Annotated in this window: 53 protein-coding genes and 1 riboswitch (2 of these 54 running past the window's edge); of the genes, 39 read left to right on the forward strand and 14 right to left on the reverse strand. The window is 53.7% G+C overall.

The genetic code is table 11. From position 1 onward, the window contains the following. From DBR37_RS05745 to DBR37_RS05770, 6 genes are all read left to right on the forward strand, one after another. Positions 1 to 2,370: the 3' portion of a hypothetical protein gene (locus tag DBR37_RS05745; RefSeq protein ID WP_124573520.1), read on the forward strand. The gene continues 3 nt to the left of window position 1, outside the view; only the last 2,370 of its 2,373 coding nucleotides appear in the window; its start codon lies beyond the left edge, outside the window; it ends in the stop codon at positions 2,368 to 2,370. A 372-nt stretch (positions 2,371 to 2,742) separates the two neighbouring features. Then, the gene (locus DBR37_RS05750) at positions 2,743 to 3,201 is read left to right on the forward strand and encodes a hypothetical protein (RefSeq protein WP_124573521.1); all 459 of its coding nucleotides are present in this window, start codon (positions 2,743 to 2,745) and stop codon (positions 3,199 to 3,201) included. A gap of 336 nt (positions 3,202 to 3,537) precedes the next feature. Then, a complete protein-coding gene (locus DBR37_RS05755) occupies positions 3,538 to 4,095 on the forward strand; it encodes a hypothetical protein (protein WP_124573522.1) in 558 nt (185 codons plus the stop codon). Continuing rightward, positions 4,092 to 4,775: a hypothetical protein gene (locus DBR37_RS05760; RefSeq protein WP_124573523.1), complete on the forward strand. Its 684-nt coding sequence runs from the start codon at positions 4,092 to 4,094 to the stop codon at positions 4,773 to 4,775. Before DBR37_RS05755 ends, DBR37_RS05760 begins: the two co-directional genes overlap by 4 nt. Positions 4,776 to 4,876: 101 nt before the next feature. After that, the gene (locus DBR37_RS05765) at positions 4,877 to 6,658 is read left to right on the forward strand and encodes an SIR2 family protein (RefSeq protein ID WP_124573524.1); all 1,782 of its coding nucleotides are present in this window, start codon (positions 4,877 to 4,879) and stop codon (positions 6,656 to 6,658) included. A 100-nt stretch (positions 6,659 to 6,758) separates the two neighbouring features. Then, the gene (locus tag DBR37_RS05770) at positions 6,759 to 7,667 is read left to right on the forward strand and encodes a hypothetical protein (protein WP_124573525.1); all 909 of its coding nucleotides are present in this window, start codon (positions 6,759 to 6,761) and stop codon (positions 7,665 to 7,667) included. Between the two features lie 140 nt (positions 7,668 to 7,807). Here DBR37_RS05770 and DBR37_RS05775 read toward each other — a convergent pair whose 3' ends face one another. From DBR37_RS05775 to DBR37_RS05785, 3 genes are all read right to left on the reverse strand, one after another. Continuing rightward, entirely contained in the window at positions 7,808 to 9,178 is a 1,371-nt protein-coding gene (locus DBR37_RS05775; protein WP_124573526.1) for a tyrosine-type recombinase/integrase, read from the reverse strand. An 852-nt stretch (positions 9,179 to 10,030) separates the two neighbouring features. Continuing rightward, positions 10,031 to 10,618, reverse strand: coding sequence for a hypothetical protein (locus DBR37_RS05780; RefSeq protein WP_148089226.1), 588 nt, complete (start codon positions 10,616 to 10,618; stop codon positions 10,031 to 10,033). After that, positions 10,600 to 10,803, reverse strand: coding sequence for a hypothetical protein (locus tag DBR37_RS05785; RefSeq protein ID WP_124573528.1), 204 nt, complete (start codon positions 10,801 to 10,803; stop codon positions 10,600 to 10,602). The genes DBR37_RS05780 and DBR37_RS05785 overlap by 19 nt, the downstream gene beginning before the upstream one ends. 290 nt (positions 10,804 to 11,093) lie before the next feature. On the opposite strand from DBR37_RS05785, the gene DBR37_RS05790 reads away from it, so the two are divergent. The 9 genes from DBR37_RS05790 to DBR37_RS05830 all read left to right on the forward strand — a co-directional run bounded on the left by DBR37_RS05790 (position 11,094) and on the right by DBR37_RS05830 (position 20,416). After that, positions 11,094 to 11,708, forward strand: a complete 615-nt coding sequence (locus DBR37_RS05790) for a hypothetical protein (protein ID WP_124573529.1) — start codon at positions 11,094 to 11,096, stop codon at positions 11,706 to 11,708. A gap of 140 nt (positions 11,709 to 11,848) precedes the next feature. Continuing rightward, positions 11,849 to 12,280, forward strand: coding sequence for an SRPBCC family protein (locus DBR37_RS05795; RefSeq protein WP_124573530.1), 432 nt, complete (start codon positions 11,849 to 11,851; stop codon positions 12,278 to 12,280). A gap of 215 nt (positions 12,281 to 12,495) precedes the next feature. Continuing rightward, positions 12,496 to 13,557: an NAD-dependent epimerase/dehydratase family protein gene (locus tag DBR37_RS05800; protein WP_124573531.1), complete on the forward strand. Its 1,062-nt coding sequence runs from the start codon at positions 12,496 to 12,498 to the stop codon at positions 13,555 to 13,557. Positions 13,558 to 13,568: 11 nt separating this feature from the next. Next, the gene (locus tag DBR37_RS05805) at positions 13,569 to 14,573 is read left to right on the forward strand and encodes an AraC family transcriptional regulator (RefSeq protein ID WP_124573532.1); all 1,005 of its coding nucleotides are present in this window, start codon (positions 13,569 to 13,571) and stop codon (positions 14,571 to 14,573) included. Positions 14,574 to 14,885: 312 nt separating this feature from the next. After that, positions 14,886 to 15,941, forward strand: coding sequence for an ABC transporter substrate-binding protein (locus DBR37_RS05810; protein WP_158610232.1), 1,056 nt, complete (start codon positions 14,886 to 14,888; stop codon positions 15,939 to 15,941). Next, entirely contained in the window at positions 15,941 to 16,765 is an 825-nt protein-coding gene (locus DBR37_RS05815; RefSeq protein WP_370454242.1) for an ABC transporter ATP-binding protein, read from the forward strand. The genes DBR37_RS05810 and DBR37_RS05815 overlap by 1 nt, the downstream gene beginning before the upstream one ends. Beyond that, positions 16,762 to 17,523, forward strand: a complete 762-nt coding sequence (locus tag DBR37_RS05820) for an ABC transporter permease (RefSeq protein WP_124573534.1) — start codon at positions 16,762 to 16,764, stop codon at positions 17,521 to 17,523. Before DBR37_RS05815 ends, DBR37_RS05820 begins: the two co-directional genes overlap by 4 nt. 73 nt (positions 17,524 to 17,596) lie before the next feature. Then, entirely contained in the window at positions 17,597 to 18,772 is a 1,176-nt protein-coding gene (locus DBR37_RS05825) for a porin (protein WP_124573535.1), read from the forward strand. 261 nt (positions 18,773 to 19,033) lie between these two features. Next, positions 19,034 to 20,416, forward strand: coding sequence for an MFS transporter (locus DBR37_RS05830; protein ID WP_124573536.1), 1,383 nt, complete (start codon positions 19,034 to 19,036; stop codon positions 20,414 to 20,416). A gap of 140 nt (positions 20,417 to 20,556) precedes the next feature. Here the strand turns inward: DBR37_RS05830 and DBR37_RS05835 are convergent, their stop codons facing one another. Next, complete coding sequence (locus DBR37_RS05835) at positions 20,557 to 20,808, reverse strand: CsbD family protein (protein ID WP_233588291.1); 252 nt, start codon at positions 20,806 to 20,808, stop codon at positions 20,557 to 20,559. An 11-nt stretch (positions 20,809 to 20,819) separates the two neighbouring features. After that, complete coding sequence (locus DBR37_RS05840; protein WP_124573537.1) at positions 20,820 to 21,053, reverse strand: hypothetical protein; 234 nt, start codon at positions 21,051 to 21,053, stop codon at positions 20,820 to 20,822. Between the two features lie 598 nt (positions 21,054 to 21,651). Here DBR37_RS05840 and DBR37_RS05845 point away from each other — a divergent pair. Beyond that, entirely contained in the window at positions 21,652 to 22,524 is an 873-nt protein-coding gene (locus DBR37_RS05845) for a hypothetical protein (RefSeq protein WP_124573538.1), read from the forward strand. A gap of 49 nt (positions 22,525 to 22,573) precedes the next feature. Beyond that, entirely contained in the window at positions 22,574 to 23,215 is a 642-nt protein-coding gene (locus DBR37_RS05850) for an N-acetyltransferase (protein ID WP_124573539.1), read from the forward strand. 10 nt (positions 23,216 to 23,225) lie between these two features. On the opposite strand, the gene DBR37_RS05855 is transcribed toward DBR37_RS05850, so the two are convergent. After that, positions 23,226 to 24,437 (reverse strand): MFS transporter, encoded by a 1,212-nt coding sequence (locus tag DBR37_RS05855; protein WP_124573540.1) that lies wholly within the window; start codon positions 24,435 to 24,437, stop codon positions 23,226 to 23,228. A 104-nt stretch (positions 24,438 to 24,541) separates the two neighbouring features. Here DBR37_RS05855 and DBR37_RS05860 point away from each other — a divergent pair, with 104 nt between their 5' ends. The 8 genes from DBR37_RS05860 (at position 24,542) to DBR37_RS05895 (ending at position 31,436) form a co-directional block, all read left to right on the forward strand. Beyond that, on the forward strand, positions 24,542 to 25,321 hold the full coding sequence (locus DBR37_RS05860) for a helix-turn-helix domain-containing protein (RefSeq protein WP_124573541.1): 780 nt from the start codon (positions 24,542 to 24,544) through the stop codon (positions 25,319 to 25,321). A gap of 259 nt (positions 25,322 to 25,580) precedes the next feature. Continuing rightward, positions 25,581 to 26,162, forward strand: coding sequence for a hypothetical protein (locus DBR37_RS05865; protein WP_124573542.1), 582 nt, complete (start codon positions 25,581 to 25,583; stop codon positions 26,160 to 26,162). Positions 26,163 to 26,199: 37 nt separating this feature from the next. Next, positions 26,200 to 27,054, forward strand: coding sequence for a class I SAM-dependent methyltransferase (locus DBR37_RS05870; RefSeq protein ID WP_124573543.1), 855 nt, complete (start codon positions 26,200 to 26,202; stop codon positions 27,052 to 27,054). A 115-nt stretch (positions 27,055 to 27,169) separates the two neighbouring features. After that, positions 27,170 to 27,811, forward strand: a complete 642-nt coding sequence (locus DBR37_RS05875; RefSeq protein ID WP_124573544.1) for a TetR/AcrR family transcriptional regulator — start codon at positions 27,170 to 27,172, stop codon at positions 27,809 to 27,811. Continuing rightward, entirely contained in the window at positions 27,808 to 28,440 is a 633-nt protein-coding gene (locus DBR37_RS05880; RefSeq protein ID WP_124573545.1) for a paraquat-inducible protein A, read from the forward strand. Before DBR37_RS05875 ends, DBR37_RS05880 begins: the two co-directional genes overlap by 4 nt. Beyond that, entirely contained in the window at positions 28,437 to 29,180 is a 744-nt protein-coding gene (locus tag DBR37_RS05885; RefSeq protein WP_124573546.1) for a paraquat-inducible protein A, read from the forward strand. Before DBR37_RS05880 ends, DBR37_RS05885 begins: the two co-directional genes overlap by 4 nt. Next, complete coding sequence (locus tag DBR37_RS05890) at positions 29,173 to 30,804, forward strand: intermembrane transport protein PqiB (protein WP_124573547.1); 1,632 nt, start codon at positions 29,173 to 29,175, stop codon at positions 30,802 to 30,804. The genes DBR37_RS05885 and DBR37_RS05890 overlap by 8 nt, the downstream gene beginning before the upstream one ends. Beyond that, positions 30,801 to 31,436 (forward strand): membrane integrity-associated transporter subunit PqiC, encoded by a 636-nt coding sequence (locus tag DBR37_RS05895; RefSeq protein ID WP_124573548.1) that lies wholly within the window; start codon positions 30,801 to 30,803, stop codon positions 31,434 to 31,436. Before DBR37_RS05890 ends, DBR37_RS05895 begins: the two co-directional genes overlap by 4 nt. A 1-nt stretch (position 31,437) precedes the next feature. Here DBR37_RS05895 and DBR37_RS05900 read toward each other — a convergent pair whose 3' ends face one another. Beyond that, positions 31,438 to 32,355 (reverse strand): LysR family transcriptional regulator, encoded by a 918-nt coding sequence (locus tag DBR37_RS05900; protein ID WP_124573549.1) that lies wholly within the window; start codon positions 32,353 to 32,355, stop codon positions 31,438 to 31,440. Positions 32,356 to 32,469: 114 nt separating this feature from the next. Between DBR37_RS05900 and DBR37_RS05905 the strand changes: the two genes are divergently transcribed. Further along, positions 32,470 to 33,636, forward strand: a complete 1,167-nt coding sequence (locus tag DBR37_RS05905) for a mandelate racemase/muconate lactonizing enzyme family protein (protein ID WP_124573550.1) — start codon at positions 32,470 to 32,472, stop codon at positions 33,634 to 33,636. A 241-nt stretch (positions 33,637 to 33,877) separates the two neighbouring features. On the opposite strand, the gene DBR37_RS05910 is transcribed toward DBR37_RS05905, so the two are convergent. Then, positions 33,878 to 34,264, reverse strand: a complete 387-nt coding sequence (locus tag DBR37_RS05910; RefSeq protein WP_233588292.1) for a hypothetical protein — start codon at positions 34,262 to 34,264, stop codon at positions 33,878 to 33,880. Positions 34,265 to 34,363: 99 nt separating this feature from the next. Beyond that, positions 34,364 to 34,714 carry a hypothetical protein gene (locus DBR37_RS05915; protein ID WP_124573551.1) on the reverse strand — a complete coding sequence of 117 codons (351 nt, stop codon included), beginning with the start codon at positions 34,712 to 34,714 and terminating at the stop codon, positions 34,364 to 34,366. A gap of 436 nt (positions 34,715 to 35,150) precedes the next feature. Here DBR37_RS05915 and DBR37_RS05920 point away from each other — a divergent pair, with 436 nt between their 5' ends. Continuing rightward, the gene (locus tag DBR37_RS05920; RefSeq protein WP_124573552.1) at positions 35,151 to 35,600 is read left to right on the forward strand and encodes a response regulator; all 450 of its coding nucleotides are present in this window, start codon (positions 35,151 to 35,153) and stop codon (positions 35,598 to 35,600) included. Positions 35,601 to 35,751: 151 nt separating this feature from the next. After that, on the forward strand, positions 35,752 to 36,657 hold the full coding sequence (locus DBR37_RS05925) for an alpha/beta hydrolase (protein WP_124573553.1): 906 nt from the start codon (positions 35,752 to 35,754) through the stop codon (positions 36,655 to 36,657). On the opposite strand, the gene DBR37_RS05930 is transcribed toward DBR37_RS05925, so the two are convergent. Then, positions 36,602 to 39,892: an autotransporter outer membrane beta-barrel domain-containing protein gene (locus DBR37_RS05930; protein WP_124573554.1), complete on the reverse strand. Its 3,291-nt coding sequence runs from the start codon at positions 39,890 to 39,892 to the stop codon at positions 36,602 to 36,604. The two genes, DBR37_RS05925 and DBR37_RS05930, sit on opposite strands and share 56 nt — an antisense overlap. Before the next feature lie 531 nt (positions 39,893 to 40,423). On the opposite strand from DBR37_RS05930, the gene DBR37_RS05935 reads away from it, so the two are divergent. The 4 genes from DBR37_RS05935 to DBR37_RS05950 all read left to right on the forward strand — a co-directional run bounded on the left by DBR37_RS05935 (position 40,424) and on the right by DBR37_RS05950 (position 46,758). Then, entirely contained in the window at positions 40,424 to 41,203 is a 780-nt protein-coding gene (locus tag DBR37_RS05935) for a ferredoxin--NADP reductase (RefSeq protein ID WP_124573555.1), read from the forward strand. A gap of 434 nt (positions 41,204 to 41,637) precedes the next feature. Next, positions 41,638 to 43,338, forward strand: a complete 1,701-nt coding sequence (locus DBR37_RS05940; protein ID WP_124573556.1) for an efflux RND transporter periplasmic adaptor subunit — start codon at positions 41,638 to 41,640, stop codon at positions 43,336 to 43,338. A gap of 26 nt (positions 43,339 to 43,364) precedes the next feature. Then, the gene (locus tag DBR37_RS05945; protein ID WP_124574170.1) at positions 43,365 to 45,338 is read left to right on the forward strand and encodes a MacB family efflux pump subunit; all 1,974 of its coding nucleotides are present in this window, start codon (positions 43,365 to 43,367) and stop codon (positions 45,336 to 45,338) included. A gap of 10 nt (positions 45,339 to 45,348) precedes the next feature. Further along, positions 45,349 to 46,758 (forward strand): efflux transporter outer membrane subunit, encoded by a 1,410-nt coding sequence (locus DBR37_RS05950; RefSeq protein WP_124573557.1) that lies wholly within the window; start codon positions 45,349 to 45,351, stop codon positions 46,756 to 46,758. A 64-nt stretch (positions 46,759 to 46,822) separates the two neighbouring features. Here DBR37_RS05950 and DBR37_RS05955 read toward each other — a convergent pair whose 3' ends face one another. Then, positions 46,823 to 48,112, reverse strand: a complete 1,290-nt coding sequence (locus DBR37_RS05955; protein ID WP_124574171.1) for a cytosine permease — start codon at positions 48,110 to 48,112, stop codon at positions 46,823 to 46,825. A 55-nt stretch (positions 48,113 to 48,167) separates the two neighbouring features. Continuing rightward, positions 48,168 to 48,264: riboswitch (TPP riboswitch) on the reverse strand. A gap of 312 nt (positions 48,265 to 48,576) precedes the next feature. Between DBR37_RS05955 and DBR37_RS05960 the strand changes: the two genes are divergently transcribed. Then, positions 48,577 to 49,005 carry a nuclear transport factor 2 family protein gene (locus tag DBR37_RS05960; RefSeq protein ID WP_233588293.1) on the forward strand — a complete coding sequence of 143 codons (429 nt, stop codon included), beginning with the start codon at positions 48,577 to 48,579 and terminating at the stop codon, positions 49,003 to 49,005. Positions 49,006 to 49,313: 308 nt separating this feature from the next. Further along, on the forward strand, positions 49,314 to 50,222 hold the full coding sequence (locus tag DBR37_RS05965) for a methylglyoxal synthase (RefSeq protein ID WP_124573559.1): 909 nt from the start codon (positions 49,314 to 49,316) through the stop codon (positions 50,220 to 50,222). Between the two features lie 52 nt (positions 50,223 to 50,274). Here the strand turns inward: DBR37_RS05965 and DBR37_RS05970 are convergent, their stop codons facing one another. After that, positions 50,275 to 51,087, reverse strand: coding sequence for a phosphate/phosphite/phosphonate ABC transporter substrate-binding protein (locus DBR37_RS05970; protein WP_124573560.1), 813 nt, complete (start codon positions 51,085 to 51,087; stop codon positions 50,275 to 50,277). 281 nt (positions 51,088 to 51,368) lie between these two features. Between DBR37_RS05970 and DBR37_RS05975 the strand changes: the two genes are divergently transcribed. The 5 genes from DBR37_RS05975 to DBR37_RS05995 all read left to right on the forward strand — a co-directional run bounded on the left by DBR37_RS05975 (position 51,369) and on the right by DBR37_RS05995 (position 56,102). Further along, positions 51,369 to 51,857 (forward strand): LapA family protein, encoded by a 489-nt coding sequence (locus tag DBR37_RS05975; protein ID WP_124573561.1) that lies wholly within the window; start codon positions 51,369 to 51,371, stop codon positions 51,855 to 51,857. 127 nt (positions 51,858 to 51,984) lie between these two features. After that, positions 51,985 to 52,410: a flagellar basal body-associated protein FliL gene (gene fliL, locus DBR37_RS05980; RefSeq protein ID WP_124573562.1), complete on the forward strand. Its 426-nt coding sequence runs from the start codon at positions 51,985 to 51,987 to the stop codon at positions 52,408 to 52,410. 117 nt (positions 52,411 to 52,527) lie between these two features. Next, positions 52,528 to 52,779: a DUF1289 domain-containing protein gene (locus DBR37_RS05985; protein ID WP_233588294.1), complete on the forward strand. Its 252-nt coding sequence runs from the start codon at positions 52,528 to 52,530 to the stop codon at positions 52,777 to 52,779. 108 nt (positions 52,780 to 52,887) lie between these two features. Next, the gene (locus tag DBR37_RS05990) at positions 52,888 to 54,558 is read left to right on the forward strand and encodes a peptide chain release factor 3 (RefSeq protein ID WP_124573563.1); all 1,671 of its coding nucleotides are present in this window, start codon (positions 52,888 to 52,890) and stop codon (positions 54,556 to 54,558) included. Positions 54,559 to 54,710: 152 nt separating this feature from the next. Further along, entirely contained in the window at positions 54,711 to 56,102 is a 1,392-nt protein-coding gene (locus tag DBR37_RS05995; RefSeq protein ID WP_124573564.1) for a TAXI family TRAP transporter solute-binding subunit, read from the forward strand. 11 nt (positions 56,103 to 56,113) lie between these two features. Here the strand turns inward: DBR37_RS05995 and DBR37_RS06000 are convergent, their stop codons facing one another. Both DBR37_RS06000 and nhaA read right to left on the reverse strand, forming a co-directional pair. Then, positions 56,114 to 56,578, reverse strand: coding sequence for a rhodanese-like domain-containing protein (locus DBR37_RS06000; RefSeq protein ID WP_124573565.1), 465 nt, complete (start codon positions 56,576 to 56,578; stop codon positions 56,114 to 56,116). An 85-nt stretch (positions 56,579 to 56,663) separates the two neighbouring features. Next, positions 56,664 to 57,105, reverse strand: the final stretch of a protein-coding gene (nhaA, locus tag DBR37_RS06005) for a Na+/H+ antiporter NhaA (protein ID WP_124573566.1). 920 nt of this gene lie beyond the right edge of the window; 442 of the gene's 1,362 nt are visible here — the last part of the coding sequence; its start codon lies off the right edge, out of view — the gene reads right to left on this strand; its stop codon occupies positions 56,664 to 56,666.

Consider the following 57,105-nt stretch of genomic DNA (forward strand, 5'->3'; position numbering starts at 1 on the left):
AACAAACGCGTACAAGTAAGTAGCAACTTCAACACACAGCCGCTGCAAACCAAAGCCCGTCCCGGTGCGGTTGCCGTTCAGGCCGTAGGTGATCCCCATGCAGGCTCCGAGTGGATGAGCCTTGCGAACGCCTTTGCCAAGGGCGAGATGGTCACCCAGCAGTTCAAGGAACGTAAGGACGAGGAGGACAAACTGGCGGCTCAGAAGTACGCCAACTCCATGACCATCGGTGAACTCAGCAAGGCCATCAAGTCCGGCTCTATGCTCCCGTCACAGTCCCCTGTATTTGCCGCCACGGTGCAGCATATATGGGGCGATAACACACGGCAGCAGGAAGAACGTGATGTCCTTGGTCGTCTCCAAACCGGTGAGCTGAAGTTCAACTCCGCCGAGGAAGTCGATCAGTACCTCACTGAGTCCCGCAACACTGTCCTCTCGGGACAAAGCAAGTACGCCGCTGCTGGCTACGATAAAGGCCACACCACGCTGCGCACTAAACTGATGAGCGCGGTGACCCAGCAAGTCAATGGGGAACAGGTAGAGCAAGCCCAAGGGCAAGCCACCGAAAGCCTGATGAATGGCCTCTCGGATATCACCTCGCCTGACTTCAAGGGCACACCTGACGAAGCAGCGGCCAAGCTGATGGAGCGCTACCAGATGCTCCGTAAGACGGCTGTGTTGCCTGAAGCGGCCACTCGCGGTGCCATGACGGAACTCGTCACCCGTATGAGTGCCGGTGGTAACACGGCCTTGCTGTCCAGCTTCCTGAATCAAGAGATGGATGGCATCGGCAAGGTCAGCACCTTCCTTGGCGAGAAGACCGCACAGACCCTCACGGCTAAGTCCAATGCAGCAGCGGACGTAGTTGGCCGTGAGCGTGTCGATAAGGAAGCCTTGCCGTTCTACATGGCGTCCGACCAAGGAACCCTGAACGCCGAGAAGCTGATGGCATGGGGGCAAGCACCTGAGAACGCCCGGTTCGTCTCCTCCTCTACGATCCACAGCCTCATCAACCGTAACAACGCAGCACTCGCCCAGCAGGAAGTGGCGCGGCAGAAAGCGTTGATCCTCGGGCAATCTCAAGCGTCCATCGCGGAAGCCCAGCGGCAAACCGAAGCGGCTATCTCCGAGGGGCAATTCTGGCGAGTCAATGGTCAGAACAAACCGAAGTTCATCAATGAGCATGGTGACGTTAAAGACTTCGACGTAAAGGGTCACGCTGAACAAGCCTTGGAGAAAGCCACCAAAGACCTTCCGATGGATCAACAGGTGTCATCGTGGGCGCTCAACGGCATCACCAATCCTGACTGGCAGCACCGCATGAAGGCTGGCTTCTTCAACCTCAGCACCATCGGGGTTGACGCTAAGGGTAAGCCGGTAGGTGAACTCAACGCCGAAGGTAAAGCAGCTATCGATTTATTCCAGCAGCTCAACTCGGTGAACCCTGAGTATGCCAAGCAGGTTGCCGGTGAGGAGGAGTACAAGCGGTTCGGTGACATCGCCTTCTTGCAGTACATGGGGAAGGACATAAGCACAGCCGCAGGGATTGCAAATGGAGCCGGTTCTGGTGCCATCACCAGTGCAGATGTCGGGAACATGACCAAGAAGGTCAACGCTCTTGCTAACGACATGTTGGACAACCCTTGGTACAAACCAGAGTTCATGTCCCGTATGTTCGGTGACAACGTTGAGCACAACACGGCGCAGGTTGCCGGTGTCATCCGACGCTATTCGTCGCTGCTGGCAATGAGTGGGCAGTATGCAAACGCCGACAAAGCGCTGGAGGAGGTAGGCGACTACCTATCTGATCCGAAGATCACCACGAAGATCAACGGCACCTTGTACATGCGATCTGAGCTGCCACAAGCGCCTACCAAGGAGGATCAGGACAAGTGGTTCGAGCGGTTTATCGAGAACGCCCCCAAGAAAGTCGCTCGGGATTCTGGCTTTGCACCGGACATCGTTCGGCTGGAGTTCGACCCAAGAATCAAGGGGTATCGAGCGATGGCTGGTGGAGTTCCGCTCGGGGCAGGTGACGGGAGTGGCATGTTGATTTATACCAAAACTGATATTCAGCAATGGTACGCAATCGAGCGTCAAAAGGATGTCCGCGCAGCTCTAATGGCATCTCAAGACAATCAGGCAAGAAAGCGCCACGAGGCATACTCCAAGCGTCTCAGCGATGAACTACGGGAGATGCAGGGTCAGAACAAGTACGCGCTTGAGCAGTACGACACCTCTGCAAATCATGCCTTCTTCAGTCACAACATCCTTGGGGAGCAGGCATTCAAACGTATCGAAAAAGAAGGGAATGCCGACAAGCACCTTCGAGACCTGATGCAGCTTTACCCAAACAAACGGAAGCAGTAATCCGCCTCACGCCCCTTCAAGCGCCTCCAGCAGGATGACGCTCGGATATCACAACGATATTAACGAAGGGGCTTCAACCAACACTCCAATATGCCACATTCAAAAATCTACCAAGCCAAGGCTCTCCCACAGCCACGTCTGTATTCCCGTCCTCCCGTTGTTCGCAATTACGTCCTCTCGGTTGAAGCCTTCGATCACCTGAAGGCGATGCAACGGGTCTACGAACGTGAATCCGGCATACCGCTCACGAATAGCCAAGCGCTCGAAAAACTCCTTATTGACGACGAAGCTCGTCGCCATCCCTCAACAATCTAATAATTTTAAGTCGGCCTCTTGTTAACGGAGGTGGACATCAACATAATGCGTAAGCACATGCCTAATACAATTTACTCAAAACAAATGAATCTTCAAGCGAACCATGATCAAGCTCCCTTGCAGACTAGCGTGATTGCACCAATCGGTTGCGTCATGGCTATCCTTAAGATTTTGCGAGACATTCACTCGGATATTACTGTGTCCACGGCTTTGACCTTTGCGTACATAGCTAATCATCCTGGCATAACGCAAACAGAAATTGAGAAGCACTCGGGGATGCTCCTTGCTGCCATTAATCGGCACGTGACCATTTTAGGGCCTTGGAATGTGAAGGAAAAGACAGGTTACGGCTTTATAAGCGTGGATGTAGATCCATATGACCGTCGGCGCAAGCTGCTCCACTTAACGACTACTGGTCATGTCCTCATCGGTGAGCTTAGTGACAGAATAAATCGACACCAAACTCCGACTATGGGTTCAGTGGCGCAGGCAGCTAATTTATATGAGGGAACTTGATTGTTTGTCCGTCGATCCCTTGCCTGTAATTGCATTTCTAATTAAAACATCGTCGTCATTTCGAGCCTAGCGCTCATTCCTTTCCCTGACACTTCGTCGTTAGGGAAATTCACTCTTTTGCACTTCGTATCTGATGGCTTTGTGCCGATTCGGAATGCGTTGTCGCGTCCCCTTAATCATTTCCCTTCCTGCTTGTTCTTGGGGATGGGGCCATTAACAAAAAGAATCATGAATAAGCAATGTGTCATATTAAGTTGTGTAGGGCCTACGACCGGGTTCAGTACTTATTGCAATCAACATAAACGAGCTAGACGCCGCCACGGCCATCCAGAGCAAATGGGAATAACGGTAGGTCAACTGCGGCCATACATCCGTCGCATCATTGCTAGACGCCAAAAGAACCCCTCAAATCTTGTATGGGAGGTGTTAGAGGCCCGATGGGAAGCGGTCGTCACCAACGCAAGAAACATACTCAATGAACGTGAACGTGGTCGGGCGATGTCGTCTTATCAATCACAGGCGGCATACCATCTTGTGCGAATCGCGAATGACGTACCCAACGCCGTCGTTATCGCTACGTCTCTTGCGATGTTTGTAATGCGTGAAGAACATACGCGTCTGTTCAAAACCGATAAATCATTCTTGTATCAATTGGCTCGGCGTATTCGTGGGTTGACTGATAAGAATGCTGGTACTTATTGGGACAACAAGTCGGGAAAATTAAAGCTGGTCTATCGAGACATCTTGCCGGGCACATTGGAGCTCATCGCTAAGCCCCTGTTCGATGCATTTGCAGTTGCCGGAGTGCGGCTTGCCGAATTGGATAAGCGAGATGAGAAACAGCTCATAGCTGAACGTGAGAGATTGGCAGCAGCCATCAAGGAGATGGTATGACCGATCAGGTAGCATGCTCACAAACACTAAGTGGACGATCCGTCCATTTTTCGGAAGGGAAAAGCCATATAAATCAAAGGGTTGAAAATCAGTGTAATGAATACTATACAACCGACAATAAGGAGCCGCGATATCGTGTTCTTACGTTGTCTTATGGTTGGCGTGACGTGCGCCTGCCAATAACGATAGATAGCAGAAAGGTTATTCGTTACCGTGCGCCGAAAGTATATGAATACGTTGACATGACGACCGGAGAAATCATTTCGGCATCACAATTGAGAAATGACCATGAGGTATGGGCACCTATACATTTTTCCGAAAGGGCATTGCTAAGGTCTGCACTCATGAACGTATTACGAAAGGAGGTAAGAGCCTTTGCCTACTTTGTCTTAGATTTTAGAAACAACCGTCGTGGCATTTCACCGTCGATCCACGCGCTTGCGAATTGGTACGCACGGTTACACGATAAGCAATCGCAACATGTTCGTCGTTATATTCAGCCGATGGTTGAAGCGGGGATTCTCGCAGGAGAGTCTGTGCTTGCGCCGCTATTTCAAATATCAGGTAAACATACAAGTGCCAAGGATCATACTGCGGAAGACTTCATTGCATCTACTCGATTCATCTTGAAACTTATGTGTCAGCCTTCGAAGACATCATTACATCCAAAAATTAACTGAAAATTTAGCCAAAATTCTGATGGATAGTCATCACTAATCTATCAGTAACACACAAAACGCTGTATTGTCCCGTCATCTATTGCTTCCATATAACGACGAAAATGAGTCTACTTGTTGGTGATCCGTTGACGGGACTTGCATTCTCCATGCAAGAAAATAAAGGTGTATTTGCTGTGTTGATCGGTTCCGGTCTTTCACGTTCCGCTGACATTCCTACTGGATGGGAAATCACTATGGACCTTGTGCGTAGAGTTGCACTTGCTCAAGGGGAGAGTGAGCAACCTAATTGGGAAAAATGGTACTCAGACAAAACTGGTAAAGAGCCAAACTATTCTAGTTTGCTTGAAGATGTTGCAGCGTTGCCTGATGAACGTCGTGCAATCCTTCATCGTTATATTGAGCCAACGCCTGAGCAGCGAGAACAAGGTAAGAAGGTTCCTACGAAGGCTCACAAAGCAATTGCTAAGCTTGTCGAGTCTGGACACATTAGGGTCATTATCACGACAAACTTTGACCGCCTTATGGAAAATGCACTGAGGGAAGTGGGGATTGAGCCAACAGTGATATCTTCGAAGGATGCCTTATTAGGCGCTCAACCGCTTGTACACTCTAAGTGTTATCTTTTGAAGCTCCATGGAGACTATTTGGATGCACGAATTTTGAATACCGATAGCGAACTCAGTGTTTACGTTGATGAGTACAACGGCTTACTGGACCGTATATTGGATGAACACGGATTAATCGTTTGTGGTTGGTCGGGGGAGTGGGACCATGCATTGCGGGCGGCCATACTTCGTGCGCCAAATCGAAGATATCCAATGTTTTGGTGTAGTCGGGATGGACTCGGCGTGGGTGCGCAAGAGCTTGTTTCAGTTCGGCAGGCAAAAGTCGTGTCCATAAGGGGAGCCGACTCTTTTTTCGATTCGTTACAGCAAAGGATTGTGACGCTTGAGCAAAGCCAGCTACAAGACCCGTTAAGTGTTGATCTACTAGTCAATACGACTAAGCGTTATTTAGTAAAAGATGAGTATCGGATTCAGCTTGAAGAAATGCTTACTCACACATTTGAACGTTTGCTAGTTCATCTTGAATCACCTGATTTTTCCGTTGGTGCCCCGTGGGGACAAGATGAGCTGAAAATACGAGTCAAACGATTCGAAGATATTTCCGAATCTTTAGTCCGTATGGTTAGTGTAATGGGGCGTTGGGGAGATGCCAATTCGCACGAATTGGTATTGGATATATTACGTGGAATACTTCATTACACGGGAAAAAGCATCGGCGGGAACAGTGGATGGCTGAGTTTGCGGGCATACCCCGCCGTACTAATTTTCACTGCATATGGACTTGCGCTAACTCGTTCGCAGCGTTTTGAGGTACTCCACGATCTGTTTTGCATGAGTTTTAAAAATGAATACAAAGAGCCGCAGCGACTAGTTGATGGTTTGTATCTTTGGTCATGGAGTGGGGGGAAACCAGAAATATGGAATATGCTCGAGACCGTTAAGAAGAAGACGCCCTTGAGTAACCATTTACTTTCTGTGATGAGGCAATGGAAATCAAGCTTCGCTGGTGTTACCGCAGACTTCGATCTACTTTATGCACGGTTTGAAATGTTGGCAGCTTTGGCTTACATCGAACCCAATTCAGAAGGCATGCTAGAAGTATCAGCGGCTAGACCTGGAAATGAAATGTTGGCTGCAATGCCTGTAGGTCAGCTAGGGTGGAACACTGCGTTGTATACAGCGTTGGAGCTCGAACTGAATTCCGAGCAAACTATTCTCGACTTAATAAACGCCGGTTTTGGACAGAAGAGCAAACGTTTTATCGAGCTTTTTAAAGAGAATATGAAACGTTACAGTGCATACATGCAATGGCATTAATTATCTTTCCAAAGGTGTTCGTTAAGTCTTCGTTGGTGTGGGCGTGATATCACATTACGGATGTGTCTCAAACAACCTACTATAGCTGCTGGGTGACTTCATGTTGCAAACAACTTTATCCATAGAAAAAAACATTGATTCAATTTCAAAAATTGCTACTGCTGCTTTTAAGTTTGGCATTCTAGTGGGCGGTTTTTGCGTAATTGGGTACTCAATAAAAATTGGCCATTTTCCACAAGACGTATCACTGGGGGATGGCCTTTTGTTCTTGATGACGGCTGGTTTCTTCGGGATTATTTACGCCCTTTTCATAGCCAGTATGGTCTGTTTGGGAATCACCTTGTCGCCGATACTGACCGTATTTGTCCGAATCTGGACTTGGTTCGAGACGAAGTATTCTAAGGATGGTAAGAAGACTAAGGCTGTTCATCAACTTGTCCAGTGCAATTGGCAAGCCGCAGTCATTTCAATCTTAGCGATTTTTATCATTATTCTTCTCGGGCGCGGTGATCCATTTGTATACTTGAATTTACCTTTGCTCTCAATTGGACTCTATTTGTTCTATTCGCTATATATTTCTTGTGGAAGAAAAATCAAAGAAATCTATGCAATTAAAGACTCTCGTTTCGAGTTGCAAGATAGTGCGGCTATAGGTTGGAACGGCGATGTGGAAAAATTTAGGCAAACGCAAATGATTGCTGTGGGTGTCATTTTCATAATCCCATTATTGGGCGGCGGCGTTACTGGACAACTTCTAGATGCTGCAATGAGAGCAGCAAATGTGCGAATCGAGAAGCCAATTCTCTATGTGCAAGAGCCTTATACTTCGTTGCTTCCGAAAGCGCTGGTTTCAGAAGATCATAATGTTCCTCATGGCTATACGGCATTTGAAGGAATTACAGTTCTTTTCTCCGGCTTTGGGAAAACGGCCTTTGTTGCCTTTCCAGAAGGGGGCAAGGTTAGGAAGCTCGAGATTGCAAACGACAAGGTCATTATTGAAAGACGTTAATTGATTTTTTCTTTGTTGTCGGATGCCAATTTGCGGAGGGTGGCATTTCAAGTCAGCCACTCATGGCGTTAAGAGTTTCCTCTACGTCGCAGTTAGCGAGGTCATGTATCACATTGCGGATATCCTGAGGGCGTCCGACTTCATGCTAATAAGTGCTTAGGCATTCCTAGCGCCCCCTCATAACGCACCTGCTTAATTGCATCTATCTTCTGCTTTAGGCTTGCGCCTGCTGAGTACAAGCCATAAGTAATCCTAGGCTTGTCGTGCCCGATGATGTCGGCGGTAGTGTTTTCGCTAACCCCTGCTTGCTCTAACTGACTAACTACGGATTTTCGGATGGAGTGGAATACGTGACGATCACCGAAGCCCTCTTGCCTTTTCAGTTGTCCGAAACGCTTCCCTAAAGCATCCGTGCGTTTCCCATACGAACCCTTGTCGCTGCCTTTGAGGATATATCCATCGGTGCTTTCTGAAACCAACCTATCCATCAGCTTTGAAAGAGCAGGGTGCAAAGGCACCTCTCGAATGCCCGCAGCGGTTTTACTGTCTGCGATGGTAATGCTCTCCTCAGTGACATGCTCGAGCTTGATCTGTCCTAACTCCTCAATACGACAGCCTGTGTATGCCGCACATGCGATGATGTCCGCCAGTACCCCATCCTGTTTATCGATTGCGGCCTGATAGAGTTGCGTTACTTCGGAGGCCTTGAATGGCACCCAAGCACGTTGCTTTACGCTCTTAGCGTCTGCGCCACGACCAAGAGCCTTGATCGTAAATAGAGGAAGTAGGTCAGTGCCGTACTTCTCGTCCAGATACGAGATGAAGCTACGGACAAACGAAAGGCGGCAGGACAACGTTTTATCGGATAGCTTCTTGTCTGTGCGCAGCTTTACTAGGAACCCCTTGACGCCTTCCTTATCGATGTCCGCAGTGGTCTTGAAATGCTCGCAAAGCTCCATTGCGGCTTTCTTTGAGGTGGCCTGAGTCTTTGCCGCGAGGTGACCTATTGATGCCATCCATTCATCAATGCGGGCGGCCAGAGGTTGCGCCTTCTTAAATATAACTGCATAGGCCTCACTGGCGGCCTCCCTTCCTTTTGTCCGAAGCAACTCCTCGATTCTCTCGTGAGCCAAACTTTCCACATCGGCTTTGTCAAAATCGTCAGTAATGGATTCGATTTGAGAGCGCCATTGCTGATACTCCCATTGGATGCTTGCAAGTGCACTGTCGGAGCCTTTCGCCTTCTCAATTAGCTTGCGCCATCCAAGCAAGATCAGTCCGAGACGTTGTTCCGCAACTCTCAGGTCACGAGTTCCTAGTGATTTAACGAAACGGGCTTTGTCATCGAAGATGGAACGAAGTGCTTTGGGTATCTCAAGAACGGCGTAATAGCCGCGACGGCGCAATTGCATGTATTTCGGAAGGGGCTGCATGGTATGGCTGAAAGTAAAAAACCACACACATTTACCACACACATCTGAAAAAGGAAATCCGCATAAATACTCGCTCATAGGGGGATTTAACGTTTTTCACTACCGGTAATTAGAGTCCCCCTCTCTCCGCCAAAATACAAAAGCCCGCGCAAGCGGGCTTTTTTGTTTTGGCCGAGAGAAGTAAGCCGCCTGCGCGGCTTACGCGGGGGATTCGAAGGGAAACGCTTGCAAGCGTTTCCGCGGCCTGCGGGACGTAGGCGAATCCCTTCTTCTTTCAAATACAAAAGCCCGCTTATGCGGGCTTTTGTATTTGAAAGAAGGGTACTGAAATCTGAAGCAGATTCAACCTGTGACGATAATTGCGATCTACAGCATGCAAAGACGTAGCCTAATCATCGAATCGACAGACATGCTTTCTTTTTGGGCTAAATAGTTAGCGCGCCATATTTCTCAATAATAAATAACAGCACGAATATGATGCCTAGTACGAGAAAATATTTTGACTTTCTTTTTAGGTTTATTGCGTCGATATCTCCGTCATCAGCTAACTTAGACAGCTGTACATTTGAAAGAATCTTTCCATGCTTTTTATAAATACTTCTTTTAATTGGCCAAAGAAAAAATAGTCCATAAAACAAAAGAGCAATGAACAAAATGGCAGAGATTCTCATAGAAAAACCTTTTATGTTTAATGCGCGAAACGCTCGTCTTCTCGTTTGATTAGTTTTTCTAAAAAATCGACGATGGACTTGCGATCAAGCACTTCATTCTCGTAAGGTGCTTCTTAGGTGACTTCGATTGATGGCGTCCGATGAGACATTGGACGCCATCGTGTAGGGTTATTGAGGCAACGGCGGACGTGTCTCGCCTGCAATGATGAACGACCAGTTCTGTCGTAATTCCGAATCGATCTGCAAGGGTAACACTCACCTATTTACGCACTGCAGTGCTAGTGACGTCTGCCATAAAACCCGTAGTCGTGAGATCAACTCGGACTTCATAACTACGAGTAAGCTTCGCATCCACCTCAACTTTTTTCTCGCCCAACTTCAATTCCAATGGGCGGAACTGTTCAGAGCCTCGTGTCATCGTCGTCAAGCTAAATACATACAAATCCGGACTCATCCAGAGTCGTACCGCTTCGCCAGCATGGAGGCTGGCCAGGGGTTCGCCATTTACCCATACATTCAAAGACCCGAGTACGCCTTGGATTGCTGCGTCCTCACGAATAAAAACAATTCCTACCGTCCCTGGTTTCTCTTTCAGCAGTTCCGGTTTCATTACGCGATTGAAAGGAACACCTTTCGCGTCGTTCACCGCCAGTTGCTTTGAGGCGCATCCGGTCAATGCCAAGACTAGTGCCGCGATTAAGAATTTTTTCATTTGTTCGTCCGTATAAAAATTAAAATTGTAATGCTTTCCATTTGGAAATAATAATGAATAGTTAACACGGATAAGCTCGTTTGTTTGCCACCTCAGGTGCTCCTCGTTCTTCCGATTTACCGTTTGAGCAGCCATGCCAGTGCAGGCATTCCAATCAATGCCGCAAGGGCGATTAGAAATACTGCGCCGCCTGGATGTTGGTCTAAGGTGACCACGAGTCTGCCTACTGCTTCCAGAATCTCAGCAAGATTGAACGACATTACTTCTCCAATAAAGAACCCACCGGCACCAGTAAACAACGCTATGAAATTCTGATCCACGCTGGAAACGTTTCCTACCTTTGCAACAATTCGTGAATAGCGTAGCGGGCAACGGAGGCAAAAACTTTGTGAAGCATTTCATAAGTTTTTTGGGGATAGAGCAGAACGATACTCCGACATGTATCCCGAAGCGTTTATGTCGCGGCGATTGATACGCGAGTGATCCCATGATCATGGGATGGCAGTGCGCCGATAAATATCGTGTAATGTTGCCTTGGGGAAATAAATTGTTGTCTTCAGATAGCAACTGTTCCAGTGAATAACCCGCCACATCATCACCATCGGATTCCATGCGCTTTTTTTACGTCGTAGCCATCGCCTTTTCTTTAAGCGCTTGCGCAAATAAAACAAAAATATATCAAGTGCCGCCAAATGCAGAGACAGCCTCATTGCGGATGGTTGTGACACCCAGCCTCGGTTTTTATGGGTCTACCCACCGCCTTTTTCATAACGATGCAGGCATATCTCTCAGTGGTGGGGAATATGGCGAGGCATATTTGCCTGTTTCAATTTTGCGGCGAGCCAGCGAAAACAATGAGAAATCAAAAGCCAAATACGCCGAACAAGGACTCGCTTTGGGTATGCCATTTCCTCCTAAATCTTTCAATGCTTCGGCTGTCAAAGAGCTTTCAATCGAGGCGAACCGCGAGCTCACGGCAAAATTTCATTACAAAGAGTCGCAAGGTGACTTCATAAGTATGTGTGCCTCCGCAGGCAAATTTACGGCGAAGCCTGGTCAGCTCATTGAAATTACCCAACATATCCAGGCCATTCCCACTTCCTCTGGCAAGCAGAAGACGTACTGTATTCTGGAAGCGAAACAGTTCTTGAAGACGACGGAAGGCAACTGGGTGGCTGCACCATTTGACGTTAGACCAGTAGCTATTAGCCCTAGCAGACTTTGAAATACCGGTAGTATGGAGCGACTCGACGAGACCGGTATTCCTGGCGCTGCCGGTCTGTTCATGCTTCATCTGGGTCCAGATGAGGATGAATGACTCGGGTTCTGAGCCTTCATAGAAAATACTGAGGAAGCACCATCGTTATGCAAATCGAAGAACGCATCCACATCCCAGTCCCACCTTCGGTCATCGACGATATCTGGAGCGAAGTCGATAGCTGGCACCTGTGGGACCCGGACACCAAGCAAGCCCACCTCGATGGCCCATTCGCAGTCGGCACCAAAGGCCGTATCGTTCCCAGCAAAGGCATGGGCGTTGCGATGGTTGTCACCGAGCGTACGCCAGGGCGATCATTTACTGTAGATGGTTACATCCCGCTATTCCGCATGCACTTCGAGCATACGGTGATTCCGGTAGATGACGACTCGGAAGTACTGCATCGTGTCTGGTTCACAGGCGCACTGGCTTTTTTGTTTGGTCCTGGCGTTATTAAACAGTTGAAAACAGGCTTGCCGCGAACCCTGTTGTCGCTGAAGGCTTATGCCGAGAAACGCCACCAACTCACCCAACTGTAGTGCCGCTGCGTCCCGCACTTAAACGTCCCCGCACATAGTCGCCGGTTTCGCCCAGGTCCAATAAAGCTCCAGTTTGGCGTATATTGAATTTCAAATGGCGCGATCGGATGGCTGGTCTGACAGCATGTGGGATCAGAATGTCTTCAGAAATTGCTTAATCGAGCAATCCCGTGTTTAAGGCTACCAGTGAGCCGACAAATTTTGAGGGCAGAGCCATGTTGAATATTGATAAGAGCAAACCAGTTCTGGTGACAGGTGCAAGCGGCTATGTCGCTGGCTGGATAGTGAAGCGTTTGCTGGAAGAGGGCGTGACCGTCCATGCCGCCGTACGTGACCCGCAAGACCCTAAGAAGCTGGCGCATCTGAACGAGCTTGCCGCTGTGTTGCCTGGCACTATCCGTTATTTCAAAGCTGATCTGCTTGAAAATGGTTCTTATGCGCAGGCCATGCAAGGCTGCGCCATCGTGTTTCATACCGCGTCGCCCTTCAAGCTGGATGTCAGCGACCCGCAGAAGGAATTGATAGAGCCAGCAAAGCTGGGGACGCGCAATGTCCTTGAAACGGCGAATAAGACAGAGTCAGTGCAGCGTGTCGTCCTGACCAGCAGTTGTGCGGCGATTTATGGTGATTGCGCTGATATCGAAAAAACGCCGGGTCAGATGTTTACTGAAGATGTGTGGAACACCAGCTCTTCATTGCAGCACGTGCCGTACGCCTATTCAAAAACTGTTGCCGAACATGAGGCATGGGCTATCGTCGGAAGGCAGTCGCGCTGGGATCTGGTCGTGATCAACCCCAGCCTGGTCCTCGGGCCGGGATTGAATCCGCAGGCTACCTCTGAGAGCTTTAATCTGGTTCGCCAGTTGGGTAATGGAAAGATGAAGGCGGGTGCGCCGGATGTCGGATTTGGTGCGGTGGATGTGCGCGATCTGGCTGCCGCGCATGTGCATGCAGCCTATCTTCCTCATGCTAACGGGCGTCACATTGTCTCAGGACACAATACTTCGTTGCCGGGCATCGCTGCCACCTTGTTGCCCAAGTACGCCGCTTATCCAGTGCCACGTCGCACCTTGCCGAAGTGGCTGGTCTGGCTGGCTGCGCCCCTGGCTGATAAAAGTACTACCCGCAAATTTGTTTCACGGAATGTTGGTTATGCGTGGCGTGCGGATAACAGCAAGAGTATCCGTGAGCTGAGGATACTGTATCGTCCCTTGCAAGTAACAATGCAGGATATGTTTCAACAGATGATAGACAGTGATCAGATACCCAGACGGTGAACTGAAAGTACATGAAACAAGCGACGCACTTTTCTGTCCAGCCGGGCTGGAGAATACTGTTGACCGATATGGGACTCAATCCCGATCACTTGCTGCGCCTGGCGGGTCTGCCCGCGGATCTGTTTGCGCGTAAAGAGGCCACTGTCAGCACTGATCAGTATTTCAGCTTATGGCAAGCCATAGAGGAAACGGCGGGAGCTGCATCCTTGCCGCTGCTGGTCGGGCAGGCCATTTCAGTCGAGGCATTTGACCCGCCTATCTTCGCGAGCTTGTGCAGTCCCAATCTCAATATCGCTATGCAGCGCTTGTCGGCCTTCAAGAAGCTGATCGGGCCGATGAGCTTGACGGTAGATGTGGGCGCGACCATGACTGCGATTTCCGTCGAGTGCTATGGCAACGCAGGCGGGATTCCTAAGAGCCTGGCGCTGACGGAGCTGGTGTTTCTTACGCAACTGGTTAGGGTCGGCACGCGTCAGCGCATCGTTCCTCTAGAAATAGTCGTGCCGGAAACGCCATTCAATCTTGCTCCGTATGTCGATTACTTTGGCGTCACACCAAAAAGCGGAGCCCCAGTCAGGGTATCGTTTGCACATCAGGACGGCATCCGACCATTTCTGACTGCGAACGACGCTATGTGGGAGTATTTCGAGCCCGGTCTGCGTAAGCGCCTGTCTGCCCTCGGTGCGACTGCAAGTATGAGTGAGCGGGTCAGGGCGGTGCTGCTGGAAGGATTGCCGGCCAGTGAGTACTCGATAGAACTGGTCGCCAAAAATCTCGCCGTCAGCAAGCGCACCCTGCAGAGGCAGTTAAGTGAAGAATCGACCAGCTTCACGGATGTTCTGAACACGACACGGCTGCAACTGGCACAGCACTACCTGCGCAGTCCATCGGTATCGCAAGGCGAGATTGCTTATCTGCTCGGTTTCCAGGAGGTCAATTCTTTTATCCGGGCATTCAAGGATTGGACGGGCAATACCCCCGGTGCTTACCGTGACGAAATCCAGAGTATGCGGTAGTGAGCCCGTATGCTCGACTGCATACTTGAGTGATTGCATCCGGTTCCTGATCTTTGGCAGGATGCACCATCTTTAAGATATATCTCATTCTATCCACGCACATTAATGTGGCATACCACCTAATGTGTATCGGATTCTTTCACCAAAATTGTGAACGATACCTGCGTTAACCGTTAATACGGGTTGGCACGGTAACTGCTATGTCAGTTTTGTTGGCGAATTTTCGCCTCCTCTTTTTCTCGTAAAGGTGGTGTACCACATTATTTGCGAGGCGAACTCTAAATGCATCACTGACAAAGGAAGCAAATGATCATGAAGACCAGACAGAGTAAGTGCCTAGTCGGCAAGCTGAAAGTGTTAACACTTCTGATGATGGGGAGTGCGGCGTTGATGACTGCCAACCTGGCTGCGGCACAGGAAGGCAAGAAGATCCGTTTCGCGCTTGACTGGGCGATGCAAGGTCCGCAGGCGCCGTTTCTGATTCCGCACGCTGATGGTTGCTATGCAAAAGCAGGGCTGGATGTGACCACCGACAGGGGCTTCGGCTCTGGCGATACCGTCACCAAGGTGGCGAGCGGCGGTTATGACGTCGGTTTTGCAGATATCAACGTAATGATCGAGTACAACGCCAAGCATCCTGATTCCAGGCTGATTGCCTTCTTCATGATTTACGACGGCAACGCATTGTCGATTGCCACACTGAAGAACAAAGGCATCACCAAGCCGACAGATCTGGTAGGCAAGACGCTGGCTGCGCCTGCGGGTGACGCATCACGCCGCTTGTTCTCGGTACTGGCCAAGGCGAATAACTTCCCGGCTGATTCCGTGAAGTGGGTGAATGTTTCGCCTGAGCTGCGTGAAAGCATGCTGGTGCGCGGCAGCGTGGATGCGATCAGCGGCGCGGCGTTCCCGGTTTATATGGGCGTAAAAGCTGGCGGCGTGAAGGAAGAGAATATCGTCATGCTGCGCTATCCGGAGTACGGCGTATCGCTGTATGGCACTGCACTGATCGCCAAGCCGGCGTATGCAGCGGCGAACGCCAAGGCGATGACTTCCATGATCGAGTGCGTCGCGCAAGGTATGGCCAAGAGCATGAAGAATCCTGATGCAGCGATAGACGCATTGCTCAAGCGTGAACCCCTGACCGATAAGAAGACAGAGCTGGAACGTATGAAGCTGTCCTTCGACTGGTCGATTGCGACGCCATGGGTGAAGAAGAACGGTATGAGCTTTATCGATCCGGCGCGTCTGAACAAGTCGCTGACCGAGGTATCCGCCGCATTGGATATCCCACGGCCGGATGCGAAGGATGTCTATACCGACGCCTACCTGCCGCCGCGTTCCTCACTGATGATTACCGCGAAATGATGAACGCTTCTGAACAGGATAACGCGTACCAGAAGCCGCTGGTCGAGATGAGCGACGTTGCCCTCACATATGGTGAGGGCAGCGAGGGCTTGCTGGCGTTGCAGGACGTCAATCTGAACATACAGCAAGGTGAATTCGTGGCATTGGTAGGGCCTTCCGGTTGCGGCAAGTCCACGATGCTGAAGCTGATCAGCGGCTTGCGGCTGCCCAGGGCAGGGCACGTGGTGATTGCCGGACGTGAAGTGGCCCAGCCCCTGAAGTTTGTCGGCATGGCGTTTCAGAGCCCGGCGTTGCTGCCATGGCGCAATGTACTGAGCAATGTGATGCTGCCGCTGGAAATCGTGGAGCCGCATTGCCGCACCTTCAAGAAAGACATGGCGGCCAACATAGAACGAGCTAATGCCTTGTTCAAGAAAGTCGGGCTGAAGGATGTTGCGCAGCGCTACCCATGGCAGTTGTCAGGCGGGATGCAGCAACGCGCATCGCTGTGTCGCTCCCTGATCCACGAACCCAGGCTGCTCTTGCTCGATGAACCGTTTGGCGCGCTCGATGCTTTCACCCGTGAAGACTTGTGGGACACCCTGAAAGCACTGTGGAGCGAGCAAGGATTTACGGTGGTCCTGGTCACGCATGATCTGGCGGAAGCAACTTATCTGGCCGATACCGTGCATGTGTTTTCGCAGCGGCCGGGCCGCATCATTCATAGCCGCAAGATCCCACAGGAATGCCGACGCAGCAGGGCAGATCGCTATACAGCGCTGTTTGCCGAAGAGGTGGCCAGCCTGCGTGAGTATGTCGGTCATGCACAGGAGGAACATGCATGAAGAATCAAAAACTGAACGCGGTGCTCGCGCCATGGATGACAGCTGGCAGCATGTTTCTCTTGTGGGAAGTAGCGTGTCGCGCATTCAAGGTGCCCGAGATGGTATTGCCGGCACCGACGCAAATCATCGCTTCGCTGATCCAGTACTGGCCGGTGATCCAGACGGAAGCTTTGCAGACACTCTTCACGACGCTGATCGGCTTTGTGCTGGCGATAGGCTTTGGCGTGCTGCTGGGTGTATTGGTCGGCGCCAGCCCGCGCATCTACCGTGCGATCAATCCTTTGCTGATAGGTTTTAACTCTATTCCCAAGGTAGCGATTGTGCCGGTACTCGTGATGTGGTTTGGCATCGGTACGGTACCTGCGGTGCTGTGTGCATTCCTCACCGCCTTCTTTCCGATTGCCGTCAATGTGGCGACCGGCATCGCGCATCTGGAACCGGAGCTTGCGGACGTGCTGCGTTCGTTGGGTGCGACCAAGAGCGTGATCCTGAAAAAGGTGGCACTGCCACGTGCGCTGCCTTATCTCTTCGCTTCCCTGAAAGTCGCCATCACGCTGGCTTTCGTTGGTTCAGTGGTATCTGAAATGGTCGCCAGCAATGCAGGCATCGGCTATCTCTTGCTGAACGCCAGTTCTTCCTTCCGCGTGCCACTCGTGTTTGCCGCACTGATAGTCGTCGGTGTGATGGGCATCCTGATGTATGGCATTTCGGACTTCATTGAGCATCGCTCCACTTCCTGGGCAAAACGTGGAGAGTAAAACCATGCCCGCTATCCGCAATGCAGTAACAAGAATGAAGCAATAAGTTTGTTTATCTAAAAAGGAACTAATAATGAAACAAGTAAAACATGCTGCCATCGGCAGCGTGCTGGGCCTGCTCGCGTGTGCGTTTTCTGCACAGGCACTCGCGCAGACCAGCGTACAGGTCAGCGGCATGCTGGATGTGTATGCCGGTTCCATCAAACGCAGCGGTGATGCGGCCAGCACATCGGTGGTCAATAGCGGTGGTCTGCAAACTTCGTGGTGGGGCTTCAAGGGTACGGAAGAGCTGGGCGATGGCATGCAGGCGCATTTTGCCCTGACCGGCTTTATGCGCCCCGACGTTGGTGCCATGGGTCGCTTCGGTGCGGATACCATGTTTTCCCGTGACGCCAACGTAGGATTGTCCGGCTCCTTTGGTCGCGTCTCTTTGGGGCGTGACCTGGCGCCTAACTTTGTGCCGACGCTGACATTTAATCCGTTTGGTTCTTCGTTCCAGTTTTCTCCTTTAGGTTTGCATACGCAAACATCGTCCAGTCGCTATCGCGGCCAGGCATGGTCGGCCACCGTTTCCGGTGATACTGCATGGAGCAACGAGATCATGTACGTCACGCCTAAACTGGGCGGCTTCACTACCAGCTTGTTCCTGCAGCTCGGCGAGCAAGCCGGTAATTCGAGCAAGAATAATTACGGTGCCAATACCATGTATGCCAATGGCCCGTTGTCATTCGGCGCTTACTTCCAGTCCGTTAAGTTGAGCAATCCGGTTGATACGACGGTGGGACCATCGCAAGTATTTTCGTTCACACCGTATAACCGTGTAAGTGGCGCGACCTATACGCTGGGCGCGTCCAAGAACGATACCTGGTTTGTCGGTGGTGCTTATGACTTGCAAGTCGTCAAGCTGTACGGGACCTTGAATTATTCGACCACCAACTTATTGAATGCTGCCGACGCTGCTCGCTACGACCTGAAATCCAATACCGTACAACTCGGCGCCAGCATGCCGGTAGGGCAGGGTTCGGTATTGCTGTCGTGGGCCAGAACCAATGTCAAAGCCACAGGTGATTTCAGCGCGGTACTAGGTGGTACTGACGTCAAGTCGTCGATAGTGCGCAATACGGTTTCGCTCGGATATGACTACTTCTTTTCCAAGCGTACCGATGTTTATGGCGTCGTCAGCTACGACAAGCTGAGCGAGCAATCCAGCGGCGTCAGTGCCGGTGTCGGTATTCGCCAGCGTTTCTGAGGTCGCATGGTGCAGGGATTCTGCACATGATCTGTTAAGCAAAAAGAGGACTATGCAAATAGTCCTCTTTTTTGTTTGCGGCCGTCACATAGCAAAGCTTGCAGTGCATTTCCCTTCTGCAATTCTGCGTAATTTTTCTAAAAACATATTGAATGTCACTAGAATTCATGTAATATATCAGTGCGTTGGGTGCGTAGACACTAGACATAATAAATAGAACAGAACAATCGAATCGCCACGGCGGTTCAACAGGAGACAAAGATGGATGTACATACCGGAGTGACCCTCCGCGCCAATGTGGCTGCTCGTCTTGAGCGTTTGCCCATGACCCGTTACCAGCGTTCCCTATTCGGCATTATTGCGACAGCCTGGTTCTTCGATTCGATGGATCTCGGCATTATGACCTTTGTGCTGGGCTCGATCAAAGCCGAGTTTGCATTAACCACTACCCAGGCCGGTTTGCTGGCCAGTTCCAGTTTCCTTGGCATGTTCCTCGGTGCGGCGATAGCCGGGATGCTGGCAGATAAATTCGGACGCAAGCCTGTTTTCCAGTGGAGCATGATTTTCTGGGGCGTCGGCAGCCTGGCTTGTGGCTTCGCTACAGATGTAACCTGGCTGATGATATTCCGCGTGGTCCTGGGCTTCGGCATGGGCATGGAGTTTCCTATCGGTTTGTCGATGGTGTCGGAAATCGTGCCCGCGAAAAGCCGTGGCAAATACGTCGCCATCCTGGAAGGTTTCTGGCCGCTCGGTTTTATCGCTGCCGGCATACTCGCATACCTGACGCTGCCGTTGATTGGCTGGCGTGGCATCTTCATCGCCTTGTCGATTCCTGCAGTCTTTGTCTTCATCGTACGTCGTTACGTGCCTGAGTCGCCGCGCTGGCTGGAAGAGGTCGGCCGTGATGCGGAAGCCGACGCAGTGACGACCAACATAGAAAAGAATGTGATCAAGGCCAACGGCGGCAAGCCTTTGCCTACGCCTGCGCCAGCTATCAATGAATTGCCGCGCAAGCAGGACAAACGCGCCTTGTTTGCCGAGCTGTGGCATGGCGTGTACGCGAAACGTACGGTGATGTTGTGGGCCTTGTGGTTCTTTGCCTTGCTTGGCTACTACGGCCTGACGACCTGGCTGGGAGCGTTGTTGCAGCAGGCAGGCTATGAAGTCACCAAGTCTGTGATGTACACGGTTTATATCTCACTGGCAGGTATCCCCGGCTTTATTTTCTCGGCCTGGTTGCTGGAGAAGTGGGGCCGCAAACCGACTTGCGTGTTGATGCTGATAGGCAGTGCATGTGCTGCTTATCTGTACGGTCAGGTGGCGACTGCACAGGCGCCGGTAGCGCAACTGATAGGCGCAGGTCTGTGTATGCAGTTTTTCCTGTTCGGTATGTGGTCGGTACTGTATGCCTATACGCCGGAACTGTATCCGACCCGTTCGCGTGCCACCGGTTCCGGCTTTGCTTCGTCGGTCGGTCGTCTTGGTTCCTTGCTCGGACCGTTCGCAGTCGGCGTGATCCTGCCAATGACCGGACATACCGGTGTCTTCACACTGGGTGCGATTTCGTTCGGTATCGCTGCACTGGTAGTGATCGTGATGGGAACAGAAACCAAAGGCCGTTCGCTGGAGGAAGTATCAGGTTGATGTTGTGATCGGATGGCGGCTTGTGGATAGCCGCCATCTGCTTGTTGTGTGCTCTTCGTGTGCAGTACCTTTAATGGTGTTCAGTGTGAACTGAGCACCATTTTTTTATCCGTCATGCATATGAAATTGAGAGTCCATTTTTAATACTGCTTTTCTTTTTTAATATTGCTTTTCATATCGCCGTAACTTTCCTGCACTTTGCCTGCGTGTTTTTCTAGCTTGCCTTTCTCTTCCAGTGTTTTATTGCCGATGATTTTGCCGGTCATTTCCTTGATAGCACCTTCGGCTTGTTTCAGATTGCCTTGGACTTGATCCTTGTTCATAGCAGTAACTCCTTGGGTTGATGCGTCCAAACCGGACGAGGATGAGGCGGCTTGCCGCGATCCGCTCATATCGTGCGTGCTTAGCCGCCGTGAAAGCCTTTGAGGATGTCTTCCTTGGGCTTGTTCGGGTCTATGGTGGAATCGTTGGTACGTTCGGGCGTATCCAGCTTGTGGCTTTCTTCCGCATTCTTGCGCAGGCGTATTTGTGCATCAGGTGGCGGTGTGGGGGAGGCATTGTTGAGGTCTGATTCCTGAGCCTGTTCAGATGGCGTGGCTTGCTTGTCATCTGTATCGCGTATGTCTGTATTGGACATTCCATCCTCCTGTAGGAAACGGAGGTTCTATCTTAGGTAAGCATGGGCCGTTGGTTAATCAGACATACACTTAAACTCGTGTGGGAATTGCGGAGTTTGCGTGATGGAAATATCTTCTCCGTGCTTAACAATGTCTGCGCGACAAGTCTGCAACTGTGTAGTTGAAATTTGCAGCGCCGCCCTGTTCAGCCATGTCGTCGGTTTGACCCTGGTCGGCAGATGGCCTAAACTTCGGCCTATGTCCTTACACCACACTTCCGTGAGCAACGTTGCAACAGAGCAGTCTTTGATGACCGTTCTGTTTTCGCACGCGCTCAGGTTTCCGGGCGCAGAGCACGTCCTCCAGCCGGCAGCAGATTCCTAAGCCCGGCGATATTTCCTTTTTCTCATTTGCGCATCATCTATCGCCGGGCTTAAGCCAGGCGCGATAGCGGCCGTCCCGGATCCGGGCGTGGGCCGCGCTTTGGAATCACATCATGTCTTCAATCATTTGCGACAAGCAAGGTCTTGTCGGGTTTCAGTACGACCACATTATGGTCATGCACTTCTGTCAGCTCGCTGATGCAGCACGTATTTCCTTTGCTACCGGGCGGGACATATGGACCTGACCAAAAACTTCGTCAAGAACAAGCGTCCGTGCGCGGATGGTTTTCGCTGGTTCCTGCGTAACCATGCCGACGGCAGCGATTATCAGCCTCTGCTGAACGCATTGGTCGATGCGGGCCGGGTGGACGACGCCTGCTGGCTGTTGACGCAATTCGGTCCTACCGACGAAGTGCTGAAGGTCGACGCCATCGATGCGGAAGCCGTGGTGTTTGCCGGAACGCTGGAAGTGCAGGGCAATATCGAAGTGACGACTGTCTTGCGTGCAGGTCGTTCGATACATGCGGGTGGCGGCATACGTGCCGGCAAGGAAATTATTGCCGGCGAAGATGTGCAGGTCGGCGGCAGCATACGTTGCGACGGCACACTGGACGCTGGTGGCGATATCAGGGTGGCCTGGGGTATGGAAGTCGCGGACGCAATCCGCAGTGGTGGTGATGTCCGTGCCGAATGGGAAATGATCTGCGGCGCGAGCCTGACACTGGACGGCAACTTGCTGGTCGGGCAAGACCTGATCACCGCTGGTGCACTGCGCTGCCACAAGAATATACGCGTGCTTGGTGCGATGACTGCACATGACAGTGTCTGGGCCGGGAATGGTATCGCGGTCGGCGCCAGCATACTGTGCGACAGTCATCTGGAAGCGAACTGGGGTATCAGGGCCGGGCAGGCGATTATTGCGCAGGGTTCGATTAAGGCGGGCGAGAGCTTGCACGCACAGGACGAGATACGGGCGGGCGAAGGCTATGGCGTGTATGCCGGATTGGTCGTGCAGGTCGAAGCATGGGAAGCCAGTGCGCAGGTGCATGCAAGCAGCAAACCGCAACGATTGATGAGCGGCTGGTGGGGTGGGGCGTGCCTGGTTTGAGATCAGGGTGGCGTAGGTAAAAAATTGTTGAGTTGAGAAATAGCTGGGGGTGAGATTGAGCAGCTTGTTTGCTTCCTTTCCTTTGCCGATGTGGGGTAGCGGTTTGCTGGAGCTGCGCATCGATGTACAACTACCGCCATCCGAAGTCGAGAAAGAACTGGATGCCATACACCGTCGGCTGCATCGTCCCGGCGATGCCTTGCATGACTTGCCGACGCTGGATATCGATTTTCAGGGACTGAGATTCCGTTATCGGGTGGCCGATGGCGAGCATTACATTTACGTGGAAGACGTGAAGCGCGACTGTCTTGCCGGATATACGATTTTCAATCGCCTGATAGAACTGAATCGGCGCCAGGATAAATATTTGCGTGCGACGCACTCTAAATATGGATCGCCATATCAACGGCGCGGCATCGCAACCGCGATTTATCGCTGGTGGCTCGATAGCGGACATAGCCTGATCAGCGGAGCGCGTCAGTCATCCGGTGCGCATGCATTGTGGCGTTCGCTGGGCAAGCATTACGCACTGGTTTATGTTGATTTGCGCGAGAAAAAATTACGCTGTCTCGGGCCCAAAGTCAGTAGTCGGGTACGTGAGGATTTGCACACGCGGATGCTGCTGGTTGGTTGCGGGCAGGATTTGCAGGTGCTGGCAGAGCAAACCGGCATGACCATGCATGCCGTTTAGCGGTGATCACTTATGCGCGCTTGCCGATGTGCAGATTGCGTCCGGCGTACAGACCAAACAGCGCCATCAGGAAAGCGGCGCTGGCGCTGATCAGCAGGGTAGCGTGCCAGTTGCCTTGCGCATCATGGATCTTGCCTATCAGGATCGGCCCTATCGCTGCCAGTGTGTAGCCTATGCATTGCGCCATGCCGGATAGAGCCGCTGCTTGCAGGCTGCTGCTGGCACGCAGGCTGACGAAGGCCAGGCCGAGGATGAGGGTGGCGCCGGCGCTGAAGCCGAATACGCAAGTCCATAGTGCGGCCAGGCCGGGGACGAACATCAGGCCGACTATGCTAATGACGGTCAGCAATGAAGCGCCGAAAGCGATGCCGCGCTGATCCCTGAAGCGGCTCACCAGCGGCACCACCAGCAGGCCCGGTGTCGCGGCAGAGAATTGCATCAGGCCGTGCAGATTGCCAGCCTCTGCTGCAGAGTAACCGGCGTCGGTCAGCATGGTCGGCAGCCAGGTCGTCATGATGTAGTAGACGAATGAATTGAGACCGAGAAAGAGGCTGACCTGCCACGCCAGTGCCGAGTGCCATATTGGTCCGGAATAAGGCGGCGGCGCGCTGGTGCTCACTTCGGTGTGCCGTTTTAATTGCGGTAGCCAGATAAGTGCACTCAACAAAGGCAGCACGATCAGTGCCCCCATCGCAAAGCGCCAGCCATAGTCAGATAGCTGTGCCAAAGGAACGGCACAGACCGAACCGAGTGCCGACGCCACGCCCATGGTTAACACATAGATGGCAGTGAATTTGGTGATTTGATCCGGGAAGCTGCGTTTCAACAAACCGGGCAAGAGTACGTTGCCGATCGCGATGCCGCTGCCGATAATCCATGTGCCGAGATACAAGGCCCAGGCCGTACCTGTCGAGCGCAACAGGATGCCTGCAGCAATAATCAGCAGTGCGGCGAGCAGCGAACGTTCGATGCCGAATTTTTTTGCCACGAATGAACCGAACGGTGAAACGACCGCAAAAGCCAGCAGCGGCAAGGTAATCAGCAAACCTGCCGCGCTGGAGCTCAGGCTGAGACCGCTGCGTATGCCGTCGATCAGCGGCGCGACGCTGGTAAACGGTACGCGCAGATTCATGGCGATGAGCAGGATGCCAGACAGCAGCAAGGCTGGGCTAGCCAGCTGCGCTGTAGTGGCGGATGCAGGAGCTGTGGGGTGCTGTTTCACGATTGGGTCTCGCAAAGAAATCACAGGATCCAGTTTAATCCGCAACGGTGTTTGGGAATTTGTGGATAATGACAATTTATATCTAAAAACAGTCAAATCCCTATATGGTCACTTTGCTGGGTTCCATCGATTACAACGCGGATCGCCTGTCGCAACCGGCGACCGCCTTGCGCATCGATACCGAAGGATCGGAATGTGAGTCGCCAGTTCATCTGCACCGCAAGGGACAACTGGTGGTGGCTTTGCACGGCGGTGTGACTTGCGAAGTGCCAGGCGGCTTGTGGATGGTACCGCCGCAATGCGGGGTCTGGATACCTGGCGGCATGCCACACAGCAATCGCACGACGGCCAATGCGCGTTTGTGTTTCCTGTTCGTCGAGCCGGGCGCAGCGACCTTGCCGACCGAGTGTGCAACGCTGGCATTGACGCCGCTGATACGCGAAATGATTTTGCATCTGGCCGATACGTCGCAAGAATACACACCGCACAGTCATACGGCGCGCCTGGTCGAAGTGCTGCTCAGCGAGCTGACGCTGATGCCGACCGAGCAATTGCATTTGCCGGTTTCTGATCATGTGCGCCTGCGCCAGATTGCCAGTGCATTGACGCAGCAACCGGATGACCGCAGCACGGTTGCCGAGTGGGGTGAGCGCTTCGCGATGAGTGAGCGGACTTTGGCGCGGCTGGTGCTGAATGAGACTGGCATGACCTTTGGTCGCTGGCGGCGCCAGTTGCATCTGATCATTGCCTTGCAGCGTCTGGCGGCCGGCGCTACCGTGCAGCGCGTATCGGAAGATCTCGGCTATGACTCGGTCAGCGCATTCATCACGATGTTCAAGAAAGCGTTGGGCAAATCACCGGCGCGCTACTTCTCCGACAAATAAGCGCAGCTAGCACAGCATCTGTGCATGGCAAATCCGGAATTAACGGGTGTATACCCCTTTGTTCAAAGATGATGGCGCTTTTGTCCATAGCGACAATAGTGGCGCTGGACACTGCCGGCTAATAACATCTGACAGGAGTACGGACGTGACGAGAATTAATTTCGATAATATTGCGGCACTACAAAATACGTTCACCCAGTATAGAAAAACACCGGACACGCAGTTCGCCGATGTTCTGAGCACGACAAAAAGTAACACTGTGCAAGTCGCACAAAGTCTGTCGGCGGTGACGCCGGTCGGCGCGACTAACTCTGCCAACTTCGCAGCGGATTTAAGCAATGCCCTGAAGGCATACGGCATCAATGTGCCGCCGGTCCTGCGCGTGACAGCAGGTGCGAATGGGTACGAGTTGAGCGGCGATCCGCGCAATACTCAATTCAAAAAAATGCTGGCCGATCATCCTTCACTCAGCAGCGGTTTTGATGGTGCGATTGGTTCTGCGACGATGGGCCGCGAAGCAGCGCTAAAGAGTGCGATGAATGCGTTCGCGGGTGATAATCCGACTTCGTCCGTGAAGAAATTCCTGAAGGACTTCGCCGATGCGCAGGAACCGAAGGGCATCAGCGTTAAATTCGACGGGCAGGATATCAAGGTCGAAGAATTGACCGACAAGGGTTGGGGCCCGGTCAAAACGGAAGAATCCTTCATGGCGGCCTTGCTCGAAGCCTATACCAGGTACATGCTGACGCAAGGCGTTTCGCTGGATAACGATAAAGATAAGAAAGAAGACGAACAGGCCGTCGATAAGAAGAAGGAAGAGAAAAGCGTAGCGACCAGCTAGCCACCCTTTATCTGACTGACGTTTGTTCAGAAATGATATGCGTAAAGATTTACATGAAGCTAACCGGCTCTCCTGGAATGCGGCGACGCGTGCACACAACAGCCATAAGGGCAACCAGGCGCTGTTTTTCCGCAATGGCGGTTCTACCCTATTCCCGGAAGAAGTAGCATTGCTCGGCGATGTGCGTGGCCTCAGGGCCTTGCACCTGCAATGCAATGCCGGACAGGACACCTTGAGTATCGCCCGTCTGGGTGCGGATATCACCGGTGTAGACATCTCGGATGTGGCAATTGATTTCGCCACGCAGCTTGCAGCGGATGCCGGCATACCGGCACATTTTGAGCGGGCTGATGTATTCGATTACCTGGCGCATGCCGCCGGATCAAGTTTCGATCTGGTCTTCAGTTCTTATGGCACCTTATGCTGGCTATCGGATTTAAATGCGTGGGCGCAAGGTATTGCACGCGTGTTGAAACCCGGCGGGCACTTTGTGTTTATCGAATTCCATCCCTATGCGATGGTCTTTGATCAGGACTGGACGATGCGCTACGACTACTTCAATACCGCGCCGCTGGCTGAGAGTGGTGTCAGCGATTATGTGGCTGAATCCGGTGATGGTCTGGCGGTAGGGGAGTACCAGGCAGGTGAGCAAGACTTTGTTAACCCGCATTCCAGCCATGAATTCACTTGGGGTCTAGGGCAGGTGATCACGGCCTTGAGTCAGGCTGGTTTAGGCGTAGCGCGGCTGGATGAGTACCCTTACGCCAATGGCTGGAAAGGTTTTGACGGCATGCAGGATAGTGGCGGACGGCGCATGATGCCGCCAACCGGTATGCCGCGCATACCCTTGATGTATTCCATCGTCGCACAGCGACAGCCCTGGTGCGCGTAGTCGACGGCTGACAACAGGCACCTGTTTCCTGAGTTCTGGCGTAGCAAGAAAGTCATCATTTTATGTAATGTAGTGTACATTACTGTTTAATCTGATCCTCGCGCCTGCTATTACTATGACCGTTGTCGCATCCGAATCCAGCCGAGTTGCACCTACCCTGAAAGGGGAGGCACGTCGCCAGCGTCTGCTGGAAACGGCAGCGGATGCATTCCTGGAATTCGGTTATGCCGATGTCTCCATGCAGGAGATCGTGCGCCAGGCCGGTGGTTCGGCATCGACTGCCTACCAATTGTTTGGCAATAAGGAAGGCTTGCTGATTGCTGTTTTGCAGCGCGAGCTGGAGCAATTGCGTCATCAGGTATTCCCGGAGGAAGTATTTGCATTACCTGTGGCGCAAGCACTGGAAGTGATTGCGCAGCGCATGGTCGCACATTCGGTACAACAACGTTCGGTGCAGTTTTATCGACTGGTGATGGCCGAGTGTCATCGCCTGGAAAAGATGGCGGATTATCTTAGGCAGCAAGTCGCGATCCAGATTTATCATCCGCTGGAACGTTGCTTGCGTGCGGCTTGTGCACGCGGTGAATTGCAAATAGACGATCCGGAGCAGGCGGCGCGCATGCTGGGCAATCTGATTAATGGCATTGCACAGGAAGCGCGACTGGAAGGCGGCTACGCAAACGGCCCGGCCGAGCGCGACAAGGCCGCATGCAGCTACAGCATCCATATGTTTTTACGGGCATTCAGGTCACCATGAAAGAAGTGCGCGACATCATCGTGTGTGAAGGCTGCGACTCCGTGTACGCACGGGTGCCGCTACGTGCACGCGAAGTCGCGCGTTGCCCGTGCTGTGGCACCGAGCTGGAGCGCGATACGGGCAGCCAGCATCAGCGCATCCTGCCGCTGACAGTCGCCAGTCTGATCATGTTCCTGATTGCGAATCTGTTCCCCATCGTCGAAATTGAACTGCGCGGCTTGCGCAGCCAGACTACCTTGACTGGTGCCGTGATGGCATTGGCAGGTGAAGGCATGTCGCTGGTGGCGATGCTGGTGCTGGCGACGACCTTGTTATTCCCCTTGCTGCAATTGCTGATTCTGTTGTGGTTGCTGCTGCCTTTGCAAAAGCAGCATCGCGCTACCGGCTTTGCATGGCTGGTGCGCATCATGCAATCGTTACGACCGTGGGGTATGGTCGAAGTGTTTCTGCTCGGTGTTCTGGTGGCGATCATCAAGTTATCGAGTATGGCGACAGTCCTGCCGGGACCGGCCTTGTGGGCTTTCATGGCGTTGACTGTTTTACTGACGGTGGTAGTGTCTTTCGATCCGCGTGGATTATGGAATATGGTCGAAGGCGCAGAAGAGCGTAGTGCAGGGGAGTTGCGATGAGTATGCAGACACTGGATCTCGTCGTTCCTGCTGATGGCAGTACAGTTGTCAGTGGTGAGCAAGCCTGCGATCAGGCGCAACGCGCCGTCAATATGGGACTGATCGCCTGTCATCATTGCGATACGGTATGGGAGCAGGCGGAAGAAGGCGCGGCCTGCGAACGTTGCGGTGCCAAACTGCGCACACGCAAGGCCGACAGCCTGAACCGCACCTGGGCATTTCTGATTGCAGCCTGCATGATGTATTTGCCGGCAAACCTGCTGCCGGTCATGATTACCAAGACTTTGTTCGGCTCGCAGAACGACACCATCCTGAGCGGCGTGATTTATTTCTGGGTCAGCGGCGCCTATGGTTTGGCCGCGATTATTTTTGTCGCCAGTTTTCTGGTGCCGCTGTTCAAACTGGCAGCGCTCTTTATCCTGGTGCTGATGGCGCAGCGACGCAGCAACTGGCGGCGTGGCGAACGCGCACGGCTTTACCATGTGATCGAATTGATAGGACGCTGGTCCATGCTGGATGTATTTGTCGTCGCCTTGCTGGCCGGGCTGGTGCGCATCCAGGGCTTTGCTGAAATTACCGCTGGTCTGGGTATCGCCGCCTTCGGCTCGGTTGTGGTGCTGACCATGCTGGCATCGCTCAGCTTTGATCCCAAGCTGACCTGGGACGGTGACGACGAGACACAAGAATCATTGAATCAAGCCCGGCTCACGGAGTCGACAAGGAAAGCAGATCATGACTAATACTGAAGAACGTAAAGCCCCCCCGGCTCCCAGCGTCGCACGTCGGCGCGACTGGCTGCCCTCGCTGGTCTGGTTTATTCCTATTATTGCGGCACTGGTCGGCATCACGCTGGTGGTGCATATCCTGATGCAGCGCGGGCCGGAGATCGAGCTCAGTTTCAAGACCGCGGAAGGGTTGGAAGCTGGCAAGACGGCAGTGAAATACAAGGATGTGCAGATCGGCATAGTCGAAGGTCTGCGTCTGTCGCGTGATCGCTCGCATGTGCGCGTGAAAGTGCAATTGAATAAGGATGCATCGGCTTTCACTGCAAAAGATACGCGCTACTGGGTCGTACGTCCGCGTCTTGATACTTCCGGCATTTCCGGTCTCGGAACACTATTGTCGGGTGCTTACATCGGCGTGGATGCCGGTAGCGAAGAAGAAACCTCGGACGAATTTGTCGGCCTGGAAGCGCCGCCTATCGTGACGCGTGATGCATCGGGGCGGCAATTTCTGTTGCATGCCAAGGATGTCGGTTCACTGGATGTGGGATCGCCGGTTTATTTCCGTCGCGTGAAAGTCGGTCAGGTCGCGGCCTACGAACTGGATGGTGATGGCAAGGGAGTGACGTTGCGCGTGTTCGTCAATGCGCCTTATGAAAAATTCGTCGAAGCGAATACCCGCTTCTGGCATGCCAGCGGCCTCGATATGCAGGTGAGTGCGAGTGGTTTAACGCTGCGTACGCAGTCGCTGGCGACCATTCTGCTTGGTGGTATTGCTTTCGGTACGCCGGACCTGGGCACGCCTGCTGCGACCCCGCCCGCGCTGGAAAATACGGTGTTCGCGCTGGCCGAAGATGAAGTCGCCGCGATGAAGCAAAAAGACGGCTCGGCAGAAACCATGCTGCTGTTCTTCAATCAATCCTTGCGTGGTCTGTCGCCAGGCGCACCGGTAGATTTCCGTGGCGTGGTGATCGGTGAAGTGAAATCCATAGGCGTCGAGTTTGATCGTGATGAGCGTGAATTCCGGATGCCGGTGCTGATCCAAATTTATCCGGATCGCTTGCGTCGTCCGGTGCCGGGTGAGGGCAAGGAATCCGCGCAGGCGCAAAAGCAACGTCTGCAATTCCTGGTCAACAAAGGTTTGCGCGCACAGCTACGTCCGGGCAATTTGCTGACCGGGCAAGTGTATGTGGCGCTGGACTTCTTCCCTAAAGTTCCTGCGGTTAAAGTCGATCTGAGTAAGACGCCGTTCGAGTTGCCGACCGTGCCGAACAGCCTCGACGAGTTGCAGGCGCAGATACAGGAAATCGCCAGCAAGCTGAACAAGGTTCCGTTCGAACAGATAGGCAAGGACTTGCGTACTTCGCTGGCAACGCTGAACAAGACCCTGGTCAGTGCCGAAGAGTTGACACGCACGTTGAATAACGATGTTTCGCCAGAGATCACGGCGGCGATGAAAGATGCACGCAAAACCATCAATAGTGCGGAGCAAACGTTGTCGCAGGATTCGCCGCTGCAGCAGGATATGCGCGAAGCGATGCGTGAAATTACACGTGCAGCAGGCTCGGTACGCGTGCTGACCGATTATCTGGAACGTCACCCTGAATCCTTGTTGCGCGGTAAACCGGAGGAAAACAAATGAAGCAATTCCTGACACCATCCCGCTGCCTCATGTCGGCGAGTGTATTGGCGGCAGCGCTGCTGCTCAGTGCCTGCGGCAGCACATCCAATGCGCGCTATTACACCCTGAGCGGGCCAGCGGCGAATGCGTTCGCAACTGCATCGACCGCGCCGGTCTTCATCGAACTGGCGCCGGTCGCCGTGCCGGAACGATTGGCGCGGCCGCAGATGGTGCTGACCAAACCAGGCGGGCAGAGCGCGGAACTGGAGCTGCTGGAGCAGTATCGCTGGACTTCATCGTTTGAAAATGAAATGCGGGATGCACTCTCCGCCGGGATCACGAATCGCCTGGGCGCAGTTGATGTCAGCAAGAGCGGACGCAGCCAGGGCCAGACAGTGTGGCGTGTAGCCGTGCAATTGCGCCAGTTCGATGCGATAGAGAATACGGGGGTTGGCGCTGCCTTTAGCTGGACTGCACGACGTAGCGATACTGGCGCAAATGCAGCTTGTCAGTGGTCGGGTAGCGAGCCGGTCGGAGCAGGTATGGATGCACTGGCCCAAGGTGCGCAACGCATTACTGACAGGGCCGCGCAAAAGATTGCGAGCCATCTGGCGGCACTCGCCACCAATCCGGCCAGCCCTTGTCCGCGGTGATTCAGTCTGGCAGCGGCAGCGCTGCCAGCATGTCGATATGCTCGATCAGGAAGTCGATGAAGGCACGCGCCCGCGTGCTTTGATTGCGTCGATTCGGGTAGTAGACAAACAGATCGGCTGACGGCAAAACATAATCCGGCAGCACGATTTTCAGACGACCACTCTTCACATATTTGGCCAGATCCCACTCCGAGCGGATCAGGATGCCATGCGCATCCAGCGCCCAGCCGAGCACGATGTCGCCATCGTTGCTGGACAAGGCACTCTCTACCTTGACGACCTCATTCCGACCTTCATGTGTGAAGCGCCAGGTGGCAGCGGCTTCATCGTTCTGCCTGTGTGTAATGCAGCGATGCTGATGTAAATCGGCCAGCGTCTTCGGTGTGCCGTGGCGTTCCAGGTAAATCGGGGAGGCGCACAGGAAGCGCCGGTTCGACATCAGCTTGCGCGCATTCAGACGTGCATCGGGCAGGGTGCCAAAACGTATCGCCAGGTCGTAGCCGTTTTCAACCAGATCGATGGGTTTGTCGCTGACGTCAAATTGCACTTCCACTTGCGGATAGCGCCGGACGAATTCAGATACCAGCGGTGCGATAGCGGTACGGCCGAATCCCAGCGTCGCATTCACACGTAACAGGCCGCGTGGTGTGCCGCCGCCGGACGAGACGGCGTCTTCCATTTCCCTGATTTCAGCCAGTATCTTGTTCGCATAAGCCAGGTAGATTTCGCCTTCGCTGGTAAGGCTGATGCTGCGGGTGGTGCGATTCACCAGTCTGACGCCGAGCCGGCTTTCGAGTTGTGCCAGCCGTTTGGTTGCTGCCGGTGGCGTGATATCCAGTGCACGCGCGGCTGCCGACAGATTGCCGAAGCGCGCAATCAGGACAAAAAAATCGAGTTCGGAAGTGATGTCAGTTTTCACTATAAGTAAATAATTATATGAATTTAAGTGAATTATAAAGCGATCTTCTGCGCATAAGCTAGGGCTCCTGTATTTGCTCGTCCCCCTGCATAGCTAGATATTTGAGGAGTTGCCATGAAGATAGTTGAAATCCGCGAAAAGACCCTGCCCATTAGTTCGCCCATCCGTAATGCCTACATCGACTTCAGCAAGATGACACTGAGTCTGGTGGCGGTGGTGACAGATGTCATACGTGACGGCAAACCAGTGATTGGTTATGGCTTTAACTCGAATGGTCGCTATGGCCAGGGCATGCTGATGCGCGAGCGTTTCATCCCGCGCCTGATGGAAGCTGATCCGGCTACGCTGATTAACGACGCTGGCGACAATCTCGATCCGCACAAGATATGGAACACCATGTTCACCAATGAGAAGCCAGGCGGCCACGGTGAACGTTCGGTCGCCATCGGCACCATCGATATGGCGGTGTGGGATGCGGTCGCCAAAATCGAAGGCAAGCCCTTGTTCCAGTTGCTGGCAGACCGTTATGGCAATGGCCAGGCTGATCGCAAGATATTCGTCTACGCTGCTGGCGGCTATTACTATCCGGGCCAGGATCACGGCAAGCTCAAGGATGAGATGCGCAGCTATATCGATCGTGGCTATACGGTAGTGAAGAAGAAGATAGGCGGCGCATCGCTGGATGAAGATTTGCGCCGCATCGATTCCATCCTGAGCGTGCTCGGTGACGGACAGAAACTGGCAGTCGATGCAAATGGCCGCTTTGATCTGGATACCGCAGTGAAGTATGCGAAGGCACTCTCGCAATATGACTTGTTCTGGTATGAAGAAGCGGGAGATCCGCTGGACTTCGAGTTGCAGGCGACCTTGCGCAGCTATTACGACAAGCCGATGGCGACAGGTGAAAACCTGTTCTCCATGCAGGATGCGCGCAACCTGATCCGCTACGGCGGCATGCGCCCGGATCGTGACTGGCTGCAGTTCGATTGTGCGTTGAGCTATGGTCTGGTGGAATACCTGCGCACTTTGGACATGCTGCACGAGCACGGCTGGTCACGCAAACGCTGCATCCCGCACGGCGGCCATCAAATGTCCCTGAACATCGCTGCCGGTCTGGGCTTGGGCGGCAATGAATCGTATCCTGACCTGTTCCAGCCGTATGGTGGCTTCCCGGATGGTGTGAAGGTGCAGAACGGTTACATCACCTTGCCGGATTTGCCAGGCATAGGATTCGAAGGCAAAGCCGACTTGTATAGCGAGATGCAAAAACTGACGGCTTAAGCCGGGCCCGGGTGTGCGCCATCGGAGTATGATGGCGCATCGCAACCTTCCATCCCGGAGCTGGCCATCAAGCCCGACTTTCAAAACCTGCTGGCATCACTACAAGCGCATGGCCTGCTATGGGCGTTGATGCTGATCGTCATGCTGGAAGAAGACGCGGCCATGCTGGCCTTTGTGTTTAGCTAGTAAGGGATGACCGGCCATGCTGATGGCCGGTGTTTAATACAGCTTGCAGCGAGACTTAATGCAGCTTGCTGCGTGCGACCTTGAGTTCCTGGAATTGCTTCACGGTTTCCAGTACCAGCGCCAGTTCATCTTCGGCGTCTGACTGTATCAACTCGATCTCATCGAAATCCAGCGTGTCGTCGATGACGACCATCTCGACCCGGAAGATATGCGGGTATTTATCAGTAATACCCTGTAGCAGACCATCCAGCTTTTTCTTCGGCCACACTTCGCGTATCCGTGCAGCGAGGAAGAGCCTGATGATAGTCAGACCGTTATCTTCACTTAATTCCTGGATGGCGAGCGCTTCGCGTTGTAGCCATTCCGGGAACTGATCTGCCGTGACGAAATGCGGTACGGTTAAAACGGAGACATGAAATTGTACGTTCAGGTTATCCATCATTTCCCCCTTGTCACATTACATCGGCGAGCCTGTGGCACGAGCGGCTAGTGCTTCCAGTTTATACGCGAGAAACAGATTTGTGGAGGGGATTTGCAACGCTTATTTTTTTAAGACAACCAGTTTGTCCATTACCAGCGTGACGTCTGCTTCTGTCGCCAGGCCGATGCGCGGCCAGTCCTGCAGTTTGTTGACCTCGGTCGGGTGGCCGGTCAGGCGTCGGCACTCGTCCAGCAATGCGTTCAGCTTGGCCGGTGCAATACCGAAGGAAGACGAGATCGGCTGTACGTTGAAAGTGATTTCAGCCTGATTGCCCGGCGCCAGTTCGGTGTGATAAATCGTGATCGTACCGTTGCGCAAAAACCGTGCGCCATTCTTGTTCAACAGTGGTCGCGGCATGCCGAACTGGTTTTTCAATGCGGCGAGTGCCTTGTTGTATACGGCGTTTTCCATCTTTTATTCCAATAATGAGTTTGTTGCGGTGATGCCTACATTGTATGCCTCGCACCGTAACGGGTAGCTTTTTTCTGATGATCGGGTTTGTCGGAATTGCGCTACACAGGCCTGCAGCCTGCATGTCTGGTAGTCGTTGACTACCCGCTCCGGAGAGAATATTTCCAATGAAATTAATGCCTTACGGAAAATGTAAACATTTCAAAATTCTGCTGGCAACAGATATATCAGTTTGTGGCTTTGCTGTACCTTGAAAGCATTCCGGGTTTACACCTGTTTCCATTCCGCAGTGAGAGAAACAAGGATAAGAACGATAATCAAGAACAGAATTTGTTAAACATTGTTGCCTATGTCAGCGCCTGTGCCCTCGAATGTATTTAGGTAGGTAGTGGCTGGTACGAAGTGGTGATGTTCGGTTTATTTGGGTGGGGGGCGCATGAAGAACTTGCAGAAGATACATATTCTGTTGGCAGAGGATACGCACAAGGATGCGGAAGCAACTTTGCGCACGCTGAAAGAAGTCGGTCTGATGGCGCATGTGACCTGGGTGAAGGATGGGCAGGAGGTGCTGGATTATATTTTCTGCACCGGATCGTTCATCGATCGCACCAGCGGCGATCCGACTTTACTCATGCTTGATTTGAATATGCCCAAGATCAACGGGCTGGATGTGTTGAAGATACTCAAAACGACGGAACAGACCAGGTTCATTCCCGTGATTATGCTGACGTCTAGCGCCGAAGAGCCGGATGTCACGTATTGCTACGAATACGGTGTGAATAGCTATATCGTCAAACCTGTGGTGCCGGAGACGTTTGCGGAAGAGGTGTCCCGTGCCGGTTTTTATTGGAACATCCTGAACAGAAGTCCTGTGATGGCGACGTAGAGCGACCGTGCTGGCTGCATATGCAGCGCGGAAACCGGAGAGACTGCATGGTCTGGTCGTGGCAGACATGCGGTGAGCAGAGCCGGTTGCGTTAACCATCATATTTTGTCCATCGGCTTGACGGCTGCATTAATTGCAGAGACATTAGGCGATGGATTTTTTTTATACCCAATCAGACAGGCGCTCACGCCTGTTGCGCTACGCTTCCCTGCTTGTGACCGGACTCCTGTTATCCGCTTGTGCGATGACGACAGGCGAGCGTTATCAATTGATAGTGCAGGAGGGCAAGGCCGCCGGATTTACACCTGTCAGCTTTGGCAGCGCACCGCCGCTGACCGGCCTGCTGCGCACACAAACACCGCCGCAAACGTCGCCCGCTTATCTGTGGATAGTCATAGAAGGCGACGGTCGCGCCTGGCTGAATATGCGCGAGCCTTCGATGGATCCGACGCCGGTGGATCCGGTCGGCTGGCGACTCGCGAAAGATATCTCGCAAACTACGGTGCTATACCTTGCGCGTCCGTGCCAATACCAGTCTGCTGATGAACTGGATGCCTGCTCGGTAGCGGACTGGACTGATGGTCGTTTTGCCGGGAAGTGGGTGCAACGCCTTAATGCGGCAGTGGATCAGGCCAAGCGTATGACTAAGGCCAGGAAAATCGTGCTGGCTGGTTACTCGGGTGGCGGTGTGATGGCTGCGCTGGTGGCGGCGCAGCGTGATGATGTGGCGCTACTGATGACGGTTGCATCGCCGCTCGATCATGCCGCGTGGACGATGCATCACAAAGTGACGCCCTTAAGTACTTCTTTGAGTGTGGTGGCAGTACAGCAGAAACTGGCGCGCTTGCCGCAACTGCATGTGGTGGGAGCGGACGACAAGGTGGTGCCGCCGTTTTTACTGCAGGATTTCCTGCGTCGCTATCCGTCAACGACCCCGGCAGAGCTTGTGACCCTGCCGGGTGTCGATCATCGTATGCGTACGCCTATCGATTTGAACCGGATCAGAAGTTCCAGATCGCTTTTGCCGTCAATTGATGGCCCAGGTATTTATCCCTGACTTCCATATCGTAGCCGACTGCAACGGTGGTACCTGTTGCAGTGACTTTGCGATAGCCGACGCCGAGTTGCAGTGCTTCACGACCTGGTTGCACACCTGCGATTTTGAAGGCTGGGCCACCGATGGCGAACGATGCTTCGACCGCCGGTGTATCAGCGAATTCATGCAGGTAACGCGCACGCAGCGTTGCGCTGGATGAGGCGCTCAGCTTGTTGCTGAACTCTACGCCCAGCACGCTTTGTACCGAGTTGGCGCTGACGTTGCTGACGTTTTGTGCCGAGGCACCGCCGGTTTCAGTGTAGCTGCCGTTGTCGAGACGGCTGACACGTGCCCCCAGCAACCAGCGACCGCTCCATTTGGTATCCAGTACGAATGGCAGGCCGTATTCAAAGCGTGCACCGATCTGATTGCCGGAGAATTTGCCGCGCAGGGTTTCGTTGAAGCCAGGAATATTGACCAGACGCTGCGTGGTGTAGCGGTTGCTTGACACTGCCAGGCTGGCATCCAGTGTGTAGCTGCTTTCGGTGCGGCTGAAGTAGCCACCAACGTGGAAGGATTTGACGTCGTTGCTGTCGCCGACACCACTATCGCGACCATCGCTGCCGGCTTGTGTATAGCCACCGGAAATACCGACCATATCGGATGTGTTCAGATCTGTTTCATAACCGACTGCCAGGCCTTGTGCATCGAGATCAAAACCATTCGCACCTTTGCGTGCTTTTTGTTTGGCGAGGGAAGCCAGGCCTTGTAACCAGAAGCGGTTACCAGCTGCATCGCCACCGGCCAGACCGGTTTTATTCAGCGCGACCTGTTCACCACCACGCGCTGCATCCATGCGATTGTCGAACGCAGAGAACACGCTGCCTTGCGCCGCTATGGCAGTGGATTGTGCTGCGGCATTGGTTTCCGGTGCGAGTTGTGCTGTTGCGTCGGACAAGGCTTGGGCATTCGGCAAGGACTGCAGGGAGTTCAGCAGTTTCAGGCCTTGCTCGTTGCCAGCCAGGTTGCTTGAAGCCAGCTGGTTCATCGTGCTGGCCAGGTTGCCGAGGTTTTGTGGCACCACGTTGGCCAGGCCGTTTTGACGATGTGCGACGAGTTGCAGGTCATTGCCGCTGCCTTGCAAGGTATAGGTGTAGAACGCGCCGCTGCCGTTATTGATTTGCAGGTTGGCGGCGCTGGCGGTCAGCGTACCTGCCGAGATCAGCGTGAAGTTCGCGCCGTCTGCTACCGAGCCCGTGATCAGTGGACGGATGGTTGCGCCGTTGGCGAGGGTGGCTGTGCCAGTCACGGTCATGGTGTCGCTGGCATTGTTGGCGCCGATGCGTGCTTCCAGTACACCGCTGGCACCTTGCACGTAGTTGCCGGCGACGGTCACATTACGGAAGGTTTCGCCTGTCGGCGCTTGCAAGCTACCGTTGACGGTCAGGTCGCCAGTTGCAGTGATGTCGCCGTTGATACGCAAGTTGGCGCCAGCATCGACGCGCAGGTTATTGGCGTTGGTCACGGCATAGTTGAAGGTGGTATTGCCAGCCAGGACGTTGATGTTCTGGAAGTTGAGTAATTGTCCTGCGTTGAAGGTTTGCGTGCCTTTGGTTTCCAGTGTGTTGACACCGGTACCGCCGTCCATGCTGCCGATCACAACGCCGCCGAACAGACGCAAGGTGTCGTTGCCGCTACCCATATCAATCGCCAGGCCATTCTTGCCTTCGATACGACCATAGTTTTCCAGCACGTCATCGCCTGCGCCCATCTGTACTGCTGCGCCTGCCACGGTGCTGTTGTTTTCACCGAGGCGGGTTGCTTCTGCGCCGCCGGTCAAGACACCTGTTGCACCGTTGATGACGGTGTCGTTAAAGCTGCCGACCAGACCGATTGCCACTTTTTTGTCGCCGATAATCGTGCCGTCGTTGACGATGCGGACGGCAGCGGGTGTTGTGGTTGTGGTGCCGCGGCCAGAGGCCATTGATGTGCCGTCGGAACCGTCGTCTATCAGTATGCCTTTTGATTGGCCATAGATAGTTGCACCCACATGATTGATGATGGTGCCGCCACCTGCTGCGATACCATCGGCGCCGTTTGGCGCGCCGCCGGAATCAAAACCACCTGCGCCCAGGCCCTGGATGCGGCCATAATTTTCTACGTAAGCGACGCCGTCAATATCAACGCCGTCACCGTCGCCATTGTTGGTGGTCAGGCCGAGGTTGCCGTGGTCATATACATTACCAGCGCCTGCGTACTTACCTGTGATGGTGCCGTAGTTGATGACGACGCCATGACCATCCAGACCGACGCCGGAGCCATTGTTGCCGGTGATGGTGCCACCGGCCATATTGATGACCACCGGGTCGAGAATTGTGACGCCGGATGATGTAACGCCATTCACCACTTTGTCGAATACCACGCCGTTGGCGTTGACAGACGTCACGATCAGGCGCTCAACGCCGATCAGATTGCTGTCCGCGACTGTGTTTATCGGGTCGCCGCCATCCACGCCATGGCGTGGTCCGATGATGGAGCCATAGTTCAGGATGGCGACATTTTTCATGCCATTTTCAATTGCGACACCGTCTGCTGCAGAGGGCGCGCTGCTCGGACAGCTGGTTGTGCCCAGATAGGTCGGGCACTTGGTATTGACGCTACCGGTCGAGAAGATCTCACCATAGTTGGTTAACAGGGTATTCGAGCCCAGACGCAAGGCGTCGTCGCCGGTCGAGCTGATGACGGCCAGCTTGTTGGTAGCGGAACCGTTGATGATTTGATTGCCTGTGGTGCTGAAGTCGACGTCGACCTTGATGGCGCGCTTGCCGCCAACGGTAACACCTGTTTGCGAAATGGTGCCCTGATTATTGATGACAAAGCTGTCGGTGGCTTTGCCGACGCGTATGGCTACGTCACCTACGGCATTGATGACGCCGCCGAGGTAATTGTTGATGGTGATGTTGGTCGATGCTGCATTGGCATCGATGCCGCGGCCACCGGTGGCCTGGCTGATAGTGCCGTAATTGTTGATGACGGAAGTGCCGGCGTTGACGGTAATCGCGGCATTGCCGCTGGGGGTGGAAACGACCAGGCTGGCACTTTGCTGAACGGTGGCGGTCGCTGCAGTCAGCGTTTTGGCGCCGGTATCATTTGTTCCAGTGGCTACGGTGAATTGGGCATATGCAGGCAGGGCAAAAACGGCTTGCAGCGCCAGAACTAGCGGCAGGGGCCGCAGTTGCAGGTGGTTGAAACGCATGATATCGGGGGCTCCGGTTGAATAAATTGCCGGATTATGCGTAGCCCAAATGACAGCTTGATTACAGTTTTGTTACGGTTTGGTGAACAACAACAAAGTTTTGAAACGGCTGCGGATTGCAGAATAGTCGCCCCGTATACATATGTAAATTCATCAGTAAACGTATTTGCAGAGCGGTGCTTTAAGTGTTGTGGTTATAAGCAAATGACAATTCGGTCATTATCAGAACAGCGCCGAGCCTGTATCCTTACGGGCAATGTTGCCGAGTTTTAAGGCATTCGTTATAATGAGAACCATTCTCAAGTAGTTTGTTCTGACCAATCTCCATCATGCGGCGCAGCTGGCAATACTTACAGGCTGGCCTGCTGATGTCTGCGGTAGTTCAGTCCCGACTGGTAACCGACTGGTAAAATACGCGCTCCTTTTTCCGGGAAGCCCGGGAGCATCTGTCGGCACGCGTCGCAAACTGTTTGCCCGTATGCCTCGCTTGTTTGTACAAAGACAATTTGATATTTAGGATGTATTGATTTTATGGCTGCTTTTGACACTGTTCGTGTTCTCTCTGTACACCACTGGAACGACACGCTGTTTTCCTTCACCACCACTCGCGAACCAAGCTTCCGTTTTGAAAGCGGCCATTTCGTCATGATCGGTTTGCCGATCGACGGCAAGAATGTGTTGCGTGCTTATAGTATTGCCAGCCCTGCGTGGGAAGAGCATCTGGAATTCCTGTCGATCAAGGTCCAGGACGGCGCGCTGACCAAACACCTGCAAAACCTGAAAGTCGGCGATGAAATGCTGGTCGGCCGCAAGCCTACCGGTACGCTGGTTATTTCCGATCTGTTGCCAGCCAAACGTTTGTTCCTGTTCGGCAGTGGCACTGGTCTGGCTCCGTTCATGAGCATCATTCGTGATCCGGATACATACGAGCGCTTCGACCAGGTGGTTTTGGTACACGGTGTGCGTCTGGTGAGCGAACTGGCTTATCGTGATTACGTCGCCAATGAATTGCTGCAAATCGAAGGTCTGGGTGAAGAAATCGCGGCCAAGCTGCTGTACTACCCAACCGTGACACGTGAGCCTTTCGTCAATGAAGGTCGTATCACGACTGCTATTTCGACCGGCAAAATGTGCGAAGACCTGGGCATCGATCCTATGAGCCCGTTGACTGACCGCGCGATGATTTGCGGTAGCCCGGATATGTTGAAAGACACGGCCGGTGAACTCGACAAGCTCGGTTTTGAAGTTTCGCCGGGTATCGGCCAGCCGGGTGATTATGTGATCGAACGCGCTTTCGTCGATCGCGGCTAAGTCTTTCGGGATGCGGTGGCAGCGCTAGTTGTCAGCCGTGAACCTCAAAATGGCGCTGAATGTTGATGCAACATTCAGCGCCATTTTTATTGGTTGTAACGCTTCACAATTCTTTACCTTATGGAAACCGGGATTATCTTGATAATACCCGGCAGACTCGCTATCTTTAGCTACCGTTAATCCGATGCGTTTATCGCCGGATGCGCGACATTGCCAGCCACGCCATCACGTTTTGGAATAGCCAGCCAGTCCGGGCAGGAATTGTTCACTATCCGTAATTCTGTTGTCATGCCCATGTTCTAAGGTGGCGCATGTATTGAGTGCCCGTCCCTGAACGCGCAGTTCGCGCCAGATTTATTCCCGCGTTATAGCAATAGTTATTGACGCTTGTGTATCAACCAATTTAATCGTTCACTTTTCGTATGCCTTTGCCCATGAAGTCCACTTCCTTTTTCGTCGGCCTGCGCCAACGCCTCTTCAGTCGTCGTGCACTGATCGTTCTGTTGATAGTGCTGGTGGGCGCCGCCAGCTACTGGGGCTGGAAGAAGTTCTATGGCAAAAAAGATCCGCGCGAAATGTACCAGGTCGCCGAAGTACAGCGCGGCGATATCCAGGATCTGGTGACGGCAACCGGTACCGTGCAGCCGCTGGAGTATGTAGACGTCGGTGCACAGGTGTCGGGGCAATTGAAGAAGCTGTATATCGAAGTCGGCTCGATAGTGAAAGCGGGCGACTTGCTGGCCGAGATCGATCCGACCGTTTTCCTGGCACAAGTGGATGCGCGCCGTGCGGGTTTGCGCAATCAATTGGCGACGATGAAAGATCGTGAGTCGCAACTGGCACTGGCTACGCTGCAATACAACCGGCAGAAAAACCTGATGGCGGCAGATGCCACCACGGCTGATTCCATGCAGACGGCAGAAGCGGCATTGCGTTCAGCCAGGGCGCAAATCGATGCCTTGCAGGCGCAGATCGAACAGACACAATCAACCTTGCGTGCCGACGAAGCCAATCTTAATTACGCCAAAATTTACGCGCCTATGGATGGCACTGTGGTGTCATTGACTGCACGCCAGGGCCAGACCTTGAATGCAAACCAGACGGCACCGACTATCTTGCGTATCGCTGATCTGTCGACGATGACGGTACAGACCCAGGTATCGGAAGCCGAAGTCGGCAAACTGCGCAAGGGTATGGAAGTCTACTTCACCACGCTGGGTAGTCAGGGTCGGCGCTGGTATGGCGCTTTACGCAAGGTGGAACCGACGCCTACCGTGACCAACAATGTGGTCTTGTATAACGCCTTGTTTGACGTACCGAATAAGAATCAGGCTTTGTTGCCTAGCATGACGACGCAAGTCTTCTTCATCGCGGCGACTGCGAAGGATGCCTTGCTGGTGCCGACTGCGGCAGTGACGACCAGCCGCGGTAGCAGTGGCCGTCGTGATCGTAGCGATGGTAATGACCGCAATGCAATTGAGCGCAAAGGAACTGAGCAAAAGGATAGCGCCGCCAGCGACAAGAAAGTCGCAGACAAGAAAGCAGATGCTCCGGCTCCGCTTAAACCAGCAGTACCTGCAGCTGCAAATGCCGACAAAGCAAAACCCGCTGCAAATCCGTTTGCAAACATGACGCCGGAAGAACGCCGCGCCGCATTGGAAAAAATGACACCTGAAGAGCGTGAAGCCATGCGTGAGCGTCGCCGTGCCTTGCGTGAAGCAGAGAAGCTGGCAGAGACGCCAGCGACAGATACCGCAGTCGCTGCGGTTGCTGCTAAAAAAGATGAGGCGAAGTCTGCGAAGGCTGAGAAATCTGAGGCCGGCAATGCCAAAGGGAACCCGCCAGCTGACGCAGCGGCGGCATCCAGCAGTGGTTTTGCCGAGCAAAGCTCGACCCGCGCAATCCGCACCGGCACCGTCAAGGTAATCGGCAAGGATGGCAATATCGAACAACGCAAGGTTGAGCTGGGTGTGACTAATCGTGTGCAGATGCAAGTCCTGAGCGGACTGGAAGAAGGTGACACCATCATCCTCGGCATTAAATTGCCGCCGTCTGCCAAGCGTCCGGTTTCACCTGCTAACCAGCAAGGCGGTATGCCGCCAGGCATGGGCGGGCCATCCGGCCGGAGCCGGTAATGGACGAGCAGAAGTTGGACGAGCAGATGGATATGGACGTCGTGAGCAACATCACGCGTTCACATGATGAAACGCCGCTGATAGAGTTGCGTGGCGTCACCAAGACCTACCGCAATGGCGGGCTCGAAGTCGAGGTATTGCACGGCATCGACCTGAAGATTTATGAAGGCGAATTTGTCGCCATCATGGGCGCATCCGGCTCCGGCAAATCGACGCTGATGAATATCCTTGGTTGTCTGGATCGACCGACGAGCGGTAGTTATCACTTCATGGGGCGTGATGTTTCCGGCTTTGAGCGTGATGAGCTGGCAATGTTGCGGCGTGATGATTTCGGCTTTGTGTTCCAGAGCTATAACCTGATCGCTTCAGCCAGTGCGGCAGAGAACGTCGAAGTGCCGGCCATGTATTCCGGTTTGCCGCCAGCTGAGCGGCATGCACGGGCACTCGCCTTGCTGACGGAATTGGGGCTGGAAGAACGTTCGCATCACAGACCGAATCAATTGTCTGGCGGTCAGCAGCAACGGGTGTCTATCTCGCGTGCCCTGATGAATGGCGGACGCATCATCCTGGCCGATGAACCTACCGGTGCGCTGGATAGTAAAAGCGGACAGGATGTGATGAAGCTGCTGGCTGATTTGTCGGCACGTGGCCATACCGTTTTGCTGATTACGCATGCGAAGGAAGTGGCCGACCACGCACAGCGCCTGATCGAGATCAAGGATGGGCACATCCTGTCCGATCCCGGCCCAGCACAAAAAATGCCGACACAGGCAGAGTTCGTACGGCCCCTGGTAACAGGTGTCGGCTCACGTCTGGGCGATATGCTGGAAGCGGCCAAGATGGCTTTGCGTTCCTTGCGTGCAAATTTTTTTCGCTCTGTATTGACGCTGCTCGGTATCGTAATTGGTGTGGCTTCGGTGATTGCCATGCTGGCGATCGGTGACGGTGCCAAGGCAGAAGTGGTTGAGCGCATCAGTGCGATGGGCTCCAATTTGCTGCTGGTACGACCTGGGGTACCTAATCAGCGCGGCTTCAATAGTACGGCGACGCTGGTGGTCGAAGATGTACGCGCAATCGATGAGTTGCCGAATGTGCTGGCCGCAGTGCCGGAGCAGAGCAGCAGTGTGACCTTGCGTTTTGGTACGTCGGATACCTCGACCAGTGTGACAGGTACTTCTGCCAAGTTCCCACTGGCACGGCAATGGCCGGTGGAGAAGGGCACATTCTTCAGTGAGGAAGATGAATCGAATTACGCCGCCGTTGCAGTGCTTGGCAAGACAGTGGCAACCGCCTTGTTTGCGGATGAAAATCCGATCGGTGAGTTTGTTTTGGTCAACAACCTGCTATTCCAGGTGGTAGGTGTGATGTCGGAACGCGGTGCATCACCTATGGGTTCGGATCAGGATGATGTGGTGTTCGTGCCTTACTCCACCAGCAGCTTGCGTTTGTCGGGCCAGCGTTATCTGCGCAACGTGACGGTGGCGGTCGAAAACGTCGATCACATAGACGACACGCAGGAAGAAGTTGACAAGCTGCTGCTGGAACGTCACGGCACCGTCGATTACCAGATCCGCAATATGGCCTCCATCATGGAGGCGATGGAGCAGACGCAGAATACGCTGACCATCCTGCTTGGTTCGATAGCGGCGATCTCGTTACTGGTCGGCGGCATAGGTGTGATGAACATCATGCTGGTATCCGTCACTGAGCGTACCCGCGAAATCGGGATCCGCATGGCGACCGGTGCGCGTGAGGCCAACATCATGCAGCAGTTCCTGATCGAAGCGGTGGTGGTATCGGCGATAGGTGGTGCGATAGGTGTCATCGGCGGGCTGGCGACAGCAGCTGTGATAGACGCCTTCGGCACGCCTATCAAATATTCGCTGACTCCGGTGGTGCTGGCCTTTGGCTGTGCATTCATGACGGGTTTGGTGTTTGGTTACCTGCCTGCGAAGAAAGCAGCGCAACTCGACCCTGTGGTCGCCTTGTCGGCAGAATGAAATGAAATCCATGAAGACACGTTTTACTTTCCATCGTACCCGCCTGGCACTGGCCGTCGCTGCCGTGCTGGCCCTGAGCGCCTGCGCCGGGCGCATAGATGCAACCAGACCGAATCTCGACATGCCGGCCAGCTGGGCGGTATCCTCGTCTGCCACCGCCGAGTTGCAGCGTGACTGGTGGCGTGGCTTTGGTTCAGATGAATTGTCGGGCCTGATCGATCAGGCACTGGCCAACAATCCTGATTTGAACATTGCCGCGGAGCGCGTGACGCAGGCCGAGATTACGGCGCGTCTGGCAGGTGCCTCTTTATTTCCGTTGCTGACCGTCAGCGCGAATACCGGTGTCGGTTCCAACAAGCCGGGTGTAACGCCTACCGGCTGGACCAGGACAGAAAACACCGGTGTCGCGCTCAGCGTCGCCTATGAAGTCGATGTGTGGGGTCGTGTCGCCGCAGTGGCCAGCGGTGCCAATGCGACGCTGAATGCCAGCCGTTACGACATGGAAACCGTGCGCCTGACGCTGACGACAGGGGTGGCGAATGCCTACTTTCAGACCCTGGCTTTGCGCGTGCGTCTGAAAGTGGCGCAAGAGAACCTGGCGATCGCCGAAAAAGTCTATTCGATCGTGGAGGCACGTTATCGTTATGGTTCAGCCTCGGCTCTCGATATGAGCCGTCAGCGCGGCACAGTGCTGGCACAACGCAACATCTTGCTGCCGTTGCAGGTACAGGAGCGGCAGACGGTCAGTGCTTTGGCGATTTTGCTCGGACGCCAGCCGCAGGCTTTGCAGGTCGTGGCGCAGGATCTGAATGCATTGACGGTGCCGGAGGTCAGTCCGGGCCTGCCTTCCACGCTGATTACGCGCAGGCCGGATCTGGCTAGTGTGGAAGCACAGCTGTATGCAGCTGATGCCAATGTGACAGCTGCGCGTGCGGCTTTGCTGCCGACGATTTCATTGACCGGCAGTGCAGGTAATTCCAGTGCCGCGTTGCTGGCGCTCGGTAATCCTGCATACAGCGTCGGATTGACTGCCAGCTTCGTGCAGACGCTGTTCGACGGCAATCGTTTGCGCCTGCAAGTGCAAACCAGCGAATCAGTGCGTCGTCAGCTGGTCGAGAGTTATCGTCGTACCGTCTATGCATCGCTGAAAGAAGTGGATGATGCACTCAGCAATGCCAGCCGCAATCTGGCGCAGGAGCAGGCGCAAATCGAAATCAGAAAAGAAGCGCGACGTGCATTGCAGTTGTCTGAGTTGCGTTATCGCGAAGGTGCGGATGATTTGAACACACTGCTGGATGCACAGCGTACCTTGTTCACGGCTGATGACCAGTTGGCGCAACTGAGGTTGTTGCGCCTGACCGGGACGACCGATGTTTTCAAATCACTGGGTGGCGGCTGGAGCAGGACGCCGGCGCAGTAAGCGAGCAGGTGAAAAAAACGGCTGCCAGGGAAACCGGGCAGCCGTTTTTTTATTGCTTTTTATTTTATGCCGACTGCAATGCTGGGCGGCGTGCGATGCGATAGATGCTACCGAGCAGCAGTGTGATGGCGAGGGCAGGCAAGGCCGAGCCGACTACCGGCCACATCAGCGGGCATAGATGGAATGCCGCGATACCGATTAACCAGATCGCCACCGGTACTACATTCACACCTTTTTCGGTGGCCTCTCCTTTTAATACCAATTGCGAAATCACCACGCCGAACAAAGGTACAAACACCGAGCTCAAGGTCAGCAGGAACGGTTCCAGGCCATGCATGGGCAGGAACAAGGCACAGGCCGTTGCGACCAGAGCCAGCGTGATGCCCCAGAAACGTATGGTGAATTTGCCGTGCAGAAAATTCAGCGAGACCGAACCGGAATACACATCGCCATAAGCGTTATCCATTTCATCGATCAGGATCAGGCCGAGTGCGATCAGGCCGCCTTGTGCCAGCAGCAGGGTGGTCATCAGGTCGGTGCCGGGATTGGACGTGCTGACGATCAATACACCCAGAGCGTGACACCAGATATTCGCCACTGCAAAGCCGAGCCAGGTGCCACGGAAAGTCGTGGTGCCAGCCTTGCCGTAGCGTGCGAAGTCAGCCACCAGCGGCAACCAGGATACCGGCATTGCCATCACCAGATCTATGCCTGCCAGTGTGCTCATCGAGCCGTCGCCCGCGCGATGCCAGATCGCATCCAGTCCTTGCGCCTGCGCTTTCAGGACGAATTGATAGGTAAGCCAGATCAGCGACAGGATCACCAGCGGCAGGCCGAAGCGACCAACGAACCAGCGTACCAGTCCTATCATCGAACCGGTCGCCAGGCCGACCAGCAGCAAGCCCCAGAACAGCGCAGTGACATACGGCAGCCAGATGGTGTCGAGGCCGGTGATGTCTTTGATCAAAGCGGTCGTGCCGTCGCGCATGACGACCAGCTCAAAGGCACTCCATCCGATTAGTTGCACCACGTTCAATACGACCGGTAATTTCGCGAACGAGCTACCCAGGGTCTGACACATCAGCACCGGGCTCGACAGGCCGCGTTCAAAACCGATATAGGCGACCAGTGCCAGCAAGGCAGCGCCGAGCACAGAGCCGACGATGATCGCGAACAGCGCAGTTTGTGTCCCCAGCGCGGTGCCGAGGAAGGCGCCGATTTGCATGACCAGCAGGCCGACGCCGAGGCTGAACCAGAGCGCGGCATGATCGCGGAAGGAAAACACGCGTTCGCTGGCAGGGATGGGAGTGAAAGCGGCGTTGCTGCTGGCCGCAGGAGCATTTGGTAAAGCCATCATGGTCTTTCAAAAAATAGATGGCAGGTCAGCGGATTCGATGCCGCGGGGAGCGGCGATGGATTATGTGCTTTCCTGCGCGAGGATTACCTCAATCAGGTTCAACGGGTATCTCTCACCCACGCATATGCGCAGGACCCCGAGCCAAGTTTTCAGACAGGTCGTTACTTTGAGCCAAAAAACGTTTATAGGCAAGCCTCTGCGGGCAGTTGGCCGGATTTGTGGCGACAGAACAAATCCGATTTGTGAAACTTGTGGGCGCATATGGTGACCAAGCAGGCTAAAAGCGGAAAAGACTCCTATAACACGCTCGCTCACATCCCTAGAATATTTGTTTCATCTATGGGTAGGTGAGCGGGGCGCTTGAGCTTATTCCGCGAGGTGAAGATTTCGTTTGAGCATGCAGTGTTTTTTTCTTTTTAATGAGAGGTCTTATGTATTTTCCACGTACTGTTGTTGTGTCTATGCTTGCTTTCGCTTTTGCCGGTCATGCTTATGCCAAGTCTGAAGTGTGTCACCCGACCACCGAGAAACAGGTCGCTTCATTATTCGATCGCTGGAACGCTACGCTGCAAACCGGTGATCCGCAAAAAGTGGTCGCCAACTACGCCAGCAAATCCATACTGCTGCCGACCTTATCGAATAAGCCGCGCCTGACGAGCGAAGAGAAAGTCGATTATTTCAAGCACTTCATGGAACACAAGCCGGTCGGGACTATCAACAGCCGTGCGATAGAAATCAACTGCAATAGTGCAAGCGACTCCGGCCTGTACACATTCAAGTTTGATGATGGTTCGGAAGTGCAGGCGCGTTATACCTACACGTACAAATGGAATGGCAAGCAATGGCTGATCTCCAGCCATCACTCATCTGCGATGCCGGAGAAAAACTAAACGCTGTTGGAAAATGCCTGTGCTGGAAGTGCGGTATTTGTGTACCTGGCTGCGCTTGATGCACAGGTGTAAACCACAGGCTTAAAAAAGAAATGTCGGGTCGCACAATAAAACCTGGAGGGGGAGCGACCCGACGAAAATGGTGAATACTGTATAAAAACACAGTATAACATCGGACTCGGCAAAAATCAAAAGCGCACATCAAGTCTGTTAAATATTTTCTGTCTTGTTGTACGAAAGATGAATAAAACTTGTCGCCATGATAAAGTTTGTGCAGTGCAATATTGCCTGTCTTCATTTTTACCCCTATGTCTGCCACCCCGCACCAATTCCGCATCGGCCTGGCTACCAGCCGCACGCATCAGGACGCCCCGAATTCCGTACTGGCCCGTTTGCTCAATGGCAGTCGCGTCGCAATCGAACAACATTTGCAACCGCAACTGATCGTGGTCGGACGTACGCTGGATGCAATGGATCATCTCGGCCTGCTGAGGAATTACCCGTATATCGAACGCTTTCCGTATGGCCGTCACGGCGGCCTGATGAAGCTGGTGTCACGCGTGGTCGATACCGATCCGACGCGTCGGCTGGATGCCGTGATGTACCTGATGGATCCGGTTGATCCTTCGTCGATTTTTCCGGAAGCGGTGGCGCTGAAACGCCAATGCGTGATCCATGGCAAACCGTTTCTATCGACGCTGGCCGGCGCGCAGGAATGGCTGGAGCTTGAATCCATCGCAACAGGTGCGGCGCCGAATCCCGAGCTGGACGCCACTTTCGACCTGAAGAATGAAGGCATTGCGATGATTGCGCATGATGCGATGAAAGGCCGCATGCTCGAAATCGCCGAGCGTCATTTTGATTTGCTGGATCAGTTTGGTTTTCGCTGTGCGACCGGTACTACCGGCAGCCTGCTCAACAAGCTGGCGCAAAAAATCAAAGGAGAAGAAGCTGGGCGCAACTGGGTCAAGCCGTACCTGAGCGGGCCGATGGGCGGTGATGCTCAGATAGCCGAACTTATCCTCGATAGAGCGCAATGCCGTCGCGTGCTGTTCCTGGAAGATCCGCATGTGGCGCGCCAGCATGAAGCCGATATTCAATTGCTGGAACGTGCAGCGCGCACGGTCACCGATTACGCACTGTGCATCAGTAACGAAAATTGTGGTGAGCGCTGGCTGGATTTATTGCAGAAGCGTGTCGCTTTACGCGCGATTTGAAAAGGCTGGCGGGCTGCATGAGCATGCAGCCCGGTTTGTATCTGGATGAAAGTTACAGGCCGAGGCGGGCGGTTGCTTCGTCCATGACGGCAGTATTCCACGGCACAAAGCCGGTCATGCCGATGCGGGACAATGCGGTGCGACCTGCTTCGCTGTCCGGCAAGGTCAGCAACAGGGTTTTGACTTTTTCACGGTCAGATTCGCTCAGTTTCTTCGATGCCAGGAATTGCTTTATAGCGATGGGTTTAGTCTCCGCCAGAATACGACCGCCTTTGGCGGTCCAGGCTTTGGCTACACCTGCCGAACCAGTGACGCCGGCATCGACAAAACCGTTATCGATCATGAATGGCACGGCGTCCTGATAGCGGGTCGGGGTGTAGGTTTTTTCCGGATTGGTGAAGCGCAATTCGTTCAGGTTGGCGGTGAACATCACGGTGGTGATCGACTCTACCGACGGTACGCCTATCTTTTTACCGCGCAGGTCTTGCAGCGTTTTCAAAGGAGAAGCCTGTGGCACCAGTACGCGTGCGCGGTAGTCGGTATAACCTTTGGCAGTTACCAGGCCTTCGTAGCCGTTCTTTTTGACAGCCAGCAAGCCGATGTGGGCAGGATGGATGAAGGCGAGGTCGTATTTTCCTTCAGCCAGGCCTTTTTCAAATACCGCGTATTTGTCAACGGTTTGCAACTTTATGTTCTGTTTCAGTTCTTTGGAGAGTAGCTGCAAAAGAGGTTTGTAACGTTCGCTGGCTGGCCCGCCGTCCTGATATGTCACACCTTCATTGATCGCCAGGACCAGATCTTGCGCCGCTGCAGAGTTGATTCCGGCCGCCAGTAATGTTATGGCCAAAAAAGATGCGAGTTTCATATACGGCGCTCCGTAAAAATTGTTTTTATTAAGTAACTAATTCCTGTGTGAATGTTACATTAACAATGCGCGGCGAAAGAGTTTTTCTTGCAATTGCGCATCAACGCGCAACAGTTTATTTAATTTAAATCAATACCGAGTGAGTGGCTGGGTGTCGCAGGATATGAGGCAATAAAAAGGGTTGGTTGTAAATCGTATGCAGTATGTGTGTTAGCCCATAGTTATAGCCCGGTTGTTTGCTTATTAATTTAGCGATGTGCCAACAAAGGAGCGTGCCCACTATGCAGATTCGTACTCTGTTTTTCGTTATCATCCTCGGAGCTATTGGTGCACTGGCGGCCTTGAATTGGGAAGCTTTTAATACTCCGGCCGCGTTGTGGCTGGGTGTCGCAACCATACAAGCACCTTTGGGCGTGGTCATGCTGGGCCTGACCGGGGCGCTGACGTTTTACTTCCTGGTTTGCATACTCTACTTACAGTCTTCGGTCATGCTGGAAGCGCGTCGTCATGCCAAGGAATTGCAAAACAGCCGTGAACTCGAGGCTTCGCGTTTCAGCGAGTTGCATCGTTTCATCGAAGAGGAAATCCAGTCCGTTGCAAAACAGGATGCAGAGGCTCAGTCCGCCTTGTTGCAGCGCCTGGATAAACTCGATACCGGTGTCGTTTCTGCAGTGGAGCAAAGCGGCAATACACTGGCGGCGTATATCGGTGAGCTGGAGGACCGGCTGGAACGCGGCGGCACCACGATTGCACCGAATCGCCCTGTGTAATCAGCCGTATACACGCTGCGGCAGGCAAGCAGGGAAGTTGTAAAACTTGTAAATAAGCAACAAAATTCTGCGGCACAGGGTACATCAGTTAAACTAGTACCCCTTCTCCCCTTATACGAGTACCAACATGTTACGAGCCAGGCAATCCGGCAATTCCTTACTTGCGATACTTGTCGGTATGCTGGCTATCATGATGGCGATTGCGGCCGGTATTGCCTTTGCCTGGTATTACCTCGAGTCGGACAAGAAACATGTGCCGCCGATTGCTTACGCCAGCTTTGATCCTATTGTTGTGCGTTCGTCGGACTTCGCCATCAAGACCACCATCGTGCTGCAAACCGCGCCTGAGGAAGCTGCCTGGGTGCACGGTAATAAAGCCGCGCTGACAGTGGCTTTGCAGACTGCGTTGGCGAGTGCCGATATTGAGCGTGTGAAAACGCCTGAAGGCGTTGCCTACGTGCAGGGTTTGCTGCGCGATGCCGCCAACAAAGCCTTGCAGACGCGCAGTGTGCAAGAGGTCTTGCTGACCGATTATGTGTTGCAATTGAACTGAGCCTTATCCGCCCCAGCCAGCCCAGACAGCCAGCCTTAACCAGGTTTCCGCCACGCGGAGCCGCAGAACGGAAATATCGAATAAGATCGAATATTTGCCGTATGAGTAATTTGCCGTATGAGTCAGTCCGATAATCCCGAAAAAATCGTCAACGATGCAGCTCCTGCCAGCCCGCCCGCTGATCAGCCCCGCAATACCCTGCGTCCCGATTCACCTTGTGCCGGTTATTGCTCGACCTCGCATGGCGATGAGATTTGCAAGGGCTGTGGTCGCACCTTCGATGAAGTGATCAACTGGATCATCTACGACGATGCCGAAAAAGCTGCTGTATGGGCGCGCCTGGAAGCAGCAGGCTTGGTAAAACGTTAAGCGTTTCCCCGGTGAGCGGGTTTTGCTGCCGCCGGTCTATTCCCCGTCCGTCATAGACTTACAGGCCAAGAAACGGTAGACTTTAGCCCTTTTTCCAAGGGCTATTCCATGTCCGCCGCGCCCGAAACACCAACACCCGATTCCGCTGAAACCGAAGCGTTTGAACCGCGTACCGTTACCTCCGACCTGATCAACAGCGAAGTTGCGCGTCGTCGCACCTTTGGCATCATCTCTCACCCGGATGCAGGTAAAACCACCCTGACTGAAAAGCTGCTGCTGTTCTCGGGTGCGATTCAGCTCGCCGGTACCGTCAAGGGACGCAAGAGCGGTCGTCATGCGACTTCCGACTGGATGGATATCGAGAAGCAGCGCGGCATTTCGGTCGCCAGCTCGGTCATGCAGTTCGAGTACCGTGATCACGTCGTCAATCTGCTCGATACCCCGGGTCACCAGGACTTCTCGGAAGATACCTATCGCGTGCTGACAGCGGTCGATTCGGCGCTGATGGTGATCGATGCCGCCAAGGGTGTGGAAGAACAAACGATCAAATTGCTGAACGTTTGCCGCATGCGCAATACGCCTATCATTACCTTCATGAACAAGCTGGATCGTGAAACACGCGATCCGCTGGAATTGCTGGATGAGCTGGAATCGGTGCTGAAGATAGAATGCGCGCCGGTAACCTGGCCAATCGGCATGGGTAAGAATTTCCGCGGCGTGTATCACTTGCTGCGCGATGAAATCATGCTGTTTGCAGCTGGTAACGAAAAAGCCGACCAGACCTTTGAAGTCATCAAAGGTATAGACAATCCACGCCTGGCGGAAATGTTCCCGCTGGAAATCGAACAACTGAAAATGGAAGTCGAACTGGTGCACGGTGCTTCGCATCCGTTTGAACTGGACGCCTTCCTCAACGGTACGCGCACGCCGGTCTTCTTCGGTTCCGCCATCAATAACTTCGGTGTGCGTGAAATCCTGAATGCCTTGCTCGACTGGGCGCAGCCACCGCGTGAGCGCGATGCGACCGTGCGTTCGGTGAAACCGACCGAGTTGCCGTTCTCCGGCTTCGTGTTCAAGATCCAGGCGAATATGGATCCGGCACACCGCGATCGTATTGCCTTCCTGCGCGTATGTTCGGGACGCTTCGAGCGCGGCATGAAGATCAAGCATTTGCGCCTGAATCGCGAGATCAAAGTTTCCAGTGTGGTGACCTTCATGGCATCCAGCCGTGAACAAGTGGAAGAGGCTTACGCCGGTGACATTATCGGCTTGCCGAATCACGGCAATATGCAGATCGGTGATAGCTTCTCCGAAGGTGAAGTGTTGCAGTTCACCGGCATCCCTTACTTTGCTCCGGATTTTTTCCGCGCCGTACGCATCCGCAATCCGCTGAAGATCAAGCAATTGCACAAGGGTTTGCAACAGTTGGGTGAAGAGGGCGCGATCCAGGTGTTCAAACCGGTCAATAGTAGTGACCTCGTACTGGGTGGTGTTGGTGTGCTGCAGTTTGAAGTGGTCGCCAGCCGTTTGCTCAACGAATATGGTGTCGATGCCGTATTCGAAGGCACTAGCATCAGCAGCGCACGCTGGATCACTTGCGACGACAAAAAAATGTTGGCCGATTTTGAGAAATCATCCGCCGGTCACAACCTCGCGCATGATGCAGCGGGCAACCTCGCTTACCTCGCCAGCTCGGGTGTCAACCTGCGCCTGACACAGGAACGCTGGCCTGGTGTGACCTTCCACGAAACCCGTGAGCACGCAGTCAAACTAGGCTGATCGCGCATTACCTGATCCCGCCGCTGCATTATGTACCGCGGCAGCGGGATAAACTTCCCCCCTGATTTGCCGCCACGCAAGACTAGCGACAGTGCTTGCCTGATGCCTGCATTCTTGGCATCGTGTAGGCAATTGCCTGCGACAAGGACGCTATGCCCAAGATATTCAAATTCACCCAGTTTTCCCTGCGCGATTTAATCGTCACGGCCGGACCGATGACGGTGCTGGTGATCGCGCTTTGTTACGTTGCCTATCGGCTGGTCGATCCGTCGCCACCGCGGCAGGTGACGCTGGCGACCGGACAGGAAAACAGTGCGTACGAAGAGTTTGGTAAAAAGTATGCAGCGGCGCTCGCCAAGTTCGGCATCAAGGTAACGCTGGTACCTTCGCTGGGTTCGCAGGAAAACCTGCAGCGTTTGCTGGATCCGGATTCGGGTGTGGACATCGCCTTCGTACAAAGTGGTTCCATCGATCAGCAAGCGGCGAAAGATGCAGGCCTGGTTTCACTCGGCAGTTTGTTCACTGAACCGGTCTGGCTCTTCTATCGCGAGAGCAAGAAGCTGACGCAGCTGACGCAGTTGAAGGGCATGCGCGTCAATGTCGGGCCGGAAGGCACTGGTGTGCCTAAGTTGTTCAAGAATATTTTGTCCGTCAACGGACTGGAACCCCGCGATGTCAAAATCAAGCAACTGGAAAATACGCCGGCCACGGTAGAGCTGCTGGAAGGGCGCATCGATGCGCTGGTCTTCAGTTCGGCGCCGGATGCCTTGCTGATACAGATGCTGTTGCAGACTCCAGGTATCAAGCTGTTTGACTTCACCCAGGCAGAAGCCTACTCGCGTCGGTTTCCGTCGTTAACGCACGTCGTCCTGCCACGCGGCATCGTCGATCTGGGGCGTGATTTGCCACCGAAAAATTATCATCTGATCGCACCGACCGCGACCCTGGTGGCACGTGAGGATTTGCATCCTGCGTTGATAGATTTGTTCGTGCAGGCGGCGGGCAATATACATGGCGGTGCTGGCTGGTTCCGCAAACAGGGTGAATTCCCGAATGCGAGCTACACGGAAATTCCGGTTATTCCTGAAGCAGAGAAGTTTTACAAGGATGGGCCGCCGTTCCTGCAGCGGTATATGTCGTTCTGGCTGGCAAACTTCTTTGAGCGCATGTGGGTGGTGATCGTCGCGCTGGGTGCCTTGATCCTGCCTTTGTCGCGTATTGTGCCGCCGCTGTATGTGTGGAAGGTGCGCTCACGCGTATATCGCTGGTACGGGCAATTGCGCACGGTCGAGCAAACGATAGAGGATGTGCCGCTGGCGAAACGGAATACGGTTTATCCGGCGCAGCTCAGGCGACTGGCCGAAATCGAAGAGAAGGTGAACCAGATTTCGATTCCGCTTTCATTTGCGGATGAGTTGTATCGCTTGCGCAGCAATATCAATCTGGTGCGCAAGCGTATCTTGTGGTTGTCGGAAGCGAAGACGGATGTGTACGCTGAAGCGAGCAGCGAAGCAACAGTCGAAACTAAACCCGCATCCGCTTAAGTCGCCGCCTGTTAAGCGCCGACCCAGGGCAAGCCTGCCTTGCACCAGCCATTCACATTCTTGCGATGGCCGTCGGCGTCTTTTTCCCCTTCAAAACCTTCGAGGATGTCGAAGGAGTGTGCATAGCCGTTTTCAGTTGCCAGCCTGGCCGCGTGACGTGAACGCACGGCGCCCCGGCACAGGAACAGCAGGGTGGTGTTTTTATCTGCGGCCTGTGCCAGTTGCGACAGAAATTCAGGATTGGGGGCGCCACCCGGATACAGCGTCCATTGCACTGCCAGATGTTGTTCAGGTGCGATGCCGACGCGGCCTATCCAGTCGCGTTCTGCATTGGTACGCACATCAACCAGCTTCACATTCGGATCACTTTGTAATAAGGCAAACGCTTCCTGCGGCGTCAGGGCGCCGGCATAAGGCAGAGCGTTGTCTTGGCCGCGCTGTTGTGCTGCGGCGAGTATGTCTGCGGACTTCGTCATATCGATCTTGTCTTTCCGTTTTTGAAAATGGCTGCAGGCGCTGACACTACGCAGCCTGCACTGGCAGTATAAAGTTCTCCGGCGCTCAAGTCACATCGGGCTGCTTGCGTCTGGCCTGGATAAAGCCCCAGGCCAGTCCGAGTATCGCAGCAGTCAGCGAAGCAAGCAGGATACCTAATTTTGCTGCACCCAGCAGATTGGGATCAGTGAAGGCCAGCGTCGCGATAAAGATAGACATGGTGAAACCTATACCTGCCAGCAAGCCGACCAGACAGACACCGCTCCAGGTGACTCCCGGTGGCAATGCACACCAGCCCATGCGTACCATCAACACACTGGCAGCGATGATGCCGAGTGGTTTGCCAAGCACCAGTGCGATCAGGACACCCAGCATCACGATCATGGAGCCGTTGGCAGAGAGATCTACGCCATTCAGCGAAACGCCCGCGTTGGCGAGTGCAAACAACGGCATGATGCCAAACGCAACATAAGGATGCAGCGCCATCTGTACACGGCTGACGGGAGGC

It is taken from the genome of Herminiimonas sp. KBW02 (assembly GCF_003852535.1).
Lineage (GTDB): Bacteria > Pseudomonadota > Gammaproteobacteria > Burkholderiales > Burkholderiaceae_D > Oxalicibacterium.

Excerpts from the sequence above, each read along its gene's own strand:
- DBR37_RS05965 (WP_124573559.1), top strand. The coding sequence starts at position 49,314 with ATGTCTGCCACCCCGCACCAATTCCGCATCGGCCTGGCTACCAGCCGC.
- DBR37_RS05775 (WP_124573526.1), bottom strand. The coding sequence starts at position 9,178 with ATGAGCGAGTATTTATGCGGATTTCCTTTTTCAGATGTGTGTGGTAAA.
- DBR37_RS06000 (WP_124573565.1), bottom strand. The coding sequence starts at position 56,578 with ATGACGAAGTCCGCAGACATACTCGCCGCAGCACAACAGCGCGGCCAA.
- DBR37_RS05880 (WP_124573545.1), top strand. The coding sequence starts at position 27,808 with ATGAAAGAAGTGCGCGACATCATCGTGTGTGAAGGCTGCGACTCCGTG.
- DBR37_RS05800 (WP_124573531.1), top strand. The coding sequence starts at position 12,496 with ATGTTGAATATTGATAAGAGCAAACCAGTTCTGGTGACAGGTGCAAGC.
- DBR37_RS05995 (WP_124573564.1), top strand. The coding sequence starts at position 54,711 with ATGCCCAAGATATTCAAATTCACCCAGTTTTCCCTGCGCGATTTAATC.
- DBR37_RS05930 (WP_124573554.1), bottom strand. The coding sequence starts at position 39,892 with ATGCGTTTCAACCACCTGCAACTGCGGCCCCTGCCGCTAGTTCTGGCG.
- DBR37_RS05990 (WP_124573563.1), top strand. The coding sequence starts at position 52,888 with ATGTCCGCCGCGCCCGAAACACCAACACCCGATTCCGCTGAAACCGAA.
- DBR37_RS05790 (WP_124573529.1), top strand. The coding sequence starts at position 11,094 with ATGCGCTTTTTTTACGTCGTAGCCATCGCCTTTTCTTTAAGCGCTTGC.
- DBR37_RS05950 (WP_124573557.1), top strand. The coding sequence starts at position 45,349 with ATGAAGACACGTTTTACTTTCCATCGTACCCGCCTGGCACTGGCCGTC.
- DBR37_RS05955 (WP_124574171.1), bottom strand. The coding sequence starts at position 48,112 with ATGGCTTTACCAAATGCTCCTGCGGCCAGCAGCAACGCCGCTTTCACT.
- DBR37_RS05845 (WP_124573538.1), top strand. The coding sequence starts at position 21,652 with ATGGACCTGACCAAAAACTTCGTCAAGAACAAGCGTCCGTGCGCGGAT.
- DBR37_RS05905 (WP_124573550.1), top strand. The coding sequence starts at position 32,470 with ATGAAGATAGTTGAAATCCGCGAAAAGACCCTGCCCATTAGTTCGCCC.
- DBR37_RS05805 (WP_124573532.1), top strand. The coding sequence starts at position 13,569 with ATGAAACAAGCGACGCACTTTTCTGTCCAGCCGGGCTGGAGAATACTG.
- DBR37_RS05875 (WP_124573544.1), top strand. The coding sequence starts at position 27,170 with ATGACCGTTGTCGCATCCGAATCCAGCCGAGTTGCACCTACCCTGAAA.
- DBR37_RS05810 (WP_158610232.1), top strand. The coding sequence starts at position 14,886 with ATGAAGACCAGACAGAGTAAGTGCCTAGTCGGCAAGCTGAAAGTGTTA.
- DBR37_RS05915 (WP_124573551.1), bottom strand. The coding sequence starts at position 34,714 with ATGGAAAACGCCGTATACAACAAGGCACTCGCCGCATTGAAAAACCAG.
- DBR37_RS05760 (WP_124573523.1), top strand. The coding sequence starts at position 4,092 with ATGACCGATCAGGTAGCATGCTCACAAACACTAAGTGGACGATCCGTC.
- DBR37_RS05795 (WP_124573530.1), top strand. The coding sequence starts at position 11,849 with ATGCAAATCGAAGAACGCATCCACATCCCAGTCCCACCTTCGGTCATC.
- DBR37_RS05935 (WP_124573555.1), top strand. The coding sequence starts at position 40,424 with ATGGCTGCTTTTGACACTGTTCGTGTTCTCTCTGTACACCACTGGAAC.
- DBR37_RS05985 (WP_233588294.1), top strand. The coding sequence starts at position 52,528 with ATGAGTCAGTCCGATAATCCCGAAAAAATCGTCAACGATGCAGCTCCT.
- DBR37_RS05870 (WP_124573543.1), top strand. The coding sequence starts at position 26,200 with ATGCGTAAAGATTTACATGAAGCTAACCGGCTCTCCTGGAATGCGGCG.
- DBR37_RS05835 (WP_233588291.1), bottom strand. The coding sequence starts at position 20,808 with ATGAGCGGATCGCGGCAAGCCGCCTCATCCTCGTCCGGTTTGGACGCA.
- DBR37_RS05925 (WP_124573553.1), top strand. The coding sequence starts at position 35,752 with ATGGATTTTTTTTATACCCAATCAGACAGGCGCTCACGCCTGTTGCGC.
- DBR37_RS05920 (WP_124573552.1), top strand. The coding sequence starts at position 35,151 with ATGAAGAACTTGCAGAAGATACATATTCTGTTGGCAGAGGATACGCAC.
- DBR37_RS05970 (WP_124573560.1), bottom strand. The coding sequence starts at position 51,087 with ATGAAACTCGCATCTTTTTTGGCCATAACATTACTGGCGGCCGGAATC.
- DBR37_RS05890 (WP_124573547.1), top strand. The coding sequence starts at position 29,173 with ATGACTAATACTGAAGAACGTAAAGCCCCCCCGGCTCCCAGCGTCGCA.
- DBR37_RS05860 (WP_124573541.1), top strand. The coding sequence starts at position 24,542 with ATGGTCACTTTGCTGGGTTCCATCGATTACAACGCGGATCGCCTGTCG.
- DBR37_RS05830 (WP_124573536.1), top strand. The coding sequence starts at position 19,034 with ATGGATGTACATACCGGAGTGACCCTCCGCGCCAATGTGGCTGCTCGT.
- DBR37_RS05815 (WP_370454242.1), top strand. The coding sequence starts at position 15,941 with ATGAACGCTTCTGAACAGGATAACGCGTACCAGAAGCCGCTGGTCGAG.
- DBR37_RS05755 (WP_124573522.1), top strand. The coding sequence starts at position 3,538 with ATGGGAATAACGGTAGGTCAACTGCGGCCATACATCCGTCGCATCATT.
- DBR37_RS05940 (WP_124573556.1), top strand. The coding sequence starts at position 41,638 with ATGAAGTCCACTTCCTTTTTCGTCGGCCTGCGCCAACGCCTCTTCAGT.
- DBR37_RS05750 (WP_124573521.1), top strand. The coding sequence starts at position 2,743 with ATGCCTAATACAATTTACTCAAAACAAATGAATCTTCAAGCGAACCAT.
- DBR37_RS05820 (WP_124573534.1), top strand. The coding sequence starts at position 16,762 with ATGAAGAATCAAAAACTGAACGCGGTGCTCGCGCCATGGATGACAGCT.
- DBR37_RS05975 (WP_124573561.1), top strand. The coding sequence starts at position 51,369 with ATGCAGATTCGTACTCTGTTTTTCGTTATCATCCTCGGAGCTATTGGT.
- DBR37_RS05895 (WP_124573548.1), top strand. The coding sequence starts at position 30,801 with ATGAAGCAATTCCTGACACCATCCCGCTGCCTCATGTCGGCGAGTGTA.
- DBR37_RS05825 (WP_124573535.1), top strand. The coding sequence starts at position 17,597 with ATGAAACAAGTAAAACATGCTGCCATCGGCAGCGTGCTGGGCCTGCTC.
- DBR37_RS05840 (WP_124573537.1), bottom strand. The coding sequence starts at position 21,053 with ATGTCCAATACAGACATACGCGATACAGATGACAAGCAAGCCACGCCA.
- DBR37_RS05885 (WP_124573546.1), top strand. The coding sequence starts at position 28,437 with ATGAGTATGCAGACACTGGATCTCGTCGTTCCTGCTGATGGCAGTACA.
- DBR37_RS05780 (WP_148089226.1), bottom strand. The coding sequence starts at position 10,618 with ATGGCTGCTCAAACGGTAAATCGGAAGAACGAGGAGCACCTGAGGTGG.
- DBR37_RS05945 (WP_124574170.1), top strand. The coding sequence starts at position 43,365 with ATGGATATGGACGTCGTGAGCAACATCACGCGTTCACATGATGAAACG.
- fliL (WP_124573562.1), top strand. The coding sequence starts at position 51,985 with ATGTTACGAGCCAGGCAATCCGGCAATTCCTTACTTGCGATACTTGTC.
- DBR37_RS05765 (WP_124573524.1), top strand. The coding sequence starts at position 4,877 with ATGAGTCTACTTGTTGGTGATCCGTTGACGGGACTTGCATTCTCCATG.
- DBR37_RS05910 (WP_233588292.1), bottom strand. The coding sequence starts at position 34,264 with ATGATGGATAACCTGAACGTACAATTTCATGTCTCCGTTTTAACCGTA.
- DBR37_RS05770 (WP_124573525.1), top strand. The coding sequence starts at position 6,759 with ATGTTGCAAACAACTTTATCCATAGAAAAAAACATTGATTCAATTTCA.
- DBR37_RS05960 (WP_233588293.1), top strand. The coding sequence starts at position 48,577 with ATGCTTGCTTTCGCTTTTGCCGGTCATGCTTATGCCAAGTCTGAAGTG.